The 41,099-nt window shown below is 67.5% G+C and carries 46 protein-coding genes and 4 tRNA genes (1 of these 50 cut by a window edge); 17 read left to right on the plus strand and 33 right to left on the minus strand.

Going from position 1 to position 41,099, the window contains the following annotated elements; translation table 11 throughout:
- Positions 1-507 carry the 3' portion of an inositol monophosphatase family protein gene (locus QSJ19_RS19500; protein ID WP_286322648.1) on the plus strand. The gene continues 378 nt to the left of window position 1, outside the view, so 507 of the gene's 885 nt are visible here — the last part of the coding sequence; the start codon falls outside the window, past its left edge; its stop codon occupies positions 505-507.
- 31 nt (positions 508-538) lie between these two features.
- Here the strand turns inward: QSJ19_RS19500 and cei are convergent, their stop codons facing one another.
- Complete coding sequence (cei, locus tag QSJ19_RS19505; RefSeq protein WP_286322649.1) at positions 539-1,255, minus strand: envelope integrity protein Cei; 717 nt, start codon at positions 1,253-1,255, stop codon at positions 539-541.
- 411 nt (positions 1,256-1,666) lie between these two features.
- Between cei and QSJ19_RS19510 the strand changes: the two genes are divergently transcribed.
- The gene (locus tag QSJ19_RS19510; RefSeq protein WP_187582146.1) at positions 1,667-1,966 is read left to right on the plus strand and encodes a DUF4193 domain-containing protein; all 300 of its coding nucleotides are present in this window, start codon (positions 1,667-1,669) and stop codon (positions 1,964-1,966) included.
- A gap of 111 nt (positions 1,967-2,077) precedes the next feature.
- Here QSJ19_RS19510 and QSJ19_RS19515 read toward each other — a convergent pair whose 3' ends face one another.
- Entirely contained in the window at positions 2,078-2,662 is a 585-nt protein-coding gene (locus QSJ19_RS19515; RefSeq protein ID WP_286322650.1) for a DUF3093 domain-containing protein, read from the minus strand.
- 22 nt (positions 2,663-2,684) lie between these two features.
- On the opposite strand from QSJ19_RS19515, the gene dut reads away from it, so the two are divergent.
- Both dut and QSJ19_RS19525 read left to right on the plus strand, forming a co-directional pair.
- Entirely contained in the window at positions 2,685-3,215 is a 531-nt protein-coding gene (gene dut / locus QSJ19_RS19520) for a dUTP diphosphatase (protein WP_286322651.1), read from the plus strand.
- A 44-nt stretch (positions 3,216-3,259) separates the two neighbouring features.
- The gene (locus tag QSJ19_RS19525) at positions 3,260-4,081 is read left to right on the plus strand and encodes a DUF3710 domain-containing protein (RefSeq protein ID WP_286322652.1); all 822 of its coding nucleotides are present in this window, start codon (positions 3,260-3,262) and stop codon (positions 4,079-4,081) included.
- A 21-nt stretch (positions 4,082-4,102) separates the two neighbouring features.
- Here QSJ19_RS19525 and QSJ19_RS19530 read toward each other — a convergent pair whose 3' ends face one another.
- A complete protein-coding gene (locus tag QSJ19_RS19530) occupies positions 4,103-4,852 on the minus strand; it encodes an alpha/beta fold hydrolase (protein WP_286322653.1) in 750 nt (249 codons plus the stop codon).
- 118 nt (positions 4,853-4,970) lie between these two features.
- On the opposite strand from QSJ19_RS19530, the gene QSJ19_RS19535 reads away from it, so the two are divergent.
- Together QSJ19_RS19535 and QSJ19_RS19540 are read left to right on the plus strand one after the other, a co-directional pair.
- Positions 4,971-5,348 (plus strand): OB-fold nucleic acid binding domain-containing protein, encoded by a 378-nt coding sequence (locus tag QSJ19_RS19535; RefSeq protein WP_286322654.1) that lies wholly within the window; start codon positions 4,971-4,973, stop codon positions 5,346-5,348.
- Positions 5,329-6,051, plus strand: a complete 723-nt coding sequence (locus tag QSJ19_RS19540; RefSeq protein ID WP_502876261.1) for a DUF3159 domain-containing protein — start codon at positions 5,329-5,331, stop codon at positions 6,049-6,051. Before QSJ19_RS19535 ends, QSJ19_RS19540 begins: the two co-directional genes overlap by 20 nt.
- A 28-nt stretch (positions 6,052-6,079) precedes the next feature.
- Here the strand turns inward: QSJ19_RS19540 and QSJ19_RS19545 are convergent, their stop codons facing one another.
- Both QSJ19_RS19545 and QSJ19_RS19550 read right to left on the minus strand, forming a co-directional pair.
- Positions 6,080-6,739: a potassium channel family protein gene (locus tag QSJ19_RS19545; RefSeq protein ID WP_286322655.1), complete on the minus strand. Its 660-nt coding sequence runs from the start codon at positions 6,737-6,739 to the stop codon at positions 6,080-6,082.
- Between the two features lie 24 nt (positions 6,740-6,763).
- Entirely contained in the window at positions 6,764-7,429 is a 666-nt protein-coding gene (locus QSJ19_RS19550; RefSeq protein ID WP_286322656.1) for a potassium channel family protein, read from the minus strand.
- A 179-nt stretch (positions 7,430-7,608) separates the two neighbouring features.
- On the opposite strand from QSJ19_RS19550, the gene QSJ19_RS19555 reads away from it, so the two are divergent.
- The 3 genes from QSJ19_RS19555 to dxs all read left to right on the plus strand — a co-directional run bounded on the left by QSJ19_RS19555 (position 7,609) and on the right by dxs (position 13,084).
- Positions 7,609-9,621, plus strand: coding sequence for an APC family permease (locus QSJ19_RS19555; RefSeq protein ID WP_286322657.1), 2,013 nt, complete (start codon positions 7,609-7,611; stop codon positions 9,619-9,621).
- A gap of 26 nt (positions 9,622-9,647) precedes the next feature.
- Complete coding sequence (locus QSJ19_RS19560) at positions 9,648-10,961, plus strand: class I SAM-dependent RNA methyltransferase (protein ID WP_286322703.1); 1,314 nt, start codon at positions 9,648-9,650, stop codon at positions 10,959-10,961.
- A gap of 158 nt (positions 10,962-11,119) precedes the next feature.
- On the plus strand, positions 11,120-13,084 hold the full coding sequence (gene dxs / locus QSJ19_RS19565; protein WP_286322658.1) for a 1-deoxy-D-xylulose-5-phosphate synthase: 1,965 nt from the start codon (positions 11,120-11,122) through the stop codon (positions 13,082-13,084).
- A 37-nt stretch (positions 13,085-13,121) separates the two neighbouring features.
- On the opposite strand, the gene QSJ19_RS19570 is transcribed toward dxs, so the two are convergent.
- Positions 13,122-14,432 (minus strand): HRDC domain-containing protein, encoded by a 1,311-nt coding sequence (locus tag QSJ19_RS19570; protein WP_286322659.1) that lies wholly within the window; start codon positions 14,430-14,432, stop codon positions 13,122-13,124.
- 19 nt (positions 14,433-14,451) lie between these two features.
- The gene (locus QSJ19_RS19575; protein ID WP_286322660.1) at positions 14,452-15,084 is read right to left on the minus strand and encodes a DUF3000 domain-containing protein; all 633 of its coding nucleotides are present in this window, start codon (positions 15,082-15,084) and stop codon (positions 14,452-14,454) included.
- A 70-nt stretch (positions 15,085-15,154) separates the two neighbouring features.
- Between QSJ19_RS19575 and hemE the strand changes: the two genes are divergently transcribed.
- Genes hemE through hemQ form a run of 3 tightly spaced genes read left to right on the plus strand, consistent with a single transcriptional unit; the run spans position 15,155 to position 18,359 of the window.
- Positions 15,155-16,222, plus strand: coding sequence for a uroporphyrinogen decarboxylase (gene hemE, locus QSJ19_RS19580; protein ID WP_286322661.1), 1,068 nt, complete (start codon positions 15,155-15,157; stop codon positions 16,220-16,222).
- Positions 16,222-17,625 (plus strand): protoporphyrinogen oxidase, encoded by a 1,404-nt coding sequence (gene hemG, locus QSJ19_RS19585; protein WP_286322662.1) that lies wholly within the window; start codon positions 16,222-16,224, stop codon positions 17,623-17,625. Before hemE ends, hemG begins: the two co-directional genes overlap by 1 nt.
- 38 nt (positions 17,626-17,663) lie before the next feature.
- On the plus strand, positions 17,664-18,359 hold the full coding sequence (gene hemQ / locus QSJ19_RS19590) for a hydrogen peroxide-dependent heme synthase (protein ID WP_286322663.1): 696 nt from the start codon (positions 17,664-17,666) through the stop codon (positions 18,357-18,359).
- Positions 18,360-18,383: 24 nt separating this feature from the next.
- Here the strand turns inward: hemQ and msrB are convergent, their stop codons facing one another.
- From msrB to QSJ19_RS19610, 4 genes are all read right to left on the minus strand, one after another.
- A complete protein-coding gene (msrB, locus tag QSJ19_RS19595; protein ID WP_286322664.1) occupies positions 18,384-18,821 on the minus strand; it encodes a peptide-methionine (R)-S-oxide reductase MsrB in 438 nt (145 codons plus the stop codon).
- Positions 18,818-20,116 carry a glycosyltransferase family 87 protein gene (locus tag QSJ19_RS19600; protein WP_286322665.1) on the minus strand — a complete coding sequence of 433 codons (1,299 nt, stop codon included), beginning with the start codon at positions 20,114-20,116 and terminating at the stop codon, positions 18,818-18,820. Before QSJ19_RS19600 ends, msrB begins: the two co-directional genes overlap by 4 nt.
- A 74-nt stretch (positions 20,117-20,190) precedes the next feature.
- The gene (locus QSJ19_RS19605) at positions 20,191-21,801 is read right to left on the minus strand and encodes an alpha/beta hydrolase (protein WP_286322666.1); all 1,611 of its coding nucleotides are present in this window, start codon (positions 21,799-21,801) and stop codon (positions 20,191-20,193) included.
- Between the two features lie 52 nt (positions 21,802-21,853).
- Positions 21,854-22,645 carry a pyrimidine reductase family protein gene (locus QSJ19_RS19610; protein ID WP_286322667.1) on the minus strand — a complete coding sequence of 264 codons (792 nt, stop codon included), beginning with the start codon at positions 22,643-22,645 and terminating at the stop codon, positions 21,854-21,856.
- Positions 22,646-22,680: 35 nt separating this feature from the next.
- Here QSJ19_RS19610 and zapE point away from each other — a divergent pair, with 35 nt between their 5' ends.
- Complete coding sequence (gene zapE, locus QSJ19_RS19615) at positions 22,681-23,697, plus strand: cell division protein ZapE (RefSeq protein ID WP_286322668.1); 1,017 nt, start codon at positions 22,681-22,683, stop codon at positions 23,695-23,697.
- Between the two features lie 51 nt (positions 23,698-23,748).
- Here the strand turns inward: zapE and QSJ19_RS19620 are convergent, their stop codons facing one another.
- From QSJ19_RS19620 to QSJ19_RS19630, 3 genes are read right to left on the minus strand one after another with little or no spacing between them, the layout of a single operon-like run.
- Positions 23,749-24,618, minus strand: coding sequence for a D-hexose-6-phosphate mutarotase (locus QSJ19_RS19620; protein ID WP_286322669.1), 870 nt, complete (start codon positions 24,616-24,618; stop codon positions 23,749-23,751).
- Positions 24,619-24,643: 25 nt separating this feature from the next.
- Complete coding sequence (locus QSJ19_RS19625) at positions 24,644-25,213, minus strand: GNAT family N-acetyltransferase (RefSeq protein WP_502876269.1); 570 nt, start codon at positions 25,211-25,213, stop codon at positions 24,644-24,646.
- Positions 25,214-25,639 (minus strand): DUF1622 domain-containing protein, encoded by a 426-nt coding sequence (locus QSJ19_RS19630; RefSeq protein WP_286322671.1) that lies wholly within the window; start codon positions 25,637-25,639, stop codon positions 25,214-25,216.
- A gap of 555 nt (positions 25,640-26,194) precedes the next feature.
- On the opposite strand from QSJ19_RS19630, the gene QSJ19_RS19640 reads away from it, so the two are divergent.
- Positions 26,195-27,184, plus strand: a complete 990-nt coding sequence (locus tag QSJ19_RS19640; RefSeq protein WP_286322672.1) for an alpha/beta hydrolase — start codon at positions 26,195-26,197, stop codon at positions 27,182-27,184.
- Positions 27,185-27,209: 25 nt separating this feature from the next.
- Here the strand turns inward: QSJ19_RS19640 and QSJ19_RS19645 are convergent, their stop codons facing one another.
- The 4 genes from QSJ19_RS19645 to QSJ19_RS19660 form a co-directional block, all read right to left on the minus strand.
- Positions 27,210-27,443, minus strand: coding sequence for a hypothetical protein (locus QSJ19_RS19645; RefSeq protein ID WP_286322673.1), 234 nt, complete (start codon positions 27,441-27,443; stop codon positions 27,210-27,212).
- 108 nt (positions 27,444-27,551) lie between these two features.
- Positions 27,552-27,626, minus strand: a tRNA-Val gene (locus tag QSJ19_RS19650).
- A gap of 25 nt (positions 27,627-27,651) precedes the next feature.
- Positions 27,652-27,722 (minus strand) — tRNA-Cys (locus QSJ19_RS19655).
- Between the two features lie 28 nt (positions 27,723-27,750).
- Positions 27,751-27,823 (minus strand) — tRNA-Gly (locus tag QSJ19_RS19660).
- A gap of 214 nt (positions 27,824-28,037) precedes the next feature.
- Here QSJ19_RS19660 and QSJ19_RS19665 point away from each other — a divergent pair.
- Both QSJ19_RS19665 and QSJ19_RS19670 read left to right on the plus strand, forming a co-directional pair.
- Positions 28,038-28,112 (plus strand) — tRNA-Val (locus QSJ19_RS19665).
- A 97-nt stretch (positions 28,113-28,209) separates the two neighbouring features.
- Complete coding sequence (locus tag QSJ19_RS19670; RefSeq protein WP_286322674.1) at positions 28,210-29,448, plus strand: ApeA N-terminal domain 1-containing protein; 1,239 nt, start codon at positions 28,210-28,212, stop codon at positions 29,446-29,448.
- A 59-nt stretch (positions 29,449-29,507) separates the two neighbouring features.
- Here QSJ19_RS19670 and QSJ19_RS19675 read toward each other — a convergent pair whose 3' ends face one another.
- On the minus strand, positions 29,508-29,936 hold the full coding sequence (locus QSJ19_RS19675; RefSeq protein ID WP_286322675.1) for a hypothetical protein: 429 nt from the start codon (positions 29,934-29,936) through the stop codon (positions 29,508-29,510).
- Positions 29,937-30,015: 79 nt separating this feature from the next.
- Between QSJ19_RS19675 and QSJ19_RS19680 the strand changes: the two genes are divergently transcribed.
- On the plus strand, positions 30,016-30,633 hold the full coding sequence (locus QSJ19_RS19680; protein WP_286322677.1) for a uracil-DNA glycosylase: 618 nt from the start codon (positions 30,016-30,018) through the stop codon (positions 30,631-30,633).
- Position 30,634: 1 nt separating this feature from the next.
- Here the strand turns inward: QSJ19_RS19680 and QSJ19_RS19685 are convergent, their stop codons facing one another.
- From QSJ19_RS19685 to QSJ19_RS19750, 14 genes are all read right to left on the minus strand, one after another.
- Positions 30,635-31,189: a M50 family metallopeptidase gene (locus QSJ19_RS19685; RefSeq protein ID WP_286322678.1), complete on the minus strand. Its 555-nt coding sequence runs from the start codon at positions 31,187-31,189 to the stop codon at positions 30,635-30,637.
- A 136-nt stretch (positions 31,190-31,325) separates the two neighbouring features.
- Positions 31,326-32,090: a hypothetical protein gene (locus tag QSJ19_RS19690; RefSeq protein WP_286322680.1), complete on the minus strand. Its 765-nt coding sequence runs from the start codon at positions 32,088-32,090 to the stop codon at positions 31,326-31,328.
- Positions 32,087-32,827, minus strand: a complete 741-nt coding sequence (locus QSJ19_RS19695) for a hypothetical protein (protein WP_286322681.1) — start codon at positions 32,825-32,827, stop codon at positions 32,087-32,089. The genes QSJ19_RS19690 and QSJ19_RS19695 overlap by 4 nt, the downstream gene beginning before the upstream one ends.
- Positions 32,824-33,018, minus strand: a complete 195-nt coding sequence (locus QSJ19_RS19700) for a hypothetical protein (RefSeq protein WP_286322682.1) — start codon at positions 33,016-33,018, stop codon at positions 32,824-32,826. Before QSJ19_RS19700 ends, QSJ19_RS19695 begins: the two co-directional genes overlap by 4 nt.
- Complete coding sequence (locus QSJ19_RS19705) at positions 33,015-33,263, minus strand: hypothetical protein (protein ID WP_286322683.1); 249 nt, start codon at positions 33,261-33,263, stop codon at positions 33,015-33,017. The genes QSJ19_RS19700 and QSJ19_RS19705 overlap by 4 nt, the downstream gene beginning before the upstream one ends.
- A 94-nt stretch (positions 33,264-33,357) precedes the next feature.
- A complete protein-coding gene (locus QSJ19_RS19710; RefSeq protein WP_286322684.1) occupies positions 33,358-33,600 on the minus strand; it encodes a hypothetical protein in 243 nt (80 codons plus the stop codon).
- A gap of 220 nt (positions 33,601-33,820) precedes the next feature.
- Positions 33,821-34,375 (minus strand): hypothetical protein, encoded by a 555-nt coding sequence (locus tag QSJ19_RS19715; protein WP_286322685.1) that lies wholly within the window; start codon positions 34,373-34,375, stop codon positions 33,821-33,823.
- 90 nt (positions 34,376-34,465) lie between these two features.
- Positions 34,466-35,236, minus strand: coding sequence for a hypothetical protein (locus tag QSJ19_RS19720; protein WP_286322686.1), 771 nt, complete (start codon positions 35,234-35,236; stop codon positions 34,466-34,468).
- A gap of 56 nt (positions 35,237-35,292) precedes the next feature.
- Positions 35,293-36,030: a recombinase family protein gene (locus QSJ19_RS19725; RefSeq protein WP_286322688.1), complete on the minus strand. Its 738-nt coding sequence runs from the start codon at positions 36,028-36,030 to the stop codon at positions 35,293-35,295.
- Positions 36,031-36,097: 67 nt separating this feature from the next.
- Positions 36,098-36,751: a hypothetical protein gene (locus QSJ19_RS19730; RefSeq protein WP_286322689.1), complete on the minus strand. Its 654-nt coding sequence runs from the start codon at positions 36,749-36,751 to the stop codon at positions 36,098-36,100.
- A complete protein-coding gene (locus QSJ19_RS19735; protein WP_286322690.1) occupies positions 36,748-37,194 on the minus strand; it encodes a hypothetical protein in 447 nt (148 codons plus the stop codon). Before QSJ19_RS19735 ends, QSJ19_RS19730 begins: the two co-directional genes overlap by 4 nt.
- Before the next feature lie 386 nt (positions 37,195-37,580).
- Complete coding sequence (locus QSJ19_RS19740) at positions 37,581-39,938, minus strand: AAA family ATPase (RefSeq protein ID WP_286322691.1); 2,358 nt, start codon at positions 39,936-39,938, stop codon at positions 37,581-37,583.
- A gap of 100 nt (positions 39,939-40,038) precedes the next feature.
- Complete coding sequence (locus tag QSJ19_RS19745) at positions 40,039-40,773, minus strand: hypothetical protein (protein ID WP_286322693.1); 735 nt, start codon at positions 40,771-40,773, stop codon at positions 40,039-40,041.
- Positions 40,770-40,994 carry a helix-turn-helix domain-containing protein gene (locus QSJ19_RS19750; protein ID WP_286322695.1) on the minus strand — a complete coding sequence of 75 codons (225 nt, stop codon included), beginning with the start codon at positions 40,992-40,994 and terminating at the stop codon, positions 40,770-40,772. The genes QSJ19_RS19745 and QSJ19_RS19750 overlap by 4 nt, the downstream gene beginning before the upstream one ends.
- Between the last annotated feature and the right edge of the window lie 105 nt (positions 40,995-41,099).

A 41,099-nucleotide genomic window follows, 5' to 3' on the forward strand; every position in this document is an offset into this window, starting at 1 on the left:
GCGGCACAGGTGGACGGACGATCGGTGGCAGGCGCGGTGGTCGATGTCGCCCGCGCGATCACGTACTCCGCATCGGCGGGCGGTGGTGCCCGGGTCGACACCGGCAACGGCCCCGCCGCATTGTCGTGCAATCCGATCGACCGGCTGGATCTCGCGCTCGTCGCCACCGGGTTCTCCTACGGTGCGGGTCGTCGAAGCGCCCAGGGCGCCATCGTCGCGGATCTGCTGCCCCGGATTCGCGATCTGCGCCGGGTGGGCGCCGCTGCGTTGGACCTGTGCATGGTCGCCAGTGGTGCCGTCGACGCCCATTACGAGCACGGACTGAGTCCCTGGGATTGGGCCGCGGGCGCACTCATCGCCGCCGAGGCGGGGGCCGTTGTCCACACTCCGCCACCGCAATCGCGGTCATCGGACGGGCATGTGACCATCGCCGCCGCGCCGGGGATCGCCGAGGCGTTCGTGCGGCTGCTCGACGACGTCGGGGCCAGACGGGCGATGCCCGATTGAGAGTGCGGCAACGGCGGGCGTTGGCGATCGTTCAGCAGGAGGCGGAGTGCACCGCTGCGACCAGCGCGGGGTCGGCGCCCGTCTGGGGATTCTTCGGGTCGGCTGAGCGCAACGCCTCGAGTGCGGCCTGGGCGTCCTGCGTCTGCTCCCGGCCCTCGTAGTACTCGCCGAGAGCGACGTCGACGGACGTGCCCTGACGGCCGTCGTCGACGAGCTGGGCACAGGGGAGTGCCAGCCACACCGCGGCGGCGCTCGCCTTTCCGGCGGGACCGAATCGGATCTGCCCGTAGCAGGCCAGGTCCTGATTCGGATAGAGCGTGTCGTCGGCGTACGGGGCGTCGGGGACGGGGCTGAATCCTTGCGAGGTGAGATCGTCGGAGACGGACTGGGCGGCCCCGCGCTGCGCCGACGCGTTCAGGACTCGCACCTGGAACGTCGACAGTGCCGCGGGAGCGACCTGCAGCATCTCCTGGCGGTCGACGTCGGTGAGCGTCGGCGGCGCGGTGGACGGCGGTGCGGGTGCACCTGCCGGGGCGAGAGGCGCTGACGCCGACGCGGAGGCAGGAGAAGGTTGATTGCAGGCGGTCGGCACGGCGGCCCCACCGGAACCGCGCAGCGCGACCGCCCATACGATGAGTGCCCCGACGAGCAGGACGACTGCGGCGATGACCGCCGGGATGTACCGGCGACGACGGAATGGGCGACCGCGCGGGTCGACCGGGGTTCCCGCGGTAATCTGCGACACCACCGTGAACTGGCTCCTTCACTCCGTCGGCCTTGCGGCACCACTGTAGAGGGTGTGCCTCCGCCCGGTGCGGAGGCAGGCCGGACACCCCCTGCCGCGGAGACTCGAGGACTGCCTCGACACGCACGGGAATGATCTCCGCGAAGAGATCGTTGACCCAGCCGCATCGGTGCACTAAGCTTCGGGCGCCCGACCTCCTAAGCCAGAGGGGGACGTGCGGAGAGAACGTGATCCGGCTGTGACAAAGATCACGACGATCCGCGGGGTTCTGGGTAACGAATTGCACCGGTCATGACGTTGTAGTGGCGCCGCCGGCAAGACAATCCCGGCGGGCTCAGGCACCTCATGTTTGCTCGGCCACAAGCCGGCATCCGCAGAGCGCCCCTCACACTCTCACACCAGGTAAGGCACACAATGGCTACTGATTACGACGCGCCGCGACGCACGGAGACCGAGGACATCAGCGAGGATTCTCTCGAGGAGCTGAAGGCGCGGCGCAGCGAAGCGCAGTCCTCGGCCGTCGACGTCGACGAGAGTGATACCGCAGAATCGTTCGAACTGCCGGGTGCAGACCTGTCCGGCGAGGAGTTGTCGGTTCGTGTGATCCCCAAGCAGGCCGACGAGTTCACCTGCACCAGCTGTTTTCTCGTCTATCACCGCAGCCGGCTGGCCCGCGAGAACGGTTCGTCGCTGATCTGCGTCGACTGCGCCTGACACCAGGTCCCGGTCCGGCGGCAGCCCCACTGGATCTGTAATTCCAGCCCCTGAACACACGGGCGAACCACAGTGGGTCGAGCGGGGCCGCTGCCGGCCCCGCCGTCGACGTCAGTCGGCGATCCCCGCCTCCGCGGCCGCATCCGGCACGTCGAGCGCCGCGAGCACCGCGGACGGATCCCGTGTCGACACCAGCCAATACGGTGTCGGATCGTCGGGATCGTCGAGCACCAACAGCACCATCGTCTTCACCCACGCCTTGTGGACCAGGAAAGCCGCGGGATCGAGCTGACGACCGAGCGCCGCACTCTTCGCGGTGGCCGGTACCGTTGCGCCGCGGGCGATGACCGAGCGCGGGAGCCGTGCCCGACCCGCCTGTAACTGACCGTCGGCGGTCACCCTCACCGACGGCCGGCCCAGCGACCACAGCATCCACGCGCACAGCAGGCCCACGGCCACATAGCCGGCAATGCTCCACACGGAATCCCGGGCGGACAGCTGGATCTCGTAGCCGACGACACCCGTCACGACTGCGGCGGCCAACCACCACCACAGCGGCACGTACAGCCGTTCGTGGTAGCGGTCTGAACCCGAGTTGTGTTCTGGCGCCGGTCGGTTCCCGTGTCCGGCGGAGGTGCCGGCGTCGTCGCCGGAGGGGCGACCCGTCGGATTCTCGGGTGATGCTGGGGTACTCACGCGACCAGCGTAGTCTTCCCTCGTGGCGCCGAATCCCTCCACCACTTCATCCAGCCGGCCTGATCCGATCGGGCCCGTCGCGGTCCGTCGCCTCGATCCCGGCATACCCCTTCCCACCCGGGCACACCCGGGCGACGCGGGTGTCGATCTGTGTTCGACGATCGACCTCGAATTGGCGCCCGGCCGTCGTCAACTGGTGCCGACGGGTATCGCGATCGCGCTTCCGGTCGGCACGGTCGGCCTCATCCATCCCCGCTCGGGTCTTGCCGCGCGTGCGGGTCTCTCCATCGTCAACACCCCGGGCACCATCGACGCCGGCTACCGCGGCGAGATCAAGGTCTGCCTGATCAATCTCGATTCCGCGGAGACGATCACCATCGGGCGTGGCGACCGGATCGCACAGTTGCTCGTCCAGCGTGTCGAGTTGCCCGACTTCGTCGAGGTCGATGAACTCGACGAGACGAGCCGCGGAGCCGGCGGCTACGGCTCGAGCGGCGGCCACGCGATCCTTGCGGAGGTCGCCCCCGATATCGACGGCGAGACCGGCGCCTGACGGCGTCGTCTGCGCATCCGGACCCGAGGAGTGGACAGAACAAGATGGCACGCGACGACGAGAACGATCTGACGATCGGTTCGGCACAGGGCCCCTATGACATCGAGGCGCTCGCAACGCCGCCGGAGGACCTGGAGAACTCGCACCTGGACCTCGGGTCGGTGCTGGTACCTGTCGTCGAGGGTGGACAGGTGACCGTCGAGATGTCGGCGGAGCACCAGCCGGAGGCCGTCTATCTGGTGACGCCGCACGGACGGATCAGTGTGAGCGCATTCGCCGCACCCAAGTCGCCCGGACTGTGGCGGGAGGTGGTGACCGAGCTCGCCGGATCGCTGCGCGACGAAGGAGCGCAGGTCGCGATCGAGGACGGCCATTGGGGCCGCGAGGTGGTGGCGACCGTTCCGGGTGCCGCCCACCGGTTCGTCGGTGTCGACGGCCCGCGGTGGATGGTGCGCTGCATCGCCAGCGGACCCGACGACTCCGCCGACGAACTCGGTCGCCTCGCACGAGCGGTGCTCGCCGAATCGGTGGTGCGACGGGGCACCGATCCGCACCCGCCGCGGGACGCTCTGCCGATCGTGTTGCCGCCGGTGCTGGCCGAGCAGGTCGCGGCCGCGCAGGAACAGATGCAGGCCGAGCAGTCCGCCGAACAGCCGGAGTCATCGGTGCCGCCGGGCGGGCAGCCGGCGGACGCGCCGGCCGGTGGCGCGATCGACCAACTTGCCTCGGCCACCGTGTACGGCGAGGAGCCAGCATCGCCGTCGGACGACGAGCCGGACCGCGATGTCGACCCCGACCCCGAGGACGAGGCACCGCGCTCGTCGGGATCGGCGATGCAGCGATTCCGGCGTAATCGACGTCAGTGAGCGCCGCCGTCGGGTGAATCGTCAGTCGGGCGGGGGCTTGTGCCCGACGGGCCCGGTGGGTCCGCGCATCGCCGACCACCCGCGTGCACAGGCGAATCCGAGAATCGATGGATCGTTGCCCCAGTCCTCGAGTCCGACCTCGGTCAACGAGGAGCGGGGTGCCGCCGTCGCCCAGTCCCGGCCGACCTGACCGGGGTGTACCGGGTCGTCGACGGCGATGGTGACCGCGATCGGTGCCGTCAATGTGGCGATGTCGTCGAGACCCGGAGCGCGGAACGATGCCGCCTCGGCGAGTTGATCGAGCAGGCGTGGATGCAACGCCCGCCACGAACGCCCGAGTTCGGCGGCCAGCCACGGAGGGCTCGTCGCCGACATCATCGCGATCGTGTGTTCCAACCCGTCGCTCTGCAGTGCCCGTGCGGTCGCGGTCGCGCTCCACGCGGCGGGCGCCGTCGCCGGGTCGCCGGTCCACGCCGGCAGAGCCGCCCACACGCCCCCACACGGATTCTGCAGCGCCCAGGCGAGCGCGATCGCCGCGCCGATCGACACCCCGCCGACGACCGGTGGACCGTACACGTCCGCCAGCTCGTCGAGTCGTCTCAGATGATCGGCGACGAGGCGTTCGGACGGCTCGAGTGCCACGAGTGTGAGACCGGACTCATCGGCCGCGGGACCGAACGCGCGGCGCACGTAATCGGCGTCGGATCCGGTGCCCGGCATGCCGATGAGCAACTGTGGACCCCTCGGATCCGACCCCTCGATGGCGGGCATGTCATGATCATGCCCGACGTTGTACAGAGAGCACGGTCGGGATTACTCTGGCGACTGTAAACAGGGCCGTCAGCTACCGCCCGACGTCTCATCGAGATGAATCACCCAGGAGGGTGTGATGGCTACCACCGGCTATCTCAAGCGGTTGACGCGCCGGCTGACCGAGGACCTCGGTGATGCCGACGCAGAGCAGATCGCCGAGGAATCCCGCGCGACCGGAGCCCAGCGCGCCGCCGAGTGTTGTCGCGGCGACGAGGTCACCATGCACGGCGAGCTGCGGTCGGTGGAGACGTGTTCGCGCAGCGCCAAGGCCGGCGTCAAGGCGGAGTTCTTCGACGGTTCGGACACCGTGTTGCTCAAGTGGCTCGGACGTAACCGCATCCCCGGCATCGAGCCCGGTCGCAAGCTGACCGTGCGCGGTCGGCTCGCCGAACACGAGGGCACCAAGCTGATCTACAACCCCTACTACGAGCTGTATGGCCCGGAAGACGAGTGACATCCCCTCCGACGATCCTGCGGGGTCCTCGGGGGAGGGCGGGTCGTCGCCATCGATCCTCGAACAGATGGGTGGCGTGTCCGGCCTGATCTACTCGACCGTGCCGATCGTCGTCTTCGTGCCGGTCAACGCGATCTGGGGACTGCAGCCGGCCATGATCGCGGCGCTTGTCGTCGCCGCTCTGATCTTCTGCGTGCGACTGGTCCGCCGTGAGCCGCTCAACCCGGCGATCTCCGGACTCATCGGAGTCGCGATCTGTGTGTTCATCGCCCACCGCGTCGGAGACGCGAAAGGGTACTTCCTGTTCGGCATCTGGACCACGCTGGTCTACGCGATCGTGTTCGTCCTGTCGATCCTGGTGCGATGGCCGCTGATCGGTGTCGCCTGGAACCTCATCAGCGGTGAGGGCATGGGCTGGCGTAAACACCGCCGCACGCTGATCGCCTACGACATCGCCACCGCGTTCTGGGCGCTGGTGTTCGCCGCGCGCTACCTCACGCAATCGGAGCTCTACGATCACGGCAGCACCGGGTGGCTGGCCGTCGCGCGGATCGCCATGGGATGGCCGCTCACGGCGCTGGCCGTCCTCGCCACGATCGTCCTGGTCCGACGTGCCACGCGCGACGAGGACCAGCGCGACGGGCAGCCGGACAGGGATGCTGCCCAGGTCGAGTCCGGGTCCCCCGAACAGCCGCTGCGCTGATCCGCGGCGGCGGCCGGGGAGCCGTCCCTCAGCTGAGCTGCATCGCCTCGTGCAGTGCGGGTTCCGCCTCGGCCGGGGCGATGAAGACGAGTTCGTCGCCACCTTCGATCGGGTCGTCGGACTGGGGCACGATCACCCGGCCACCGCGCAGGATCGCGACGAGCGCCGCGTCGCGCGGCAGATCGAGCTTGCGTACCGGCTTGCCCGCGAGCGGAGTGTTGGGCGGCAGGGTGAGTTCCACCAGATTGGCCTGCCCCTGACGAAACGTCATCAGCCGCACCAGATCACCCACGGATACCGCCTCCTCGACGAGGGAGGCGAGGATTCGTGGCGTCGACACGGCGACGTCGACACCCCAGTCCTCGTCGAACAGCCACTCGTTGCGGGGATCGTTCACGCGGGCGACGACCCGATTGACCGCGAACTCGGTCTTCGCCAGCAGGCTGACGACCAGGTTGGCTTTGTCGTCGCCGGTCGCCGCGACCATCACGTCGAACGTCTGCAGTTCGGCCTGCTCGAGATTGCTCAGCTCGCAGGCGTCGGCCTGCACCCACGTCGCCTGGGGGACGGCCTCGGTCTCGATGTGGCCGGTGTTGCGCTCGAAGAGGGTGACCTCGTGCCCGTTGAGCAGCAACTCGCGAGCGATCGACCGTCCGACCGCGCCGGCACCGGCGATGGCGACCTTCATCGTCTTCCTTCCTCCGAACTCGGGTCAGTCCGTACTGGTCCGGGGCGAGCGTGCCGCCGTCCGGGCATCGTCGAGATTGTCGATCAGGATCGCCGCGAAGACCAGATCATCTTGCTGCAGAACGGTTTTGACATCAGGAAGGATCGGTCGTCCGACCCGGTTGAGGAAGGCGATGCGGGCGCCGGTCTGTTCCTGGAACTTGCCGACGGTCACACCGATCCAGGACTCGTCGACATCGAGCTGGGCGATGGCCAGCGAGCCGGACGGGTCGCGCCATTCGGTGGTCGTCGAGGTCTCGCCGAGGGCGGAGACGAATCGCTCTGTCGTCCACGGCACGGTGGCGACGGTGGGGATGCCGAGTCGTTCGTAGACCTCGGCGCGTTTGGCGTCGTAGATCCGGGCGACGACGCGCTCGATCCCGAAGGTCTCGCGGGCCACCCGGGCGGCGATGATGTTCGAGTTGTCGCCCGAGGACACGGCCGCGAACGCGTCGGCCTGCTCGATACCGGCGCGGGTCAGCACCTCGCGGTCGAAGCCCACCCCGATCACCTTGGTACCCCGGAAATCCGGACCCAGACGGACGAAGGCGGAGTGATCGCGGTCGATGATGGCGACCTGGTGGCCGCGCTTCTGCATCGCCATCGCCAGCGCCGACCCCACGCGTCCGCATCCCATGATGACTACCTGCACGTGCACCCTTCCCGAGGCGTGGAGATCCGGCCGGGACGGCCGGCCCGAACGTCTGTGGTCGTCGTCCGCACGCAGCGCGGACGCATCGAACCTACCCGTACGACCCGTCGGGCGGGCGGGATGATCGCCGAAGCGGGCCTCTTATGGCCTTTGTCTACTACACGCTCTAGTGTTGCCTGGTGTCCACCGTGTCCAAGGTGTCCGTCGCGGCCAAAAGGTTGCTGCTCGGTCGCCCGTTCCGTAGCGACAGACTGGGTCACACCTTGTTGCCCAAGCGCATCGCGCTCCCGGTGTTCGCCTCCGATGCCATGTCGTCGGTGGCCTATGCGCCCCAGGAGATCTTCCTCGTCCTGTCGGTTGCCGGACTGAGTGCGCTGGCCTTCACACCGTGGGTGGCGCTCGCCGTGGCGGTCGTGATGGTCGTGGTGGTGGCCAGCTACCGGCAGAACGTCCACGCCTATCCCTCGGGCGGCGGCGACTACGAGGTCGCCACGGTCAACCTGGGCCCCAACGCCGGTCTCACCGTCGGCAGTGCACTGCTCGTCGACTACATCCTCACCGTGGCCGTCTCGATCTCGTCGGCGGCGGAGAACATCGGTTCGGCGATCCCGTTCGTGTCCCAACACAAGGTCTGGTTCTGCGTGGCGGCCATCGTGCTGCTCGCGGCGGTGAACCTGCGCGGCATCAGGGAGTCGGGCTCCGTCCTGGCGATACCCACCTACGCATTCATCATCGGTGTCCTCGCGATGCTGGGATGGGGCTTCATCGAGATCTTCGTCCTCGGCCAGGACATCGAGTCCGAGACCGCCGACTTCACCATCCGTGCCGAGCACGATCACCTCGTCGGGATCGCCTTCGTGTTCCTCATCGCACGGGCCTTCTCCTCCGGCTGTGCGGCCCTGACCGGCGTGGAGGCGATCAGCAACGGCGTACCGGCGTTCCGGAAACCCAAGTCGCGCAACGCCGCCTCGACCCTGTTCATGCTCGGTGCGTTCTCGATCGTGTTGCTGCTGGGCATCGTCCTGCTCGCGCAGCAGATCGGTGCCAAGTACGTGATGAACCCGGCACAGGACCTCATCGGGGCCCCGGAGGGCTATCAGCAGAAGGCGATGATCGCGCAACTGGCCCACGCGGTGTTCGACTCCTTCACGCCCGGCTTCTATTTCGTCGCCACCGCGACCGCACTGATCCTGATGCTCGCCGCGAACACGGCGTTCAACGGATTCCCGGTCCTCGGGTCGGTGCTCGCCCAGGACCGCTATCTGCCCCGGCAGCTGCACACCCGCGGCGACCGCCTGGCGTTCTCCAACGGCATCGTGTTCCTGGCGCTGGTCGCGATCATCTTCGTGGTCGCCTTCGGCGCCGAGGTCACCAAGCTGATCCAGCTCTACATCGTCGGTGTGTTCGTCTCGTTCACGCTGAGTCAGACCGGCATGGTCCGGCACTGGACGCGACACCTGCGGACCGAGACCGACCCGCGGGCGCGCCGGAAGATGATGCAGTCGCGCGTCATCAACGCGATCGGCCTGGTCATGACAGCGACCGTCCTGATCGTGGTGCTCCTCACCAAGTTCACCGCGGGAGCCTGGATCGCGATCCTCGCCATGGTGCTGCTCTTCATCCTGATGAAGCTGATCCACCACCACTACGCGACGGTGCAACGCGAACTCGAGCGGCAGGAGGAGGACGTGGTGCTGCCGAGCCGGACCCACTCGATCGTCCTGGTGTCCACGCTGCACCTCGCGACCAAGCGTGCGGTTCTCTACGCCCGTGCGACCAGACCCGACGTCCTCGAGGCGATCACGGTCAACGTCGACGACCGCGACACCCGCAAGCTCGTCTCGCAATGGGAGGCCAGCGACATCACCGTGCCGCTCAAGGTGATCGCGTCGCCGTACCGCGAGATCACCCGTCCGGTCATCGAGTACGTGCGCCGGGTCCGCCGGGAGTCGCCACGAGACGTCATCACCGTGTTCATCCCCGAATACGTCGTCGGGCACTGGTGGGAACAGATCCTGCACAATCAGTCGGCACTGCGGCTGAAGGGCCGGCTGCTGTTCGAACCGGGCGTCATGGTCACCTCGGTGCCGTGGCAGCTCACCTCGTCCGACCGACTCAAGAACCGAGACCTCGTCTACTCGGCCCCCGGCGACACCCGTCGCGCCCTGGGCGGCGACTCGGAACCCCGGTGACCGCATCCCTGGACCCCGGTGATCCGATGCCGGAGCTCGTCGTGCGCCCGGACCGGCCGGCCAACGGCGGCGAGGCCGTCGGACGCGTCGACGGACAGGTGGTGTTCGTCCGCGGCGCCGTGCCCGGGGAGCTCGTCCGTGCACGGGTCGTCGACGATCGCCGGGCGAGCTTCCGACGGGCGGAGGTCGTCGAGATCCTCGAGCCGTCGGCGCATCGTGTGATGTCGCCGTGCGACGCCGCCCGGCACGGCGCCGGCTGCTGCGACCTCGGATACATCGACGTTTCGCACGCCCGCACGCTGAAGGCACAGATCCTCTCCGATGCCCTCGGACGGATCGGCGGGTTCGACGACGCGGACCTCGCGGCGGCCGGCGTCGACGACGAGGTCGTCCGATCACTGGGCGACGACGGCACCGGGTGGCGGGTGCGCACCCGACTCGGCGTCGACGACGACGGCCGCGCCGGCATGCACGCGTTTCGTGGATCGCGGATCGTCACCGGCCATCGATGTGCCGCGCCGTCGCCCGGCCTGCTGGACGGCCTGGACGACATGACCCTCACGCCCGGTGCCGAGCTCGCCGTCGTCGCCGACATGCACGGCCGACGGCATGTGACCGAACTCGGACCGGTGACACCGCCGGCCCGACGGGGCCGGGGCCGCCGCGGAGACCGTACGGCCACCCAGTCGGCGCGTCGACGACGCGAATCGGTCCGTGCGCAGCGGGTCGTGGACGGCGACGTGACGGCCGCCCATCGGGTCGGCGACCGCGTCTGGCAGATCCCCGTGCCGGCGTTCTGGCAGGCACATCGTGCGGCGCCGGGCGTGTACGCCGACACGGTCGTCGACATGGTCGCCGCCGCCGGAGTGCACCCGAGGTCGGATGCCGCGGTGGCGTGGGACCTGTACGGAGGCGCGGGGATCTTCGCTGCCGCCCTCCTCGACAGGGCGATCGAAGGCAACGCGGTGGGGGCCGTCCACGTCGTCGAATCCGACCCCGTCGCCCTCACCTCCGCCGAGCAGACCTTCGCCGGCGACGAGCGCGTGGCACTCCACCGTGGGGAGGTGGCGGCGACGTCGGCCGCGTTGCCGAGCCCGGATGTCGTCGTCCTCGACCCACCGCGGACCGGCGCAGGCGCGGCGGTGATCGGCGCGGTCACCGACGCCGATCCGGACGTCATCGTGCACGTGGGCTGTGACGTCGGTCGGTTCGCCCGCGATCTGGCCCTGTTCGCGGAGCAGGGATACCGGCCGCGCGACATCCGTGCCTTCGACGCGTTCCCGCTGACCCACCATGTGGAGGCGATCGCCTGTCTCGTCCCGGCTCATCGCCGGATGTGACCGAATCGGCCCCGCAACGTCGCTTGCCCGTCCGGACGAGCGTGCGGAGGTCCGTAGACTGTTTTCCACAGGACCGTGCTCGGGGGTGAGCCCGGTGCGACGCCCGCCGACAGCCCGGCGCGGCGTGATCTGGATTCACCGACATGATGGAGGACTCGATGGGCGTGCTCGACGGAATCGGTTCGCCGGCCGACCTGCGGACGCTGTCGTCGGACGAGATGGACACCCTGGCAGGGGAGATCCGGGAATTCCTCATCGACAAGGTCTCCGCGACGGGTGGGCATCTGGGCCCCAATCTGGGCGTCGTCGAACTGACACTCGCGCTGCACCGGGTGTTCGACTCACCCGTCGATCCGATCATCTTCGACACCGGCCACCAGAGCTACGTGCACAAGATCGTCACCGGCCGCAAGGACGGCTTCGGCGAACTGCGCCAGAAGGACGGTCTGACCGGATATCAGGACCGCGCCGAGAGCGATCACGACTGGGTCGAGTCGTCGCACGCGTCGGCGGCGCTCTCCTACGCCGACGGACTGGCCAAATCGTTCGAGCTGACCGGCCAAAATGACCGGACCGTCGTCGCGGTCGTCGGCGACGGGGCGCTCACCGGCGGGATGTGCTGGGAGGCACTCAACAACATCGCCGACGGCGATCGCCCGGTGATCATCGTCGTCAACGACAACGGCCGTTCCTACGCGCCGACGATCGGCGGGCTCGCGAGCCATCTGTCGGGGCTGCGCCTGCAGCCCGGCTACGAACGGTTCCTCGACGAGAGCCGCAAGGTCGTCAAGCAGGTCCCGGTCGTCGGACCGCCCGCCTACGCGGTGCTCCACGGGATGAAGAGTGGCCTGAAAGACCTCATCGCCCCGCAGGCGATGTTCACCGACCTCGGACTCAAGTACGTGGGTCCGGTCGACGGCCACGACCTCGGTGCCCTGGAATCCGCTCTCGGACAAGCGAAGTCGTTCGGTGGACCGGTCATCGTGCACACGGTGACACGGAAGGGCATGGGTTACGCTCCGGCGGAAAACCATGAAGCCGACCAGATGCACTCCACAGGCATCATCGATCCGCGGACCGGTCGTGCGACGAGTGTGTCGCCGCAGGACTGGACGTCGGTGTTCTCGGCGGCCCTCGTCGAGGCCGGGTCGCGTCGACACGACGTCGTCGCGATCACCGCCGCGATGCCCGGGCCCACCGGCCTGACGCCCTTCGGCCAGCGGTTCCCGGACCGCATGTTCGACGTCGGCATCGCCGAACAGCATGCGGTGACCTCGGCCGCCGGCCTGGCGCTGGGCGGGCTGCATCCCGTCGTCGCCATTTACTCGACGTTCCTCAACCGCGCCTTCGACCAGCTGCTGATGGACGTGGCGCTGCTGCGACTTCCGGTCACCCTCGTCCTCGATCGATCGGGCATCACCGGACCCGACGGCCCCAGCCATCACGGGATGTGGGACCTGTCGCTGATGTCACTCGTGCCCGGCCTCCGGGTCGCGGCGCCGCGTGACGCGGTCCGCCTGCGTGAGGAGTTCGACGAGGCGCTCGCCGTCACGGACGGGCCCACCGCCCTGCGCTTCTCCAAAGGTGCCGTCCCCGAGGACATCCGGTCGGTCGAACGACTCGACGACGGTGTCGACGTGCTCTATCGGACCGCGCCTGGAGTCGGGGAGGCCACCGGTGACGTGCTCATCGTCGCGGTCGGCGCGTTCTGTGCCCTGGCCGTCGACACCGCCGAACGGCTCGGTCGTCAGGGCATCGACGCGACGGTCGTCGACCCCCGCTGGGTGCTCCCGGTGCCCGGATCCATCGCCGAACTCGCCACCCGGCACCGTCTCGTGGTGACCCTCGAGGACAGCGGTGTGCGCGGTGGGGTCGGATCGGCGGTGAGCGACGCATTGTCGTCGGCGGACGTCGCCGTGCCGGTGCAGCATCGGGGAATTCCGCAGCAGTTCGTGCAGCATGCCTCGCGCGGGCAGCTGCTCGCCGAGTTCGGACTCACCGCCCAGGACCTGGCGCGCACGATCACCGCGACCGTCGCGGGCATGCAGTCGGTACCCGGACTCGACGACGATGCCGACCTGTCCGGCCGCGAGATGTCGAACGCACCCGACGCCGATCAGTGAACGCCGATTGGTGGCAGTAGTTCGCGCGAGACGCGGACTACTGCCCTGAATCGGGCGAGTCGGACTCGACCGCAACCGAATTCAGCGCTTCGGCGATCGCGGCCGCGCACAGGTCCCGCTGCCAGGGCCGTGCTCCGTCGTCGGCCAGTCGACGATCCACCGCCTCCGCCGTGGCGGGCAGCGGCACGCCGTCCCAGCACAGCTGGCGGACGGTCTCCGGGGCCAGCAGATTCTCCACCGGGACCCGATGCGCCTCGGCGACCTCGCGGACCGCGGGCCGGACCGCGGCGGCACGTTCGGCCGCCTCCGGATTGCGCTGATCCCACCGGTTGACCGGGGGTAACCCCACCGAGGGTGTCTTCCGCGAGGGCAGCTGATCGTCGGGTAGTGTGCGGGCCCGCTGCAGCGCCGAGAGCCAGACCCCGGCCTGCCGCCGCTGCCTGGGGCCGCCGAAGACGGGGAGCCGGGTCAGTTCGGCAGGGGTCGTGGGATCGGCGGTCGCGGCGGTGACGATGGCGGAGTCGGGCAGGATGCGTCCCGGTGCCACGTCCCGCTTCTGCGCGAGTTCCTCACGCGCCTTCCATAATTCGCGGACGGCCGCCAGAGTCCGGACGTCCTTGATGGTGTGGATGTTCGACGTCTTGCGCCAGCGCTCGGTCCGCGGCGGCGGTGCCGGCCGGTCCAGCACGAAGCGGAACTCCTCCCGCGCCCAGCGATCCTTGCCGGCATCGGCGAGGGCGGAGTCCATCGCGTCGCGCAACTCGATCAGCACCTCGACATCCAGGGCGGCGTAGTTGAGCCAGTCGTCGGGCAGCGGGCGGCGCGACCAGTCGGCGGCGCCGTGCCCCTTCACGAGACCCAGCCCGAGGAACTCGGCGACCATGGCGGCGAGGTTGACCTTCGCCAGGCCGAGGAGACGCCCGGCGAGCTCGGTGTCGTAGAGCTGGCGGCAGAGGAAGCCGAGGTCGCGCAGGCACGGGAGGTCCTGATCGGCGGCATGCAGCACCCATTCGGGTCCGTCGAGGGCGGCAATCACCGGCGCGAGAGCCTCGGGGTGTTCGATCGGGTCGAGGAGGAACGTCCCGGCTCCCGACCTCCGGATCTGCACCAGGTAGGCCCGCTGCGAGTAGCGGTATCCGGAGGCGCGTTCGGTGTCGACCGCGATCGGCCCCGCGGCGCCGGCGATCCGTGCGGCCGCGTCGGCGAACTCCTCCGGGGTGATCAGGACCGGTGGAACACCATCGGCGGGCTGCAGCAGGGGAGTCGTGCTCGGTTCGGCGGGGTCCGTCGTGGCCTCCGCGCGGGGATCGTCGGACGACCGGTCCCGTCCGTCGTCACCGCTGCTCATGGCGGACCTCCCGTTCGGCTCAGGCCGAACCCAGTTCGGTGACACCGGCCGGGGGCAACCCGGCCGCCGACGACAGCACCTCGCAGAACGCCTCGAGGTGACCGCCGATCTCGAGGCCGGTGGCGGTCCACGACGCGCGCAGCTCGAGCTGATGGGCCCGCGGGGGCCCGGCGATGTCGCCGTACCGCACCGACGTCGTCGAGGTCACCGTTCCGCCGAGTGCTGTCACATCGATCGTCCGATCCGCCGACGCGCCCGGCGAGCTCGCCGACTCGCCGGGAGGTACGCCGAGGGCGTCGGACAGCCAACTCCACGCGACCTCCGGCAGCAGCGGGTCCATCGCCAGCGCGGCCTCGACCTCGGCCTGCACGTAGGCGACCAGCCGCATCGTGCCGTTCCAGGCGTCCTGGCCGGCCGGGTCGTACAGCAGGATGAGGCGGCCGAACGAACTGCCCGGCGAGTCCACGGGGACGTCGTCGGAGTCGTCGCCGCTCTGGCGCACCTCGGCGCCGACTGCGTAGCTGTAGGGGGCCAGTCGTTGCGGCGGACGGATCGGGCCGACCTCGATCTCCGGCCGGATCCGCGCGGCGTGCAGTGACGCCACCGCGGCGCGGAAGTCAGCAGGCTCCGTCGGAGCTCCAGAAGAGGTCACGAATCCGACGGTAGGTCGGGCCACCCCACGGTGGTCGGAGGCGCGCCGACGCATGGCAGAGTAGGCACTGATGTCCGAGACAACGCGATCCCACGCGCGACGCGCGAACCGATTCCCCCTGGTGGCCGCCGCGACCGGCGGGACACCCGAACGACGCCCGGTGTGGTTCATGCGGCAGGCGGGGCGATCGCTGCCCGAGTACCGAGCGATCCGCGCCGATCATGGGATGCTCGAGTCGTGCTTCGACCCGGCACTGGTCTGCGAGATCACCATGCAGCCGGTCCGCCGTCACGATGTCGACGCCGCGATCCTGTTCTCCGACATCGTCGTGCCGTTGAAGGCGGCCGGCATCGACCTCGACATCGTCGCCGGCACCGGTCCGGTGATCGCAGCGCCCGTGCGCGAACCCGCCGACGTCTCCGCGCTGCCGCGCCTCGAACCCGAGTCGGTCGGCGCGATCGCCCACGCGATCGAACTCCTGCTCGCAGAACTGCCGGAGCGCGTCGCCCTGATCGGTTTCGCCGGAGCTCCCTTCACCCTCGCGTCCTACCTCATCGAGGGTGGGCCCAGCCGCAACTACGAGCGCACCAAGGCGATGATGCACGGGTCGCCCGACGTCTGGCACGCGCTGATGGGCCGGCTCGCGGACATCACCATCGCCTTCCTCCGTGTGCAGCTCGACGCCGGGGTGGACGCCGTCCAATTGTTCGATTCGTGGGCCGGGATGCTCTCGCTCGCCGACTACCAGACCTACGTGGCGCCGCACAGTGCGCGGGTGTTCGCCGAGGTCGCCGAGTTCGGGGTGCCCCGCATCCATTTCGGCGTCGGCACCGGCGAGCTGCTGGGCGCGATGGCCGACGCGGGCGCCGATGTGATCGGGGTGGATTGGCGGGTCCCGCTCGACGAGGCGGTCCGGCGGGTCGGCCCGGGCAAGGCCGTTCAGGGCAATCTGGACCCGACGTTGTTGTTCGCCGGCCCGGAGGTCGTCGAGCGTGAGGTCCGGCGCGTCGTCGCCGACGGTGAGCGTGCGGTCCGCGCCGGCGCCGTCGGGCACATCGTCAACCTCGGTCACGGCGTGCTGCCGGGTACCGATCCCGACGTGCTCACCCGGGCCGTCGAGCTGATCCACTCGATCTGATGGCCTCAGGGGCGCGGCGGATCGCGGTCGTCGGCGGCGGTGTCTCCGGTCTGACCGCCGCGTACCGGCTGCGGCAGGCGCTCGGCGCGGACGCACAGATCGAGGTCCACGAGTGCGGTGACCGTCCGGGGGGAATCCTGAACACGGTCGACGTCGGTGGACGTCCGGTCGACGTCGGCGCCGAGGCGTTCATCGTGCGGCGTCCCGAGGCGGTCGACCTCATCGGCGAGCTCGGGCTCGCCGACCGGGTGGTGTCGCCGACCGCCCGACGGCCGGCGGTGTGGGCGCGCGGCCGGCTTCACCCGCTGCCGACCCCGGCGCTCATGGGCGTCCCGGCGAGCGTCGAGGCCGTCGCCGATCTGGTCGATCCGCCCGATCTCGAGCGGCTCGCCGTCGAGCCGGATCGGGCCTGGCGATGGGATCCCGGCGCCGACCCGTCGCTCGGCGAACTGGTCGCCGACCGATTCGGACCCTCGGTCGTCACGCGGAGCGTCGACCCGATGCTCGGTGGCGTGTATTCGAGCCTGGCCACCGACATCGGTGTGCGCGAAGCACTTCCGGCCCTCGCGACGCGCCTCGACGCCGGTGCGCCGAACCTCACGTCGGCGGTTCGGGACCTGGTGGGGCAGGGTGGCCGGGCCGGCCCGGTCTTCGGGACGCTCGTCGGTGGCTACCGTGTGCTGGTCGATGCCCTGATCGCCGCTGCCGACGTCGAGCCCCGATTCTGCTCGTCTGTGTCCGGACTCGAACCGTCCGGGAAGGGCTGGACGCTCGGCCTCGGACAGTCCGACTCCGCCGACTACGACGGTGTGGTCCTGGCGCTGCCGGCCTGGCACGCCGGTCGCGTGCTGCACCGGGTGGTGCCGGAGCTCGCCCGATCGTTGCAGGACGTCCGGCGCGCCTCGTCGGTGGTGGTCTCGATCGCACTCGCGCCGGGCACGCCGTTGCCCGAACATTCCGGTGTCCTGGTCGCCACCGGAGAAGGGTTGCGCGCCAAGGCCTTCACGTTCAGCTCACAGAAATGGGCGCATCTGTCCGACGACGACGGCCCGGTATCGTTGCGTGCGTCGTTCGGTCGATACCGGGCGGCGATCCCGGACGCCGGCGTGGAGCCCGGGGTCGACGATCGGATTCGGACCGAGGCACTCGAAGACCTCGACGCGGTGTGCCGCGCGGCCGGGCTGTCGGCCCCGTCGTCGGGGGTCGTCGACGTCGCGGTCCAGAGATGGACCGACGGCCTGCCCGTGTACGCACCGGGACACCTCGCGGCGATGGCCGGGGCCGAGCGCCTACGCCCCCGGGGCGTGGTCCTGGCCGGCTCGGCCTACGCCGGTGTGGGTGTGCCGGCCTGTATCGGCCGGGCCGGACGTGCGGTGACAGCACTCCTCGCCGAGCTGACCTGACTGATCGCGCCGTCGGCGACGGTGGCACGATGAAAGTCATGAGCCGCTTGGACTATGCAGAACTCAACGCCACCGTCCGCTACCTGATGTTCTCGGTGTTCGCGGTGCGGCCCGGCGAACTCGGCGACGACCGCGGTCAGGTGAAGGCCGATGCCACCGACTTCCTGAAGTCCCTCGAGGACTCCGGTGTCGTGGTCCGCGGCGTCTACGACGTCTCCGGACTGCGGGCTGACGCCGACTTCATGATCTGGTGGCATGCCGAGGAGGTCGAACAGCTGCAGTCGGCCTATGCACGGTTCCGTCGGGAGACCCTCCTCGGCAAGGCCTGCGACGCGGTCTGGAGCAACGTCGCACTGCACCGCCCGGCGGAGTTCAACAAGAGCCACATCCCGGCGTTCCTCGCCGGGGAGGAGCCCGGGAACTACATATGTGTCTACCCGTTCGTGCGTTCCTACGAGTGGTACCTGCTGCCCGACGAGGAGCGTCGGAAGATGCTCGCCGACCACGGGAAGGCGGCTCGTGCGTACAAGGACGTCCGCGCGAACACGGTGGCGTCGTTCGCCCTGGGCGACTACGAGTGGCTGCTCGCGTTCGAGGCGCCGGAACTACACCGGATCGTCGACCTCATGCGTGACCTACGCGCCACCGAGGCACGCCTCCACGTCCGGGAGGAGACCCCGTTCTTCACGGGTCCGCGGGTCGAGCCGACCGCACTGATCGACGCGCTGCCCTGAGCAATCCGGTGAGCGGTGGGGTCCTCAGTCCTCGGCCGGCTCGAGCGTGAGGCTGATCGAGTTGATGCAGTACCGCAGGTCTGTGGGCGTGTCGTAGCCCTCGCCCTCGAAGACGTGTCCGAGGTGGCTGCCGCAATTCGCGCACAGCACCTCGACACGGCGCATGCCGAGTGAGGTATCGACCCGTTCGATGATCTTCTCGCCGGCCAGCGGCGAGAAGAACGACGGCCAGCCGCAATGGGATTCGAACTTCTGGTCGCTGCGGAAGAGTTCGGCGTCGCAGGCCCGGCAGCGGTAGACGCCGACAGTCGTGGTGTCGGTGTACTCGCCGGTGAACGGGGCCTCGGTGCCCGCCTGACGCAGCACCCGGTACTCCGCGGGCGTCAACCGCTCACGCCACTCGCCGTCGCTGATCTGGTTCGCGTCGGTGGCATCGGACTCGGCCGGGGTGTTCGGGCTCATTTCTCCACGGTAGCGACAGTCTCCTGACTCCCGCCACCGTCGTCGGGGGCGTCGGTCGGTGTCGGCTCGGGTGCCTGCTCCGGTGTCGTCGACGGTGCGTCGTCGTCGAGGCCGGTGACGCCGTCGCGGCGCATGTCGAGATACCGGAACAGCAGCGAGCAGAACACCGCGATCATCAGCAGCGACCAGCCCCAGGTCACCTTGTTGAACTCGAGTTGGCGGCCGAACGCCTCCCACCGGACCGAGTAGAACGAATCGAACGTCATGCAGCCGTACACGCCCAGCCAGGCAGGCCAGTTGCGCATCGTCGATCCCGGCAGCAGGACCGTCATCAGCAGCGGGAACAGCAGCATGGAATAATAACCCTGGCCGAGCGCGCCCACGAGGAACGTGGTGACCATCAGGACGCCGGAGGACGTGGTGAGCCACAGCAGTTCATCGCTGCGGCGGTAATACCGGTAGAGGAACCACAGGGCGAAGATCGCCATCAGCACGAACGCGATCCGCAAGAGGACGACCAACCAGTCGGCGACGCCGAAGTAGGCGCCGTTCCCCGCGATCGAGCTGTTGTAGTAGTCGCGGGCCTCGCCGAGATACGGCATGGTGCGGTCGATGAACGACATCGGGTCCACACTCAGCGGCCAGGCGATGGCGGTGAGGACCAGCGGGATGCCGATGGCGGTCACCAGGATGCGCCACTGACGGTTCAGCAACGGCAGCAGCAGCAGCGGGGCGATGATCGGTTTCACCGCCAGCACCAGTCCGATGGGAACCCCCGCCCACAGGTCGTGACGACTCATCATCAGCACCATGAACGCCAGCATCCCGAGCAGGACGAACGAGTTGAAGTTCGTGAACACCAGTGTGTGCGCGACGGTTTCGGTGCTGAAGAAGAAGAACAGCACCACCGGGACGACCCAGGACCGCGCCGAGTAGCCGAACAGGCGGGCCAGCAGATACGCGCTGCCGACGAGGGCGAGGACACTCACCGCGATGAACAACCACCGCGCCCGTTCCGGATCGATGGTCGCCATCGGCGCCATCAGCAGTGTTCCCGACGGCGGGTACAGGTAGTGCGGATCGACGGTGTCGAGGTTCTCGCCGTACACCGGTTGGCGATTCAGGAACTGCAGCGCCGCCTGGTAGACCGGCTTGAAGTCGTCGGTGCGATCACCGTTGACGCCCAGGATCACCGACCGGTGGAAGATCATCATGATGGTGATCGGCCACAGCACCATCGGGATGATCCGCTGCGGAGTCATCTGGGGGTGGAGGTACCTGTCGAGAATCGCCACCCGCGAACCGTACTACGTCGGGCATGCACATCGACGACAGCCCGCATCCCGAGCGGGGACGATTCCCATGTCGATCAGGTCGGACAACCGCGGTCGGTCGGTTCGCCGAGCGGCGCCTCACCCAGATATTGCGTGACGACGTCGGCGGCACAGGCACTGCGGGCGAGGACGGAGTACCCGAGTCCGTCCCACGACACCGTCGTCGGGGTGGTCCCGGCCTTGATGAACAACCCGCCGAGTGCCTCCGCGCCGCCACCCCCGTTGATCGGATCGTTGGCTCCGTTGAGCACGAGCGGATCGACCGGAAGCGCGGTCGCCGGATTGACCGGGGTCGACGTCGCCCACGCGTTGCACCGCAACAGCGACAGTGCACTGTTGGCGCCCGTCAGCGGATTCTGTTTTTGCCACGCATCGATCAGGCCGGGGATCTCGTTCTGGCCGACCGGGCCGGTGACGTCGTTGCACCGGGCGACCAGCTGGCCGTCGGTGGTACGCAACCCGTCGGCGCGCTCGGCGAGGTCGGCGAGGGCTCCGGTGTCGCCGCGATCGGCGGCCGCGACGGCCGAGGCGACCTCGGTCACCGCCTGTGGACGATCCGGCGCGGCCAGGGCCAACGCGGTGGTGATCGCATTGAGCGCCTCGGTGTCGGTGATGCCGGCGAGACCTCCGGTCCGCCCCTTTGTCAGGACGGCACCGATGGTGGCCATGCCGTCGCCGCCCAGCGGACACGCCCCCGACGGCCCGCACTGCTGGACGAAGGCCCGCAGCGAGGCCTGTACACCCGTGGACTGGGTGGCACCGCGGTCCCGGGCATTCGCGCCGAACGGTGTCGGCGTGTCCAGGATGATCCGGCCCGCACGGCCCGAGTAGTTGCTGGCGTAGGCGAGGACGACATCGGAGCCTTCGCCGACCCCGACCAGTCCGAGATGGTCGACGCCCCACCGGGTGCGCAGCGCCTCGATGTCGGAGGCGGCGAACGCCGCACCGAAGTCGAGTTGATGGGGTGTCAGGGTCTCGGTGCACCCGTCCGACGCCGACGACGCCGCCCGGGCGAGGCGCGTGATCCGTTCGTCCTGATCTGACGGTGACGCACCCGCGAGGCCGTTGTTGCCCAAGGCGTTCCGCTCGACGCGGGTCATGCAGTCCAGGGCGCTGCTCTCCGGCGTCCCACGTCGATCGATCGCCACCACGGGATGCTTGTCGAGCAGCGTTCGTCCGGGCCCGCTCGCCATCAACAACAGTGTGCGAGACGACGGGAGGTCGGATCCGGACGTGAGGACGAGAGGCGCCGCACCGGCCGGCGTGGCAGCGGTCTTCGCACGGGAGAGACTGATCGAGATGGTGTCACCGGTGGGGCGGTCGGGGTCCACCGGCACGTCCATCTCCGCGCACTCGACGCTGATCCCGCCGGGGGCGGAGACACCGAAACGGCCGACCGATGCCCGCCCGCAGTCCGACCAGTCGAAATCGGTGCGCGGGGCCGCCAGCGGGGGCAGGGGAGCCGGGCCCGACGACGACGGCGCGACCTCTCCGCCGCCGTCGCCGCCCGTCACGACCTCAGGTCCGGTGTCGGGTCCGATCGCGCAGCCGGTCAGCGCCAGGAGAAGGGACGTCGCCGCGGCCACACACACCACTGCGGTGCGCCGTCCGGGACCGCGGACCCGCCGCCGGTGTGCTCGTCGCATGTCCGCGAGCGTAGTCACCCCGCTCGACGCACCGTCGAACGGTTGTGGGGTGTCACTCCTTCCCGCCGACGTCCCGGGTCCAGCGCGTGAAGACGAATCCGTCCTCGTCGGTGAGGATCGTGGCCGGTCGCATCGGGTGCTTCCGCCCGGGCGACGAGTGGTGGGCGATTCGGCCGGCGTCACCGGCGACCAGCGTGGGACTCGTGGTCATGCACACCTCGTCGACCGCGTCGGCGTCGATGAACGTGCCCAGCAGCGACGGCCCGCCCTCGCCCAGTACCCGTACCCACCCGCGTTCGGCGCACAGATCGAGCACCTGATCGACCTCGACCGAGCCGTCGCCGCAGTCGATGACCGTGGCACCCGCCGCGAGCAGGGCGTCCCGCCGTTCGGCTGCGGCGGCACGACAGGTCAGGACGACCGTATCGGGGTGCCCGACGGGTCCGAAATCGGCCGGGATGGACAACGATCGGGACACCAGGGCGAGCGCAGGTGCGGGCGTCTGCTCACGCGCGCGTCGGCCGGCGGCGAACACGTCGTCGGCGGCGGGCTGACCGTAACCCTCGGTCACCGCCGTGCGCGCCCCGACGAGCACCACGTCGGCGAGTGCGCGCAGCACCCGGAAGATCGCCTTGTCGCCCGGACCGCCCAGGTCGCCGGAGCGGCCGTCGAAGGTGACTGCCCCGTCGACGGTGCTCACCATGTTGACCCGGAGGTAGGGCCGGGCGAGGCAGGGCGCCGACGACGGCCGCGTGGGATACGCGTACTGCTCGGCGAGCCAGCGCAGGGTGGCGACGTCATCCGGACCCGATGTGACCTGAGTCGCTTTCTGTAGACCGAACATGACTCCATCATGTCGGAGGTGGCTACGCTCCCCGTATGACGGCACGACTCTGCGACCGGAATCCCGCGGTTGCACCCGAGGCACTCGTCGGCGAGATGGTGCCACCGTCGACGTTCGACTCGGTCAGCTTCGACTCCTACATCCCCGACCCGGCGGAGCCCTCGCAGTCGCAGGCGGTCTCCAAGGCCCGTGATTTCGTCGCGCGGGCGACCAAGGTCCGCGGTGGCAAGCGCGGTCTGTTCTCCCGCAAGTCCGCGACCGGCCAGGGCATCGGGTTGTACCTGGACGGCGGATTCGGCGTCGGCAAGACACATCTGCTCGCGTCGATCTACCACTCGATGCCCGAACCCAAGGCCTTCGCCACGTTCGTGGAGGTCACCCATGTGGTCGGCGCACTCGGATTCGTGAACGCCGTCGAGCGGCTGTCGCAGCACACGGTCCTGTGCATCGACGAGTTCGAACTGGACGACCCGGGCGACACGATGTTGGTGTCGCGGCTGTTGACCGAGCTCACCGCGAAGGGCGTCTCGATCGCGGCCACGTCGAACACGCTGCCCGGACAGTTGGGTGAGGGGCGTTTCGCCGCGCAGGACTTCCTCCGCGAGATCCGCAAGCTGTCGTCGGTGTTCGAGACCATCCGTGTCGACGGTCCCGACTACCGGCACCGCGACCTCCCGCCGGCGCCGGAGCCCCGATCGGATGCCGAGCTCGACGAACTGGCGGCCTCTACACCGGGCGCCACGCTCGATGACTTCGACGCCCTGTGTGAGCACCTCAGCACCCTGCACCCGTCCAAGTACAAGGATCTCGTGGACGGGGTGTCGCTGGTCTGCATGCGCGGGGTGCACCCGGCGAAGGACCAGTCGGTGGCGCTGCGGATCGTCGTGCTCGCCGACCGGCTCTACGACGCCAACATCCCGGTGACGGTGTCGGGCAGCAAACTCGACGAGATCTTCACCGAGGAGATGCTGTCCGGCGGGTACCGCAAGAAGTACCTGCGCGCGACCTCGCGTCTGCTCGCACTCTCCCGGTTCGCGGAATCGGCCGTCTGACGGTTCAGCGGTCCGGGCGTTCGGCGGTCCGGCCGGTCGGCGGTCCGGGGTTCAGCGCAGACCGGTGACCGAGATGGTCTGCCCGAGCGTGTGTGTCCCACCGGGCGACACCTCGACGACGTCCGGTCCGGCGTTGGCTGCCTCCACACACACGAACTCACGCCACGACGGCCCGACATCGGCCATCCCGGCGGCCACCTCGGGGCCGGGGTTCCACACCACCGCGGTGCTCCCGTCGTGGACGGACACCTCGATCACCCGCTCGAGACCCGGATCGACGATGCGATAGTGCCCGGGCGCGTTCGGGTAGACGCGGTCACTGCGCGCCGGTTCCTCGGGCAGGACCCAATCACCATGTTGCACATGGCGACTCGATGCGTCGAATTTGTCCAGGTAGGCCAGTGAGTCCAGACCCTGCACCCGTACCGCGGTGACGTCGGAGACCCGGAAGTAGTTGTGCAGCGCCTCGGTGAGCGTCAGTGGCACGGTGCCGGGGTTGTGGGTGTGGATCTCCTGGTGCAGTGTCGCGCCGATGTGCACGGTCATCCGTAACCGGAGGTCGAGGTCGTCGAGCCCGACGGGAGCGAGCACGATCTCGGTGCCGTCGGCGGTGTTGCCGCCACCGATCGGTTCCCAGCGTGCGGTGCGCGCGTAGCCGTGTGAGGGGACATCGTCGGGCTGACCCTCGCGGGCGAAATACGGCCAGCAGACCGGTACGCCGCCACGGAGCGGGGTCGGGGGAGCAGCGAGTTGCGGTGAGAGCCACAGCAGATCGGTTCCGTAGCCGGTGGGACGGAACGAGATCAGCTGCCCGCCGAACAGGGAGATTGCCGCCGACGCGTGGACTGTCTCGACGATCAGGGCGTCGAGGCCGGCGACCTCACCGACCCGGGCACCGTCGATGCCGTCTGGAAGTGTCATACCCCCGACCTTGCCAGACCGCCGATCATCTCAGTGGACGGACGAAGACGAAATCGTGCTCGACCGTCCCGTTCAGGTCGAACGTTTTCACGCCGGCCCGGGTGAATCCGGACTTCGCGTAGAAGCGTTGCGCGCGTTCGTTCTCCTGATTGACACCGAGCCACATCGCAAGGCTCCCGCGAGCGCGGGCGCAGTCGAGGGCGGCCGTCATCAGGGACCGCGAGGGCGCCGTGGCACTGCTGCGTGCGTGATGATCGGGGAGAACATAGATCTTGGAGAGCTCGGAGACCGGTCGATCGGTGACGACGGCGGCGACATCGGGATGGGCCGGCGCCTCGTGGTGGACGAGGCCGTACCCGACGACGGGTCCGTCGACGGCGGGGCGGGCGACGAGCACGTCACTGTTCGGATTCGCGATGTGCCGGGCGAACGACCGCGCATCGAGATTGTCACGGATGAATGCGGCGATGTCGTCGGGCGTCGAGTGTGGTGGACAGGCCAGCGGGAAGGTCGCGGCCGCGACCTCGGCGACGGCGTCGGCGCCGGCCGGGTCGGTCAGGATCTCGATCAGCAGGGTGTCGTGCACAGGGGCAATCTACGCCCGGCGGTCTCGTCCGTCAGCCGCCGCAGCGGCGTCCCGCGCGACGGCGTCGCCGATCAGTTGCCCTCCGCTGGTGAGAAGCGCTCGCCGCCACGGTAGTGATTCCTCGATCTCGATCTGGATGGACATGGACAGCACGGTCCGGATCAGCACGATGAGTCCGAGGATCGCGGCGTCCTCGATCGAGGGTTTCGAGGTGATGGTCCGGATGAGGTCGGCGGCGACGAGCACCTCGAGGCCGAGAAGGATCCCGGCGCCGATCGTGTTGCGCAGCACCGTGTACGCGACCCGGCCGCCCTCGTCGCGGCGCAACGCGCGCGCAGCGAGCACGGCCGCGATGACGAAGCCGACGATCATCGCGACGGCGCCGACGACCTCGAACGTCACTGCGACGCCGGTGAAGACGGCCTCGACATCCATGCGCGACAGCCTACGCAGGGTGGTGGGTCAGACGGGTGTCATTCGCCGGCGAGGTCGGCCGACAGGTCCGCGACCGCGACCCCCTCGGGGATGCGGACCTCCTCGACACGTTCGGGGACGTCGTCGAACTCGAGGCGCAGGGCCTTTGCTCATCGTGGCGTGCATGTCGTGCATCGCGGTGATGTAGGTCAGTTGGACGATCTCCTCGGGCGACAGATGTTCGCCGTCTCCCCCTGTTGGTCGAGTAACGCCGAGCGAGCGCAGCGAGCCCGACGCGCATCGAGACCACCCCGCGCACCCCTCCGACGGATGAACGACCGTTGACGGTCGGGATCGAGTCGTCGGCGCGTGAGGTGACGGCGAACGTATCGCCCGCCGTGACGTTCGACGTCATCTGACTGAGCGTTCCACCTCATCCATTCGGATGAATTGCTGCCTCGTCGTCCCAGTGGCCACGTGCGTCTCGCGGACACCACGTTCTGCACCTCAGTGGACGGTCGTGCACCATAATCGCGGGCGGGTTGGCATCTTTCGGGGGGAAGAAGGACATGACGAATGTGGCAGAAGGCTGTCGCGGTGATGGTTGCCGCGTGCGCGGTGATCGGGGGGAGTGCGGCTGCGGCCGGGTCGGCGGGTGCGGCGCCACGCGATGAGGCGGGCGCATCCCGCATCCTCGCGGTGTCCATGACCGAGCCGAATCGTGCTCAGCTGACGGTGTTCTCGAAGGCGATGGACCGTTCGATCCGCGTCTCGGTGCTGCTCCCGCGGAATCGGGACGTCGCGAGGCCCACGCTCTATCTGCTCGACGGGATCGACGGTGGTGTGTACACCAACTACACGCAGAGCGGGTGGACCTACCAGACCGACATCGCGCGGTTCATGGCCGACAAGTCGGTCAACGTCGTGTTGCCGATCGGTGGCACCGGGTCGTACTACACGGACTGGATCTCCGACGACCCGGTCCTGGGGCTCAACAAGTGGGAGACATTCCTCTCCGAAGAGCTTCCGCCACTGATCGATTCGCGGTTCCGCGGCAATGGGACCAAGGTGATCGGCGGACTGTCGATGGGCGCTCTCGGGGCCATGTCGATAGCGGTGCGGCATCCGGAGCTGTACTCCGGGGTCGCGGCGTTCAGTGGATGCCTGGACCAGGGGACCGCCGAGCTCCGGCAGGCCACCGCGGCGTCGGTGGTGACACGCGGGGGCAACCCGGACAACATGTGGGGCCCACTGCACGACACGGACTGGGCAGAGCACGATCCCGCGCGACATGTGTCGGTCCTTCGCGGCAAGCCGATCTACGTCGCCGTCGGCAACGGTGTTCCGGACCCGGCATTGGGTCTTGCCGGTCTGGCGTCGCCGGTCGGCGGCATTCTCGAAGGCGTCGTCCTCAAGTGCACGGAGGGATTCAAGGCGCAGGCCGATCGTGCCGGTGTGAAGGCGACCTACGACTTCCGGGCCGGCCTGCACTCGTGGGGTTACTGGAACCAGGATCTGCATCGCGCATGGCCGACGATCGCGAAGGGGTTGCGTGTACCGGCGTGAACAGTGACACCCGAGCCGACTCCTGTCAGCGGGCGCGGAACACCGGGTAGGCGTCGGCATCCATCAGGTTGCCGTTCGCCCACACCGACCAGTGCTCGAGCGTCCACCCGGCGGATTCGATCGCCGAGATGATGTCGCCCCACTCCTTGCTCGACGACGAGAGTTTGGGCGTGTAGACGGTGGCGCCCTGCCGGCGCAGTTCCTGTGCTTCCGCGGAGAATTTCACGGGTCGCGGTTCCTTGGACTTTCCGAATGCCATGGCCCCATGGTGCTACTGGATGGCCGATACCACCGAGCGCCGCCGCCGCGCGACACCATCGTTCGGACGGAGAGAACAGAAGGGCCGCCCGTATCCGGGCGGCCTTCTTGGTGCGCGATACTGGGATTGAACCAGTGACCTCTTCCGTGTCAGGGAAGCGCTCTCCCGCTGAGCTAATCGCGCGAGACTATGAAGTTGGTGATCTCAGAGGCGGCGACGGGAATCGAACCCGTGTGCACGGCTTTGCAGGCCGTTGCCTCACCACTCGGCCACACCGCCAGATGCGAGTCGACTCGCACTCGCGCCGAGCGGATGACGGGATTCGAACCCGCGACCCTCACCTTGGCAAGGTGATGCGCTACCAGCTGCGCTACATCCGCGTGGTCGGGAGCGATCTTGTGGATCTTTGTTGCTCTCGACGCGAAGCAGAACACTATCCGACGACCTCATGCCTCGCCAAATCGCCTGGTCACAGCCATGTGTTCACTCGGTTGCCAGATTCGACATGACGTCGTCACCCGGATTTGGGGTAGGTGCAGGTCTGCGTGTAATCTTCCTCCTCGTGCACCGGCGCGCGCTCTCTGCGCCGAACATGGTCCCGTGGCTCAGTGGAAGAGCGTCCCGTTCACACCGGGAAGGTCGCTGGTTCGATCCCAGCCGGGACCACCAGGTCAGGGCGTTATTCGAGGTAGCCGGGCCGCAAGCGGGCCGTAGGACGACTGCGAAACTAGCAATTGTGTCGTAGGTCGCGGCTACTCTTCGCCGCATGGAACCACTAGAGACAACGGGCGAGTTCTGGTCGCCTGACGACGCCGCCAAACGTATTGAGGGAACTCTGAGTTGGGAACCCGGGTCTCGGGCTCGACTCACACTCAAGTCCCGCGTGATCGACGAATTGGCAAGCCCGCTGGAAGTCACTAGCACGGGTGCGTCGATCACTCACAGCGGCGACCCCGCGCGGATTGTGGCGGACGGGGTGCCTCGCGTATTGCTCGGCGACACCGGAGCGGGGCCAGTCACGTGCGTTGACTCGTATCTCCAACACCCTCCGACGAACGGATTTGACGTGGCGGCGATGTTTCAACAGGTCTGGGACCCCTACACCCTGATCATCGGGGCGCACCTTTCAGCTGGCCATGCAACCAAGCTCGGCGCTGTACGGGTCGTTCTCGACGGCCCGGGTTGGTGGGAGCAATTGCCCGACACCGATAGTGCGTCTAGCAACGCAGGCGAGGTGCTGTGTGAGCGCGAGGACGGACTAATGTGGTTGGAGTTCCGTCCGTCATTCACGCTCACGCTGCGCTCGGCGGACCGCACCGTGCGTTCGGTGATGACACTGATGAAGCTTGCTGTCGACGTCGATCTCACACCGCTACGAATCCAGGTCCGCGAGTCTGGGCAGACCGACTGGCTCGACGTAAAGACCCGAGACCAGGACCCCAGCAAGACGTCGTGGCCCGACCCCCACAATCTCCTTCCGCCGTCGTCTGTGACGTTGAACCGCATCGCGGGCTGGCTCGCAATCGAGCAGACCATGGACGGACTCGCGGCTGCTGTCGCGAACCCGGTTGAGAAGCAGGCCATGCAGGTGCAGGGCCTCGTGGCGTGCTCGCTCATCGAGGGCATTCACAAGCGCATCGTCGGCGGAAAGAAGGACTACATCGATCGCGTGCGTGATCTGCACGCGGCAGCGCAGAGGATCGCCCCCGAGATAACAGAGCCGGTGGCGAAGTGGGACGAGGTCATCAGGAACGCCCGCAACGACCTGGCGCACCACAACACCGGACGTCCGTTCGAGGAGCAGGTCTACAACTGGATGATCGCTGAGTCGTCGGCAATTTGGGTGTTGAGGCTGTGCCTGCTCTCGCACGCTGGTTTCACCGACCAGGAGATTGCGGCCGCGTTGAGCGACCACCAGCGTTATGAGTTCTACCGCGAGAACTTGAAGATGCACGTCAAGGAGCGTGCCCACGAATTAGCCGCGATGTCCTCTGGTACGCCCTAGTCCTCGCAACGGATGCTAGGTTCTTGGCCATGGGCGCTCTGGGGGCCGTGGACAGTGGTCTAGGACAGCAGGTTTCCACCCGCTCCGCCGAGTGCGCCGATGGCGATCTGCGACGCCGCCCCGCCCAGCAACAACGCGACCTGGCGGAAGCGGCTGCGCTCCTCTTGGGGCCGCGAATCGTCATCGGCGACGGCCTGTAGCGCCGAGATCAGGCGCTCCAGCTGTGTCTCAGGGGAAGGCCACTGCCCGGCAACCCGCAGTGCTTGACCGGTCGGCGGGCCAGCAATAGAGACAGCCCCGCTGGTGTCCTCGTCTACGTCAAAGTACGGTTCTCGGCCGAGAGCTCGCACCGCGCGCTGCACTGTTTCGACATCAAACCCGCACGCTCTCATCAGCTGGTTCGTTTGGACGGGCCCGCCCGTCTCGTCGTATATCTCCACTGCTGCTCGCAGCACCGGCAGGTCCCGCTCCGTCCAGGTGTCATTCATGCGCGTGAGTATGCCTCTGCGCTCTGACATTTCCCTCGGATTGAGCGGAGCTGTCGGTAGGAGCCGATACAGTTCGCGCATGGTCCGGATGATGGCTGATGCACGGTATCGACGTGAGCAGGCGGGCGGGGTCTACTTGCCGCACGTCGAGCCGATAAATCGCCTTGTCGATGAATTGCGTACTGATGATGAGTGGATGCCGTACGTCGCGCCCGCGATGGGCGGTATCAACGCGCGTTTGCTGGTGATCTTCCGCGACCCAGGGCCCAAGACGCGCGACGGTCAGGGGAGCGGGATGCTGAGCCCCGAGAACGATGATCCATCAGCGGAACGACTCATCACGTTGCTCACCGACGCCGGTATCGAGGTCGGGGACGTCATGGGGTGGAACTCATTTCCCTGGTACATCAACCGCAAGCCCACGTCGCCAGAAGTCGATCGCGGTCTGCCGGTGCTGAGACGGGTCGTTGAGCTGTGCCCGAACCTCAAGGTCGTCATGGCGCACGGAGGGGATGCTCAGGTGGCGTGGAAGCGATTCCGCCGCCGCTATCCCGCCGATGCGCGCGGGCTCACCACAATCGAGAGCTACCACACCAGCCGACAGGCACTATGGACACCTGATCCGGCTATCCGCGAGCAGCGCGAGCAACATCTGCGAGATTCGTTCGCGGAGGCCGCCGACGCCCTGCGAGCTTGAGTCAGAGCAGCGCAGCGGGCGTCACCTTGAAGCTACCGGGAGCGCTGCCGGATCGGATCGAGGCGAGGGCGAACGCTCGCGCCTCGGGCTCGTGCTCGGGTAAGAACAGTGCCTTGTCGATGTCGGCCTGGGTCGCACTGCCGTTGATGAACAAAACCCTCGCCAATCCAGTGATCGAGCCCCAGCAGTTCGAGATCAAGCGCGGTACGTCGGCCGGTCGCTCGTCACCGCTCTCGCGGACGACCTTCTCATCCTGACGGCCACCGGCCATCAACACCCGACGCAACGCAGCAGAGGGAGGCGGACCCCCATGTCGCCAGAAGGCTTCGCTGTACGGCCCGGCGAACGCGATGCGGGCGTTGTTGACGCCGGGGAAGGTTTCGTGAGACAAGGTGCATTGCCCCAGAGTCGTCGGGTGATCGGGAGTCAGTTCTACGACGCCGACCTCGTCACCGAGGAGGGTCGCGGTGATCGCATGACCACTTTCGTGAATCGCGATTGCGAATTGTTCGCGCTCGGCGGCGGTGATGTCTCTCAACATCAGTTTCTTGCCCATCGGGGGTGTCCTATCTGTGAGGTGAAGGTGACGATCCGGCACCGGCAAGGTGGTCCGTAACCAAGCCCCTGCCGGTGCCGGTTGGGGGTGGCAGTGAAAGGTGTAAGCCCGCCGCCCCCGATCAGACGCCAGGTGGTCAGGTGAGCGTCGCCGACGCGATCGCGGCTTCGTAGCCGACAACAACGGATCTCTCGGCGATCGCGACGAACTCGTTCGTCTCGGCGCTGATGGTCTCGCGGAGGGCGACCTCGTCACGCCAGCCGAACGTCGGGCTGGTGGCGATCAGCGCCTTGCCGAGGCCATCGACGTAGCCACCGCCAAACACCCAGGTATGGCCGAGGGGTGTCTTGAATGTCGAGCCGGTGCGGATGATGAGGTTGGCGGCCGAGGCTGCCGCCGCGACGCCGGCCGACGCGTGGATGAATCCGGTGGTGTTCGTCTTCGCGAGTTCGGCCTCCAGATGGCCGACGGCGGACACTAGATCGCTCGGTGCCGGACCAGCAGGTGCGTCGGCGATGAGCCGGGCGGCGATCTCACGCTCGACGGCGACCGGCTCCAGTAGGCGGAGGTTCTGCCGAGCGCGCAGGCGTACCTCGTCCTGGGACAGCGCCGTAATGTCGCACTGGTCGTACGCCCAGACGGTGATCGGGTCGAACGGGTCGGTCTCGGGATCAGGACGCTCACCGTCCTTGAGTTCGTCGCCCGGGTCGCCGCACCATTCCGCCGCCCAGACGCCGAAGGCATCCCCGCCGCCGAAGTTGTGCGGCCGGACCTGCACACCGCTGGCGAGCCAGCGCGGGATCGGGTCGTCGGTCCACTGGGTCACCCCGTAGAGCCCCGAGGGGCTGGGGTTGACGAGCGGTGCCTCGAAGCGGACCGGGTGAAGGGTGGGGGTGGTCATTGCGTTGCCTCAATTCCGAGTTCGTGCAGTGTTTTTCGGTGTGCGTCGAGTTCGTCCTCGTGCGGGCGGTCGACCGGGCGGGGGTTCTGCTCGCGGTAGGTGCGAGCACGGTGAATGCGACGCGACAGGTCCAGCACCGCGCGGTCGAGGTCCCGCAGCTCAGCGGTGAGTGCCTGACTGAGGGCGCTGGGTTCGCCGTCCACGGTCTGTGCCACCGCGCCGAGCGCATCGGCCAGCGGCCGGGCATACGTGGCGGCTAGCTCGATCAGCGGGGCCACCCAGGTACCGGCGAGCACATGCTCCCGGGTGATGACCGGAGCGGTGGGCTTCGACAGGCCAACCAACGCGGCGCGGGCGCGTTCACGATCAGCGGGAGCGAGGGTGTCGAGCTTGCCCCTTGCGTCGCGGGCGGTCACCGTCCCCGCCACCGAGGTCACGAGAGCGTGCACGGCGGTGGTGATGGTCTCGGCGGCGTTGGTGTACGACCCGGGGCACGGCTCGGCGGCCAGCTCGGCCGCGACCGGCGAGAGCACACCCTCGATCTCGGCGGCGAGGTCGAAACTGCCGTTGTAGGCGACGATGTGGGCGTGACGCCGCCGCTCCCGCAACTCGTCCTGGCTGTAGACGCGCGGGGTGCGTCGGGTGGGCCATTGGCGCTGCTCTCGGCGGATCGTGGCGAACCGATCGCCGGACGTACTGACCTTGGCGATGTCGCCGCGCTTGATTCGGGTGGTCATGCGGAGTGCTCCTTGTCGAGGGTGGTGATGGTGGGGCCGCTGGTCGCAGCTTTGAGGGCGAGGTCGGGTCGGCCGTGGGCGGCGAGGCGGAATACCTCACCGACCCAGTCGGGGGCGATTGAGTCGGCCGATGAGGCGGTGGCCCACATCTGCCGGCCGATCTCGTCCGGCTCGATCGCGGCGGCGGTCATGCCGCATACACCTTCGGGCCGATCGCCTTGTCGAACTCGTCGGCGAGCCTGATCAGCGGCGACCCGCCGACCTTGACGACGGCGATCTCGCCGCGTTGCCAAAGCTCGGTGACGGCCTCCTGCACCGCCCAATAGCTGCCGGTGATCGTGGGTCGGATGGTCGCGAGCCGGACGAGGGTGCCGTCGGCGTCGGGGTCGCGTCGGCGTAGTTCGGTCATGATCTGGGTCTCGATGGTGGTGGTCATGCGGGACTCCTCGTGGTGTCGTGCGGTGGTGGTCCTTCTCGGTTGTGGGACGCGCACGGTGGTGAGGATCAGGTCGACATGGTGACCTCCCCGATCAGGTCGACATGGTGACCTCCCCGATGAGGGAATCGAGCACGGCATCGGCCTGGTCCTGATCGACGAGCCCGGAGGCGACCTCGCGATTCACGGCGGCGCGCAGCCTCCACCACGACAGCGCTGCCCGCGCCTCATCGACGCGGGGGCCGCTCGTTTCGCCACGGCTGGCGAGAACTCCGAGCCGAGATCGCCACCCGGCCATCGACCGGCTGCGGGGGTCGGCCATCGCTTGCGTGCTCATGCTCACGATGTAAGCAAGTCGGGGTGCAACCGACTTCGGCCTCAAGGACCTGGAGAGTGCCTCGAATGTCAGAACCCGTTGCGTTGCTGGTGGTTTAGTGTCCAGCAGTGCAGCCGAGGTGGCGTCGCAATCGAGCGGCGTAGCGTCGGCGTGCTGACCGGGGTAAGCACGATTTCGAGCGAGATCGTGCTACCGAGTGGCATCACGCGAGGGCTAGTCGTCACGTGACGGCTTCGTAGCCGACCTGCCGGGGGGTGAACGGCGACCGCTGGCGTGATGGTTGGGCAGCTCGTCCCCTGAGTAGCGCAGTCAGCTCGGCGATACGCGGTAGCACCGCTTCGAGATCGCGAGCCAGGTCGGCGGCGACGTCAGGCGAGATCGACGCGGGCAATGTTTCGCCGAGTGGGTCAACTCCGAGGTACATGACGCCCGTAACCCAATCGCGGATCACCGCGCCGCCGTCCCATTGATGAGCTGTTTCGATCGCGTCGGCGCGGGTCTTCTTCTTGCTCGCAGGTATCGACTCGGCCTCGGCGAGTCGATCGGCTTGGGTTCGGTACCAGCGTAAACGTCCGGCCATCCACTCATCGCCCGGCGGCACGGGTGACGGGGCGGCCGGAATCGTCACGGGCGAGCTATTCGTCACGTGAGTGGTAGACGTCGCGTGACGGGCGCGGTATGCCTTCTGCTGGCAGCTACGGCCGCAGTAGAGGGCGTCCACCCGACCGTAGAACGTCGAGCCGCAGATCGAGCAGGTGCGCTGGGAGGCGGGCATGGCGTGACAATACCGAGAGCGCTAGGTGTTATGGCCGTCGACCGTGTCCCTTAATCCTCACGTGAGGATTATGTGGGTGGTCGTCGTTGCTCAGGGCTGCGGGCGCTGGGACTCAGGCAGGGTCTCGATGTAATCGTGCTGTGGAAGCACTCGGAGCTGGCGCATTGTCGGTACGGTCCAGCCTTCTTCGCCGGGGCGAGGTCCCCAATCGTCGAGCCACCAGGGCAGGATTCCGAGGACGTCCCGAATGCCGTCGTTGTCGGGGTCCGTCGAGAACTCCATCCCGAACTTGCGGAGAGCGAAGATGCTGTCGTTGACGTACTTCAGCCCAGCCAATACTTCGCCAGCCTCGGCCTCGGTAATCGTCACCGTCTTGCGGTTATGCATTGCCCAACCGCTGTCGATACGCATCTCGTCGGGCTCTCGGTAGGGCACCCTGCGAATGGTCACCGACTGGTTGGGCGTCTCACCGGAGATGGAAGTGAAGTGCAGCATGTGGCCGAGATCGTCACGCATCGCCTTGGCACGCTTGCACTCGGCGGTCCACTCGGTCTCGCTGGGCAGGCGGATGTTCAGCCATCGGGCGATGCGCCGCAGGTCGCGGGCCACGTTGTCGCCGTCCGGATAGACGAACGGCGGCTCGGTCGGTGGATTCTCCTCGATCACGTAACGGAAGAACCGAACCTCCTCGATCACGGTCTCCCAGGCGCCGCACACCTGCCAAAGCAGTCGCTCAATGATCGGAGAGGGCCAAAACAGCCGGGCAGCCGCGCGTTCGTTCGCTTGGACTTGACGCCAAATCGCGTCGGGCTGCTCACTGAGCGGTAGCGACGAGATCGGCGGTTCGGCATCGGAACTCATGGCCGCAACCCTATCGGCCACAACGCCATACAAGCTCGGGGTTTACATCGCTCGGACTACGCCGCCGGGTGATCGGGGTCGGTCGCTTCGAGGTGGGCGGTGATTGCTCGGCCTCGTCGGCCGTCGAGCACCCGGCGCACGGCGTTAGCGTGCCAGGTGGTCGACCCGCTGCTGGTCTGCACGCCGTCAGCCTCCAGAGATGAGCCGATCGAGCGCAACGATGCACCCCCGTACGCAGCTCGGCAGATGCGCTCGACGACGGCGTCAGTCAGCTTGGAGGGCGTGCCGAGCTGGACGCCCTGCGCCCGCTTCTCAGCCAGCGCCTCGCGGGTGCGCTGCGAGATCATGTCCCGCTCGAACTCGGAGAACACCCGCAACATGTTCATCGCGGCCCGGCCAGCCGGGGTGGTTGTGTCGACCATCTGGTCAGCGGTGGTGATTCGCCATCCCTGCCTCGCTGCGATGCGATCGAGGTCAACCGCATCGGCCAGCGATCGGCTGATCCGGTCGAGCTTGGCAGCGAGCAGGGTCTCAGCCTGTCGATTCGCCAGCGCGTCGAGGGCATCGCTCATCGCGGGTCGTTTGGTGGGTGCGGTGCCACCGCTCACTCCCGCATCCTCGAACCACTCGACGATCGTCAACCCACGCGCCTCGGCGTATGCCTCGATGGTTCGCCGTTGGGCATCGAGGCCGAGCCCCGAGTCGGACTGCTCAGTCGTCGACACCCGAAGGTAGGCGACCGCCGTGCCAGACGGGGCGGTGGGTCGGGTCCGAGTGACGCGCATGTTGGCCATGCTCCTAGTCTATATCGTTACCCCGACGACGGTTGGAGTAACACTGTTGTGTGCGTTGCCAATTCGATCAGCCCCACCCTGCCGCCTCGCCGCCGATCTCGATGATGGGCTGACGACGTCCGCTGATACTGCGGGCAAGCGCCGGGTTGGTGACACCGGGAGGTCCGAACGTTCCGACGGGTGCTCGATAGCGCCGCTGACTCGACGTGACCTGCTCGACCTCGACGATCTCGGCCTCGATGATCTCCTTATCGCCGCTCTCGTCGGGCTCAGGCGGTGGGGGTACATCGACTGCGGGCGAAGGCTGTTCGTGCGTCTCCGGCTCGCTCAGCTCCGGGGCGGGCTCATCCCACGGCTCGGCCTCGGCGGGTGCGGCCAGCGCGGGGTGGTCGTCGGCGTCGCACCACGCAGTGCGCCGCCATGCCGCCGCCCGTTCGTCCTCGCTCAGTATCCGCAGCACCTCCTCGAACACCTGGAGATGCTGACTCCATAGCGGGCCATCGCGGCGAACGTCGCCGAAGACCCTGACGATGCCCTCGGCGACCTCGCGATCAAGAGCGTCGGGGGTGAGGTCGCCGTCGGCGATACGTTGATCGACGGCCAGGCCTGCCGTCAACAGACCGAGCGTGTCGGTGTCGAGGTTGGCGTCGGCGGCGGTACGGGCAACCCCCATCGCCGCTCGGATCGACTCAGCCTTGGGGTTGGTGTGAGTCTCGGTCATTCGATTACCTGTCCGTCGATGGTGGCTAGTAATTCGCGTTCGAGCTGGTCGAACCGGTCGGCAGTCGCCACTGCTACTTGGTGCTGGTGGCGCTCAGGTGCATGGAGCCCGTAGAGCTTCGCGAGTTCGTTGTCCTGGGCGTTGATCGTCCGCAGCAGGGATGCGGCGGCGGACCAGTCCTGCGATGACACAGCTCGTGCGAGTGCCTTGGTGGCGACGCCTGTCGTGACCCGCTTGCGTTCGATGATCTCGGCGAGCACGGTGTCACCGTCCGGAACGGGGTTGCGGTCGAGGTATCGCTTGTAGGCGCGCTGCGCACCACCGTTCGACGTGTACCCACACTCGTCGCGGATAGCCGACCAAGATAGCCCGGCAACTGAGCGAAGATAGAACACTCGCTCAGCTCGGGCGCGGGCATCGCGCAAGGGCATCACCTGGGGCATGCCGCAATCATGCCGCAGAACGGTGCAGACCAAGAACGCCGACAGGGGAGGTTAATACGTTGGCGCGGGCGATGATTCGATCCCACAGCTTCTCCACCCGTCCGCCTCGGCGACGGCGTGATCGACGGTACGCCGCTTGTCAGAAATCTCCCTCGCGCGTGGTCTCGTGTGAGATTTATGTGATTTATGTTCTTACCTGGGGTTATAGGCGAGATTCATAGGAGATTTATGAAGAGATTTACGGGAGATTCTTGGTGCGCCATGAATCTCAATACCCCACAAGAATCGCACTCATGAATCTCCCATGAATCTCATGTGTTTGCCCAGGTGAGAGCAAGAATCTCAAGAATCTCACCTGGGCACGCGCGCGAGCAATCTCGGACCCGTCAGTCTTCCAGGGACCAGTACGTCCGCTTATCCTTGCCGAAGCCCTCCGAGCGCGTCGCGATCGCCGGATCGTCGCATCGAGACCTGGCGCTGATGAGTTGCTTGCGCGTGTATTCCTTGGCCTTGCCCGCTTCGACCACGTCATCGAGATCAACCTCGCCAGTGTCGGGGTCGCGGTGCTCCGAGATGTAGTCGATAAGGAACTTCATCTGCGGGGACTTGCGTGGTCGGATTGTTCGGGAGTCGGCGAGCACATCATCGACACTGCGGTCGGCCCAGCCGGTAAAGCTGAACACGCCCGTCGAGGTTTTGCCCTTGGGGGTGTCGACGACCGCCTGGTCAATCCGGTAGGTGAGCGAAGGGAGATCACTCCGGCCGACGGAGTGTTTGGGCTGTGTGAAGACTCGCTCATCACCATCGTCCGCGAACACCATCACGGCTCGGGCGACGTCCTTGAACGCACCGCTTCCGGTGATCCGACTCAGCGCATCGAGTCCAGTTGCTTTGTTGAAGTGAGCGATTGCGACCACGGCCGCGCCGGTCTCGTCGGCCATCGCGGCCAACGGCTCCAGAGCCCGCCGAACATCTTTACTGGCGTTGGCGTCCAGGCCGCCGCCGATGGTACTCATGAGCGGGTCAACAACCACAAGCGCAACCTCGTGAGCAGTGATTTGCTCGGTAAGGAGCCCGACGTCGTCAGGCAGGCACAAGGTTGCCGAGCTGGTTTCGTGTTCAACGACTTCGACCCGCGCGATCATCGAGAGATCGGCGTGTGCAGCCATTAAACGAGGCACGAGGGTGTGTCGCCAGCTGTCCTCGGTTGCGAGGTAGAACACCCGCTTCGGGGTGCCGTAGTGCTCTCCGGGGAGTAGCCCGCGAGTGATCTTGGCGGCCAGCCAGATGCCGAAGCTCGACTTTCCCGAGCCCTCGCGGCCCGCCGCAATCGACACCATCCCACACGCGAGACGTCCATCAGTCTCAACCTCCGGGCGTGACCAGCTGTGCCCCGGCGCAACACAGGCAATATCACCGACCACGAACGGGTCGACCGCGTCGGTTTCCGCCGATTTCGGAGCCAGGTTCCGTCCCGTGATGTCCACCCACAGCCATACGACAGGTTCGGGCTCAATTGTGTTAGCCCAGGTGATTTCGAGTCGCCGTTTCGAGGACGAAGGCATATCTCTTCCGGGTTTGTTCCCCTCAGCAGCAAGAGACATCGGCTCATCGTCGAACAAGTCCATCACTGCCATTGCCTCCCCGACATTGCCGTCAAACTCGGTCACGGCAACTGCCTGGAGCTTGCTGATGTTGTTGTGCGGCCAGCCACTGAACTGTCCGCGGTCGCCGGTCGTCCAGAAATGAAGGGGCGGGTTATCGGGGTCGTGCTGGGTGACGGTGCAACCGGCCTCGTGGGCCGTCGCAGACTTGTCGCTGGCATGGACGCCCGGGGCGGTCCACGTTTCACAGCCACACGTGTCGGTCCGCTCGGTCGGCGACCAGTCCGGACCCAGAATTTCCGCCCACGGCCGTGACTGGCTCCATTCGACAATCGACGTGGACTCGTCGGATGCACCCGCCATCTCGGACTGCCGCGCCGTTGTTGCGGCGTGCTCAGCCAAGCGACCAAGCAGCCACTCGGGGATTACGTGAACGTCACCGGTGCCCTCGTAGGCTCCCTCCTTGCGAGTGGACGGAGGAACCAGAACATACCGTTCGCCCCACATCACCGTGTAACCACCGGAAGCGGTCCACGTTCCAGATCGGCTCGGCAACTCCACGTCATCGGGGACCACGAACCAGAAATGACCGCCGTCTTTGTGTACCCAGCGGCCTCGTTCGTCGCAGACTCCCGGCGACCGGACTGTCGGTGCGAGGTCGGAGGGCGCGTCAGTGTCGGAGAGAAACGACTGCACATGATCGGCCGTATCGCAATCCACCACAACAATGTTCGAGGGACCGAGCTTGACGCCGAGATTGATCGGGACGTCGTCGCCGAAGATGGTGACGTATTGATCGAGGTATCCGTCTAAAACGCCGGCATCAGTGGTAGCGAGGTAGTGCCCCGACTTCGACTTCACCCGTCGCCAGTCGGCTCGCCCTGCCGCTTTCGCTTCGCGCTGCGCGTCCTGATCGTCGGCGAGTCGCGCTCGCACGGTGCGGGTGTCGGCGGGAGCTTTCGATCCCGGGTACACGAACAGGGTGTGTATACCGGCGTCGGTGAGATCGCGGAGGTATTCACGCACAGCGCTGCGGTCGGTGGAAAGGGGAGCTGCGCCCAGCGTTTTCGTCAGAGCGATTGCGCGTTGCTCGATCTTCTGGGTGGCGGCGTCAGTCGCGGTAGAATGATCGCGGATCACGTCCTCGATCCTTTCGGTGGTGTTGGAGGCCCCTGGATTCTCGGCTGGGGGCCTTCGCCGTTGTTTGTGGGAGCTGCGGGTTGGTGGATTCGCGCAGCCGTCACGGAAGCGAACGCAGCGATGCCACGCCGTGCGTCTCCAGGTCCCTGATCGCTCGCTGGTGGCGGGAGGCGGCCTCGGTGTTGGCGGCGATGTTCTTGGTCAGCATGGTGATTCGAGCTTGGTGCTGGTCGATCGTCGCGTCACCCCACGCAACCGTGGTTCCATCGGGCATCGCGAACGTCGAATCAAGCAGCTCCTGAGTCCACTTGATCCGCAACGACTGTTCGTACTCGGAGATCAGGCCGCTGAGATTGAGGTTGAACTGCTCTCGCCGTTCAGCTTCTCGCTCAGCTCCTTCTCGCAGGTGTATCCGAGCGGCCTCGCACTCACCGCACGGGCACCCGTCGGCGGCGGCTCCGTCCTTCCGGAGGTTGCCGTGGCCGCGTCGATCCCACCGGTATTGCTGGTTGCGCTCAGCAGTTTCGGTCTTGCGCTGCTCCGGAGTCATCGCGGCGAGTCGCTGGCGTTCAGCCTCAGCGGCGTCACGTCGTGCCTCGACTTCCGCTTTCCGTTCTGCCTCCAGCGTTCTCGCGCGCCGTCGTGCGCGCACTTCCTCAGACAGTTGCACGATGACGAACACGTTCACGTCGCCGGGGTCGAGGGCGGGAAGCAGCTCCCTGATTGCGTCGGTGAGCTCCCTGGAAGGAATATCGCCAACGTGGCGCTCGACACGGTCGAGAAGTCTGGCGCTGACGTCGAGCTGAGTGATGATCTGGTCTGTCAGCGTGCTCATCGTGCGCCGCCGTAGATTTCCGTCGGGATCATCGGCTCCAGGAGAGCGTCGACGTCGGCTGCTTTGAGTCGGATTCTCGCCTTCGGGCGGCTGCTCAAGCGGTACGCAGGCAGACGGCCCGACGAAATCAGCTCGCGGAGTGTGTCTTCGGAATACCGGGTGCGTTTCGCAGCCTCTGCGATCGTTTCCCACGCGGTGTGGGTCGTGCTGGCGGGTGCCATTTCGGCGTCCTCTCCCTCGTAACGAGAGCCAGACCCGCAGACTCCTTCCGGAACCTACGGGTCAAGCCCGTGGTCGCGGAAGGGTCTATCCCTGCCTAGAGAAAA

Origin of the sequence: Gordonia sp. ABSL11-1 (genome assembly GCF_030315685.1) — a bacterium.
GTDB lineage: Bacteria > Actinomycetota > Actinomycetes > Mycobacteriales > Mycobacteriaceae > Gordonia.

Excerpts from the sequence above, each read along its gene's own strand:
- QSJ19_RS19725 (WP_286322688.1), bottom strand. The coding sequence starts at position 36,030 with ATGGCCAACATGCGCGTCACTCGGACCCGACCCACCGCCCCGTCTGGC.
- QSJ19_RS19525 (WP_286322652.1), top strand. The coding sequence starts at position 3,260 with ATGGCACGCGACGACGAGAACGATCTGACGATCGGTTCGGCACAGGGC.
- QSJ19_RS19545 (WP_286322655.1), bottom strand. The coding sequence starts at position 6,739 with ATGAAGGTCGCCATCGCCGGTGCCGGCGCGGTCGGACGGTCGATCGCT.
- QSJ19_RS19680 (WP_286322677.1), top strand. The coding sequence starts at position 30,016 with ATGGTCCGGATGATGGCTGATGCACGGTATCGACGTGAGCAGGCGGGC.
- QSJ19_RS19695 (WP_286322681.1), bottom strand. The coding sequence starts at position 32,827 with ATGACCACCCGAATCAAGCGCGGCGACATCGCCAAGGTCAGTACGTCC.
- QSJ19_RS19605 (WP_286322666.1), bottom strand. The coding sequence starts at position 21,801 with ATGCGACGAGCACACCGGCGGCGGGTCCGCGGTCCCGGACGGCGCACC.
- QSJ19_RS19720 (WP_286322686.1), bottom strand. The coding sequence starts at position 35,236 with ATGAGTTCCGATGCCGAACCGCCGATCTCGTCGCTACCGCTCAGTGAG.
- QSJ19_RS19700 (WP_286322682.1), bottom strand. The coding sequence starts at position 33,018 with ATGACCGCCGCCGCGATCGAGCCGGACGAGATCGGCCGGCAGATGTGG.
- hemG (WP_286322662.1), top strand. The coding sequence starts at position 16,222 with ATGGCCTCAGGGGCGCGGCGGATCGCGGTCGTCGGCGGCGGTGTCTCC.
- dxs (WP_286322658.1), top strand. The coding sequence starts at position 11,120 with ATGGGCGTGCTCGACGGAATCGGTTCGCCGGCCGACCTGCGGACGCTG.
- QSJ19_RS19675 (WP_286322675.1), bottom strand. The coding sequence starts at position 29,936 with ATGAATGACACCTGGACGGAGCGGGACCTGCCGGTGCTGCGAGCAGCA.
- QSJ19_RS19670 (WP_286322674.1), top strand. The coding sequence starts at position 28,210 with ATGGAACCACTAGAGACAACGGGCGAGTTCTGGTCGCCTGACGACGCC.
- QSJ19_RS19745 (WP_286322693.1), bottom strand. The coding sequence starts at position 40,773 with ATGAGCACGCTGACAGACCAGATCATCACTCAGCTCGACGTCAGCGCC.
- QSJ19_RS19630 (WP_286322671.1), bottom strand. The coding sequence starts at position 25,639 with ATGGATGTCGAGGCCGTCTTCACCGGCGTCGCAGTGACGTTCGAGGTC.
- QSJ19_RS19530 (WP_286322653.1), bottom strand. The coding sequence starts at position 4,852 with ATGCCCGCCATCGAGGGGTCGGATCCGAGGGGTCCACAGTTGCTCATC.
- QSJ19_RS19705 (WP_286322683.1), bottom strand. The coding sequence starts at position 33,263 with ATGACCACCACCATCGAGACCCAGATCATGACCGAACTACGCCGACGC.
- QSJ19_RS19560 (WP_286322703.1), top strand. The coding sequence starts at position 9,648 with ATGCCGGAGCTCGTCGTGCGCCCGGACCGGCCGGCCAACGGCGGCGAG.
- hemE (WP_286322661.1), top strand. The coding sequence starts at position 15,155 with ATGTCCGAGACAACGCGATCCCACGCGCGACGCGCGAACCGATTCCCC.
- QSJ19_RS19690 (WP_286322680.1), bottom strand. The coding sequence starts at position 32,090 with ATGACCACCCCCACCCTTCACCCGGTCCGCTTCGAGGCACCGCTCGTC.
- QSJ19_RS19535 (WP_286322654.1), top strand. The coding sequence starts at position 4,971 with ATGGCTACCACCGGCTATCTCAAGCGGTTGACGCGCCGGCTGACCGAG.
- QSJ19_RS19510 (WP_187582146.1), top strand. The coding sequence starts at position 1,667 with ATGGCTACTGATTACGACGCGCCGCGACGCACGGAGACCGAGGACATC.
- QSJ19_RS19685 (WP_286322678.1), bottom strand. The coding sequence starts at position 31,189 with ATGGGCAAGAAACTGATGTTGAGAGACATCACCGCCGCCGAGCGCGAA.
- QSJ19_RS19735 (WP_286322690.1), bottom strand. The coding sequence starts at position 37,194 with ATGCCCCAGGTGATGCCCTTGCGCGATGCCCGCGCCCGAGCTGAGCGA.
- QSJ19_RS19730 (WP_286322689.1), bottom strand. The coding sequence starts at position 36,751 with ATGACCGAGACTCACACCAACCCCAAGGCTGAGTCGATCCGAGCGGCG.
- QSJ19_RS19540 (WP_502876261.1), top strand. The coding sequence starts at position 5,329 with ATGGCCCGGAAGACGAGTGACATCCCCTCCGACGATCCTGCGGGGTCC.
- QSJ19_RS19570 (WP_286322659.1), bottom strand. The coding sequence starts at position 14,432 with ATGAGCAGCGGTGACGACGGACGGGACCGGTCGTCCGACGATCCCCGC.
- QSJ19_RS19750 (WP_286322695.1), bottom strand. The coding sequence starts at position 40,994 with ATGGCACCCGCCAGCACGACCCACACCGCGTGGGAAACGATCGCAGAG.
- zapE (WP_286322668.1), top strand. The coding sequence starts at position 22,681 with ATGACGGCACGACTCTGCGACCGGAATCCCGCGGTTGCACCCGAGGCA.
- QSJ19_RS19620 (WP_286322669.1), bottom strand. The coding sequence starts at position 24,618 with ATGACACTTCCAGACGGCATCGACGGTGCCCGGGTCGGTGAGGTCGCC.
- QSJ19_RS19645 (WP_286322673.1), bottom strand. The coding sequence starts at position 27,443 with ATGGCATTCGGAAAGTCCAAGGAACCGCGACCCGTGAAATTCTCCGCG.
- msrB (WP_286322664.1), bottom strand. The coding sequence starts at position 18,821 with ATGAGCCCGAACACCCCGGCCGAGTCCGATGCCACCGACGCGAACCAG.
- QSJ19_RS19715 (WP_286322685.1), bottom strand. The coding sequence starts at position 34,375 with ATGCCCGCCTCCCAGCGCACCTGCTCGATCTGCGGCTCGACGTTCTAC.
- QSJ19_RS19710 (WP_286322684.1), bottom strand. The coding sequence starts at position 33,600 with ATGAGCACGCAAGCGATGGCCGACCCCCGCAGCCGGTCGATGGCCGGG.
- QSJ19_RS19640 (WP_286322672.1), top strand. The coding sequence starts at position 26,195 with ATGTGGCAGAAGGCTGTCGCGGTGATGGTTGCCGCGTGCGCGGTGATC.
- QSJ19_RS19610 (WP_286322667.1), bottom strand. The coding sequence starts at position 22,645 with ATGTTCGGTCTACAGAAAGCGACTCAGGTCACATCGGGTCCGGATGAC.
- hemQ (WP_286322663.1), top strand. The coding sequence starts at position 17,664 with ATGAGCCGCTTGGACTATGCAGAACTCAACGCCACCGTCCGCTACCTG.